At 38.3% G+C, this 57,671-nt stretch carries 45 protein-coding genes, 1 tRNA gene and 1 riboswitch (1 of these 47 running past the window's edge); of the genes, 9 read left to right on the top strand and 37 right to left on the bottom strand.

Going from position 1 to position 57,671, the window contains the following annotated elements; all coding sequences use genetic code 11:
• The 3 genes from G530_RS0113580 to G530_RS0113590 all read right to left on the bottom strand — a co-directional run.
• Nucleotides 1-1,828 (bottom strand): Ig-like domain-containing protein (locus G530_RS0113580; RefSeq protein ID WP_026935054.1); only part of this gene is annotated, 1,828 nt, incomplete at its 3' end.
• An 838-nt stretch (nucleotides 1,829-2,666) separates the two neighbouring features.
• A tRNA-Arg gene (locus G530_RS0113585) sits at nucleotides 2,667-2,740 on the bottom strand.
• A gap of 75 nt (nucleotides 2,741-2,815) precedes the next feature.
• Complete coding sequence (locus tag G530_RS0113590; RefSeq protein ID WP_026935055.1) at nucleotides 2,816-3,265, bottom strand: GatB/YqeY domain-containing protein; 450 nt, start codon at nucleotides 3,263-3,265, stop codon at nucleotides 2,816-2,818.
• 105 nt (nucleotides 3,266-3,370) lie between these two features.
• Here G530_RS0113590 and G530_RS0113595 point away from each other — a divergent pair, with 105 nt between their 5' ends.
• Genes G530_RS0113595 through G530_RS0113605 form a run of 3 tightly spaced genes read left to right on the top strand, consistent with a single transcriptional unit; the run spans nucleotide 3,371 to nucleotide 8,037 of the window.
• Nucleotides 3,371-4,276, top strand: a complete 906-nt coding sequence (locus G530_RS0113595) for an alpha/beta hydrolase (RefSeq protein ID WP_026935056.1) — start codon at nucleotides 3,371-3,373, stop codon at nucleotides 4,274-4,276.
• Nucleotides 4,273-5,460 (top strand): PHP domain-containing protein, encoded by a 1,188-nt coding sequence (locus G530_RS0113600; RefSeq protein WP_035716491.1) that lies wholly within the window; start codon nucleotides 4,273-4,275, stop codon nucleotides 5,458-5,460. The genes G530_RS0113595 and G530_RS0113600 overlap by 4 nt, the downstream gene beginning before the upstream one ends.
• A 3-nt stretch (nucleotides 5,461-5,463) precedes the next feature.
• Complete coding sequence (locus tag G530_RS0113605; RefSeq protein ID WP_026935058.1) at nucleotides 5,464-8,037, top strand: glycoside hydrolase family 2; 2,574 nt, start codon at nucleotides 5,464-5,466, stop codon at nucleotides 8,035-8,037.
• Between the two features lie 52 nt (nucleotides 8,038-8,089).
• On the opposite strand, the gene bglX is transcribed toward G530_RS0113605, so the two are convergent.
• From bglX to G530_RS0113645, 8 genes are all read right to left on the bottom strand, one after another.
• On the bottom strand, nucleotides 8,090-10,366 hold the full coding sequence (gene bglX, locus G530_RS0113610; protein ID WP_035716516.1) for a beta-glucosidase BglX: 2,277 nt from the start codon (nucleotides 10,364-10,366) through the stop codon (nucleotides 8,090-8,092).
• 7 nt (nucleotides 10,367-10,373) lie between these two features.
• Nucleotides 10,374-11,174, bottom strand: a complete 801-nt coding sequence (locus G530_RS0113615; RefSeq protein WP_026935060.1) for a carboxylesterase family protein — start codon at nucleotides 11,172-11,174, stop codon at nucleotides 10,374-10,376.
• Entirely contained in the window at nucleotides 11,164-12,543 is a 1,380-nt protein-coding gene (locus G530_RS0113620; RefSeq protein ID WP_026935061.1) for a glucoamylase family protein, read from the bottom strand. The genes G530_RS0113615 and G530_RS0113620 overlap by 11 nt, the downstream gene beginning before the upstream one ends.
• Before the next feature lie 30 nt (nucleotides 12,544-12,573).
• The gene (locus tag G530_RS0113625; protein ID WP_026935062.1) at nucleotides 12,574-13,965 is read right to left on the bottom strand and encodes a glucoamylase family protein; all 1,392 of its coding nucleotides are present in this window, start codon (nucleotides 13,963-13,965) and stop codon (nucleotides 12,574-12,576) included.
• A 120-nt stretch (nucleotides 13,966-14,085) separates the two neighbouring features.
• Nucleotides 14,086-15,801, bottom strand: coding sequence for a LamG domain-containing protein (locus tag G530_RS0113630; protein WP_026935063.1), 1,716 nt, complete (start codon nucleotides 15,799-15,801; stop codon nucleotides 14,086-14,088).
• A gap of 17 nt (nucleotides 15,802-15,818) precedes the next feature.
• Nucleotides 15,819-17,372 (bottom strand): RagB/SusD family nutrient uptake outer membrane protein, encoded by a 1,554-nt coding sequence (locus tag G530_RS0113635; protein ID WP_026935064.1) that lies wholly within the window; start codon nucleotides 17,370-17,372, stop codon nucleotides 15,819-15,821.
• Between the two features lie 10 nt (nucleotides 17,373-17,382).
• On the bottom strand, nucleotides 17,383-20,421 hold the full coding sequence (locus G530_RS0113640; RefSeq protein WP_026935065.1) for a SusC/RagA family TonB-linked outer membrane protein: 3,039 nt from the start codon (nucleotides 20,419-20,421) through the stop codon (nucleotides 17,383-17,385).
• Nucleotides 20,422-20,649: 228 nt separating this feature from the next.
• On the bottom strand, nucleotides 20,650-23,388 hold the full coding sequence (locus G530_RS0113645) for a helix-turn-helix and ligand-binding sensor domain-containing protein (RefSeq protein WP_026935066.1): 2,739 nt from the start codon (nucleotides 23,386-23,388) through the stop codon (nucleotides 20,650-20,652).
• A gap of 92 nt (nucleotides 23,389-23,480) precedes the next feature.
• On the opposite strand from G530_RS0113645, the gene G530_RS0113650 reads away from it, so the two are divergent.
• From G530_RS0113650 to G530_RS0113670, 5 genes are all read left to right on the top strand, one after another.
• Nucleotides 23,481-25,175, top strand: a complete 1,695-nt coding sequence (locus G530_RS0113650; protein WP_026935067.1) for a sulfatase family protein — start codon at nucleotides 23,481-23,483, stop codon at nucleotides 25,173-25,175.
• 91 nt (nucleotides 25,176-25,266) lie between these two features.
• A complete protein-coding gene (locus G530_RS0113655; protein WP_026935068.1) occupies nucleotides 25,267-26,526 on the top strand; it encodes a putative DNA modification/repair radical SAM protein in 1,260 nt (419 codons plus the stop codon).
• Nucleotides 26,526-27,302: a TIGR03915 family putative DNA repair protein gene (locus G530_RS0113660; protein ID WP_026935069.1), complete on the top strand. Its 777-nt coding sequence runs from the start codon at nucleotides 26,526-26,528 to the stop codon at nucleotides 27,300-27,302. Before G530_RS0113655 ends, G530_RS0113660 begins: the two co-directional genes overlap by 1 nt.
• A gap of 48 nt (nucleotides 27,303-27,350) precedes the next feature.
• Nucleotides 27,351-27,605, top strand: coding sequence for a hypothetical protein (locus G530_RS0113665; RefSeq protein ID WP_026935070.1), 255 nt, complete (start codon nucleotides 27,351-27,353; stop codon nucleotides 27,603-27,605).
• A 75-nt stretch (nucleotides 27,606-27,680) separates the two neighbouring features.
• Nucleotides 27,681-27,926, top strand: coding sequence for a hypothetical protein (locus G530_RS0113670; RefSeq protein ID WP_026935071.1), 246 nt, complete (start codon nucleotides 27,681-27,683; stop codon nucleotides 27,924-27,926).
• Between the two features lie 46 nt (nucleotides 27,927-27,972).
• On the opposite strand, the gene G530_RS0113675 is transcribed toward G530_RS0113670, so the two are convergent.
• From G530_RS0113675 to G530_RS0113740, 14 genes are all read right to left on the bottom strand, one after another.
• The gene (locus G530_RS0113675; RefSeq protein WP_026935072.1) at nucleotides 27,973-28,950 is read right to left on the bottom strand and encodes a polyprenyl synthetase family protein; all 978 of its coding nucleotides are present in this window, start codon (nucleotides 28,948-28,950) and stop codon (nucleotides 27,973-27,975) included.
• A gap of 58 nt (nucleotides 28,951-29,008) precedes the next feature.
• Nucleotides 29,009-30,052, bottom strand: a complete 1,044-nt coding sequence (gene rlmN / locus G530_RS0113680; RefSeq protein WP_026935073.1) for a dual-specificity RNA methyltransferase RlmN — start codon at nucleotides 30,050-30,052, stop codon at nucleotides 29,009-29,011.
• Nucleotides 30,053-30,167: 115 nt separating this feature from the next.
• Nucleotides 30,168-31,223: a tRNA preQ1(34) S-adenosylmethionine ribosyltransferase-isomerase QueA gene (queA, locus tag G530_RS0113685; RefSeq protein WP_026935074.1), complete on the bottom strand. Its 1,056-nt coding sequence runs from the start codon at nucleotides 31,221-31,223 to the stop codon at nucleotides 30,168-30,170.
• Nucleotides 31,224-31,298: 75 nt separating this feature from the next.
• On the bottom strand, nucleotides 31,299-32,525 hold the full coding sequence (gene aroA / locus G530_RS0113690; RefSeq protein ID WP_026935075.1) for a 3-phosphoshikimate 1-carboxyvinyltransferase: 1,227 nt from the start codon (nucleotides 32,523-32,525) through the stop codon (nucleotides 31,299-31,301).
• A gap of 29 nt (nucleotides 32,526-32,554) precedes the next feature.
• Complete coding sequence (locus tag G530_RS0113695; RefSeq protein ID WP_026935076.1) at nucleotides 32,555-32,809, bottom strand: hypothetical protein; 255 nt, start codon at nucleotides 32,807-32,809, stop codon at nucleotides 32,555-32,557.
• On the bottom strand, nucleotides 32,809-33,135 hold the full coding sequence (locus tag G530_RS0113700; protein ID WP_026935077.1) for a nucleotide pyrophosphohydrolase: 327 nt from the start codon (nucleotides 33,133-33,135) through the stop codon (nucleotides 32,809-32,811). Before G530_RS0113700 ends, G530_RS0113695 begins: the two co-directional genes overlap by 1 nt.
• Nucleotides 33,101-35,155, bottom strand: a complete 2,055-nt coding sequence (locus tag G530_RS16980; RefSeq protein ID WP_051199797.1) for a DUF3857 domain-containing protein — start codon at nucleotides 35,153-35,155, stop codon at nucleotides 33,101-33,103. The genes G530_RS0113700 and G530_RS16980 overlap by 35 nt, the downstream gene beginning before the upstream one ends.
• A gap of 4 nt (nucleotides 35,156-35,159) precedes the next feature.
• The gene (locus G530_RS0113710) at nucleotides 35,160-37,076 is read right to left on the bottom strand and encodes a transglutaminase family protein (RefSeq protein WP_026935078.1); all 1,917 of its coding nucleotides are present in this window, start codon (nucleotides 37,074-37,076) and stop codon (nucleotides 35,160-35,162) included.
• Nucleotides 37,077-37,127: 51 nt separating this feature from the next.
• The gene (dtd, locus tag G530_RS0113715; RefSeq protein WP_026935079.1) at nucleotides 37,128-37,580 is read right to left on the bottom strand and encodes a D-aminoacyl-tRNA deacylase; all 453 of its coding nucleotides are present in this window, start codon (nucleotides 37,578-37,580) and stop codon (nucleotides 37,128-37,130) included.
• The gene (gene rsgA / locus G530_RS0113720) at nucleotides 37,581-38,528 is read right to left on the bottom strand and encodes a ribosome small subunit-dependent GTPase A (protein WP_026935080.1); all 948 of its coding nucleotides are present in this window, start codon (nucleotides 38,526-38,528) and stop codon (nucleotides 37,581-37,583) included.
• A gap of 97 nt (nucleotides 38,529-38,625) precedes the next feature.
• Nucleotides 38,626-39,714 (bottom strand): bifunctional 3-deoxy-7-phosphoheptulonate synthase/chorismate mutase type II, encoded by a 1,089-nt coding sequence (locus tag G530_RS0113725; RefSeq protein WP_026935081.1) that lies wholly within the window; start codon nucleotides 39,712-39,714, stop codon nucleotides 38,626-38,628.
• Nucleotides 39,704-40,588 carry a prephenate dehydrogenase gene (locus G530_RS0113730; protein WP_026935082.1) on the bottom strand — a complete coding sequence of 295 codons (885 nt, stop codon included), beginning with the start codon at nucleotides 40,586-40,588 and terminating at the stop codon, nucleotides 39,704-39,706. Before G530_RS0113730 ends, G530_RS0113725 begins: the two co-directional genes overlap by 11 nt.
• Complete coding sequence (locus G530_RS0113735) at nucleotides 40,585-41,730, bottom strand: pyridoxal phosphate-dependent aminotransferase (protein ID WP_026935083.1); 1,146 nt, start codon at nucleotides 41,728-41,730, stop codon at nucleotides 40,585-40,587. Before G530_RS0113735 ends, G530_RS0113730 begins: the two co-directional genes overlap by 4 nt.
• Nucleotides 41,727-42,554 carry a prephenate dehydratase gene (locus G530_RS0113740; protein WP_026935084.1) on the bottom strand — a complete coding sequence of 276 codons (828 nt, stop codon included), beginning with the start codon at nucleotides 42,552-42,554 and terminating at the stop codon, nucleotides 41,727-41,729. Before G530_RS0113740 ends, G530_RS0113735 begins: the two co-directional genes overlap by 4 nt.
• A 350-nt stretch (nucleotides 42,555-42,904) precedes the next feature.
• Here G530_RS0113740 and gldA point away from each other — a divergent pair, with 350 nt between their 5' ends.
• Nucleotides 42,905-43,822 carry a gliding motility-associated ABC transporter ATP-binding subunit GldA gene (gene gldA / locus G530_RS0113745; protein WP_026935085.1) on the top strand — a complete coding sequence of 306 codons (918 nt, stop codon included), beginning with the start codon at nucleotides 42,905-42,907 and terminating at the stop codon, nucleotides 43,820-43,822.
• A gap of 142 nt (nucleotides 43,823-43,964) precedes the next feature.
• On the opposite strand, the gene G530_RS0113750 is transcribed toward gldA, so the two are convergent.
• The 12 genes from G530_RS0113750 to G530_RS0113805 all read right to left on the bottom strand — a co-directional run.
• Complete coding sequence (locus G530_RS0113750) at nucleotides 43,965-44,720, bottom strand: head GIN domain-containing protein (RefSeq protein ID WP_026935086.1); 756 nt, start codon at nucleotides 44,718-44,720, stop codon at nucleotides 43,965-43,967.
• Nucleotides 44,717-45,820: an acyloxyacyl hydrolase gene (locus G530_RS0113755; protein WP_026935087.1), complete on the bottom strand. Its 1,104-nt coding sequence runs from the start codon at nucleotides 45,818-45,820 to the stop codon at nucleotides 44,717-44,719. The genes G530_RS0113750 and G530_RS0113755 overlap by 4 nt, the downstream gene beginning before the upstream one ends.
• Nucleotides 45,821-45,879: 59 nt before the next feature.
• A complete protein-coding gene (gene metF / locus G530_RS0113760; protein WP_026935088.1) occupies nucleotides 45,880-46,833 on the bottom strand; it encodes a methylenetetrahydrofolate reductase [NAD(P)H] in 954 nt (317 codons plus the stop codon).
• Nucleotides 46,834-47,045: 212 nt separating this feature from the next.
• Nucleotides 47,046-49,781, bottom strand: a complete 2,736-nt coding sequence (metH, locus tag G530_RS0113765; RefSeq protein ID WP_026935089.1) for a methionine synthase — start codon at nucleotides 49,779-49,781, stop codon at nucleotides 47,046-47,048.
• 49 nt (nucleotides 49,782-49,830) lie between these two features.
• Nucleotides 49,831-50,886 (bottom strand): homocysteine S-methyltransferase family protein, encoded by a 1,056-nt coding sequence (locus G530_RS0113770; RefSeq protein ID WP_026935090.1) that lies wholly within the window; start codon nucleotides 50,884-50,886, stop codon nucleotides 49,831-49,833.
• Between the two features lie 51 nt (nucleotides 50,887-50,937).
• Nucleotides 50,938-51,041: riboswitch (SAM riboswitch) on the bottom strand.
• A gap of 76 nt (nucleotides 51,042-51,117) precedes the next feature.
• Entirely contained in the window at nucleotides 51,118-51,540 is a 423-nt protein-coding gene (locus tag G530_RS0113775) for an OsmC family protein (RefSeq protein ID WP_026935091.1), read from the bottom strand.
• Nucleotides 51,541-51,604: 64 nt separating this feature from the next.
• A complete protein-coding gene (locus G530_RS0113780; protein ID WP_026935092.1) occupies nucleotides 51,605-52,099 on the bottom strand; it encodes an SRPBCC family protein in 495 nt (164 codons plus the stop codon).
• A 138-nt stretch (nucleotides 52,100-52,237) separates the two neighbouring features.
• Entirely contained in the window at nucleotides 52,238-53,302 is a 1,065-nt protein-coding gene (locus G530_RS0113785; protein ID WP_026935093.1) for an NAD(P)/FAD-dependent oxidoreductase, read from the bottom strand.
• Complete coding sequence (locus G530_RS0113790) at nucleotides 53,295-53,888, bottom strand: precorrin-2 dehydrogenase/sirohydrochlorin ferrochelatase family protein (RefSeq protein ID WP_026935094.1); 594 nt, start codon at nucleotides 53,886-53,888, stop codon at nucleotides 53,295-53,297. Before G530_RS0113790 ends, G530_RS0113785 begins: the two co-directional genes overlap by 8 nt.
• A gap of 123 nt (nucleotides 53,889-54,011) precedes the next feature.
• Entirely contained in the window at nucleotides 54,012-54,800 is a 789-nt protein-coding gene (cobA, locus tag G530_RS0113795; RefSeq protein ID WP_026935095.1) for a uroporphyrinogen-III C-methyltransferase, read from the bottom strand.
• On the bottom strand, nucleotides 54,793-56,886 hold the full coding sequence (locus G530_RS0113800; protein ID WP_026935096.1) for a HEPN domain-containing protein: 2,094 nt from the start codon (nucleotides 56,884-56,886) through the stop codon (nucleotides 54,793-54,795). The genes cobA and G530_RS0113800 overlap by 8 nt, the downstream gene beginning before the upstream one ends.
• Before the next feature lie 160 nt (nucleotides 56,887-57,046).
• Nucleotides 57,047-57,671: the 3' portion of a phosphoadenosine phosphosulfate reductase domain-containing protein gene (locus G530_RS0113805; protein ID WP_026935097.1), read on the bottom strand. Its footprint extends 5 nt past the window's final position; the window shows 625 of its 630 coding nt (coding positions 6-630); the start codon falls outside the window, past its right edge; the stop codon is at nucleotides 57,047-57,049.

The raw sequence follows: 57,671 nt of genomic DNA on the forward strand, positions 1-57,671 counted from the left end.
AAGCATCAAGGTAAACTGTGATGTCCTGGGTAGTAACTACAGGTGCAATATTATCAACTACAGTAACCGTTGCAGTAGCACTGTCTGAGTTCCCATTGACATCAGTTACAGTAAGCTCTACAGTATTAGCGCCTACATTGCTACACTCAAAACTGGTAATATCAAGCTCGTATGTATCAATAGTACAGTTATCAGTAGAGCCGTTGTCGATCTGAGCTGTTGTAATCGTAGCTGATCCAGTTGTATCCAACTGAACAGTAATATCCTGGGTAGTAACTACAGGAGCTGTTACATCTTGCAAGGTCAACACTAAACCGTCAGAGCCGTCACATGCACCTGTACCACTTGCTGTTAAGGTCAGGGTAACCGAGCCTGCGATAACATCGGAAGGAGAGGGATTATAGGTTGTTGAAAGTGCTCCTGCATCATCAAATATCCCGGTTCCGCTAGTGGTCCATAAAGTTGTTGAAGGAGATCCTGTTACAGAACCGCTGATTGAAGCAGTTGCTGCCGGACAAATGGTTTGATCTGTACCCGCATCAGCTGTATACTTCCCAAGAATATTCACATCCGTAGAACCCATTCCAGTACCTGAACAGGTTCCATTAGTTAAGGAAGTAATAGAATAAGTTGTAGTTGAAGCCGGTGATACAACTACCTCTATGGTTGTACCTGCTGCCCCGTTAAAAGGAACTCCACCAGTTAAAGTTCCTGAAATTGTGCCAGATCCCGTGAGTACAATACTAAGAGTTGTACTTTCTCCCTGGCAAATATTAACATTATTGGGGCTAAGACTTGCAGTAGGAGTTTCATTAATAATCAGAGTGACCGGAGTTCGGGAGTTGCTAACACAGGCGCTGCTGTTTTGAGATTCAGCATAATAAGTTTTGGAGCCTATTTGACTTAAAGTTGGAGAAACGCTCGTACCCCCAGAAGAATTTTCAAACCATACTACTGTAGCTCCTGCTGGCGGCGTTGCTGTTGCAGTAAGTGTTTGAACGGGTGTAGACGAGCATTCTGTTTGATCACCCCCACTAATTGGTGCCGCAGGTGAAGTACAGGTGGCTGTAACATTTACCGTTCCCGTTATAGAGGCTGTTCCAGACTGATTTCCAACACCGCCACAACCAGATGCAGTCACCGTAAAATCATCAGAACCTATTGGTGTAGAACCAGAAGTTGTAATTGTAAGCATTCTTGTATAAGAACCATTACCTCCAGGATAGATATAAGGATTAGAGCCTCCACTAAAAGCTGCAGTTGTTCCAGCAGGTAGACCTGATACAGATAAGGTTACGTTACAACTATTATTATTACCATTAAGTTCGACTTCAACATCATAAGTTGTACTATTCCCTTGCTCCACAATTTGAGTTGAAGGGGTCAAGCTGACACTATTAGGTTTTGAATCCGTAAAATAAGCATATCCAATTTTACCTGTAGCTTGGCCGGTAACTTTGAGCCTCAATGAATCTCCCGGACAGTTACACACGGTCCAATTAGTCACAAATGACCCGTTCTCGTCTGTAGTCACAGACCAGGGTGCATAAGATTGATCAGTGTGTGTGGTGTTACAAGGCTGAGTGAGGTTTTTAACCCTAAGTTCAACTAATTCAAAAGGTTCAAAACCACTTCCCGAAAATACCGCATTTGATAAAGGCGCATAATCATCCTTATCTGTATTAACAGTAATTCCTTCATCGGACACCAATTCCGTCTCATTTATAGTTTCAGTCTGAGCAAAACTCAATGAGATACTTAAAAACAGAAAAACGTTAAGGCACAACAAACCTAACTTTTTACCTGTTTCGGGTAAAAATAACTTCATAATATGCTGGTTTTAGTTAAGAACTAATTGTTAAATACCTGTAGGGATAGGTATTTTGAGAGTAGGTAATAAAAAAAGAAGGAGCTGTTTAGTTTAAAAATGTAAATTTCTAAATGTTAAGCAATTAACAAATTTTAAAGAATTGTTCAATAGAAAAAATAAATTTTTCGAAGAATAGTGATTTTTAATCGCTAAAAAGCATAGCTGCCTAATAACCAGGAATTAAGGATAAATAGATTATTATTAGCCGTCAAACCGGAATATGTATTCTGACTATGAAGAAACCTCCTATTAAAAATTTTGCTATTGTTTAATCCAGCTTAGAAGAGAAAGACCATAATATTCCCATAGTCATGGAAATGAAGTAGTAAATGAAAATCAAATATATTCTGTATTCGACTTAAGCGATAAATTTAAATACGATATACACCGCAAGAATTACACTAAGCCCAAGAATAATATTCCGGTAAAGATTGCTATAATCCTGAATCATAATTTATTGGTCTTGACTGGTAGGATAAAATTAGAGATGATAAAAAGGTTAATTTATAAGGGTTTTCCCCTATTTCCTGTTCGAAATTTCTTTTATGCAAACAATAGACCCAAGTCTTATATTTCAGTTTTAGGCCTGCTTAAGGACTTTATTACAACTCCAAAGCATTGAGCAAACCTGGTATTTTATTAGACAGGATGAGAGTTGCCTGGTGCTCCCGCCTGAAAATAGAGTGTTCCGCTCCCTCTTGGAGTGAGCTTCATTTTCATTTCGCTAATAAGAGCAAACCTGGCTTTTCCGAGAAATGAAAAAGTCCGCACTATCATGCGGACTTTCTGCTTTAAGTGACCCCGGCAGGATTCAAACCTGCAACCCTCAGAGCCGAAATCTGATGCGCTATTCAGTTGCGCCACGGGGCCTATTTTCAGTTATCAGTTATTAAATTTTCAAATCAAACTTAAAAAGGCAATTCTGAAACTTTTCACTTTGCAATACTAACTTAATTTCTTTCTTACGATCGTAGAAATAGTTTTTCCATCAGCTTTTCCGGCTAACTTCCCTGAGGCCATTCCCATAACTTTTCCCATATCCTGCATTCCTGAAGCTCCTGTTTCAGCAATGATCTTTTCAACCTCAGCTTCAATTTCTGCTTCGCTCATTTGCTCAGGCAGGAATTGCTCAATAACCTCAGCTTGTCTCAATTCAGGCTCGGCAAGATCTTCTCTCCCCTGTTCTTTATAAATTTGAGCGCTATCTTTACGTTGCTTCACCAGTTTCTGCAAAAGTTTATTTTCTTCCTCCTCGGTAAGTCCGTCTTTAGAAGAAGATTCAGTATTAGCCATTAATATTCCACTCTTTACGGCTCTTAAAGCCTCAAGTTTAGCACTATCCTTAGCTTTCATAGCGGCTTTCATTTCAGCCATCACTTTATCCTGTAAACTCATAGTTGCAAATATTATTGGTGCGAAGATAAAATTTTCTACACGAAATTACTACTTATTTATCCCTTCAAAATTAAGTATATTCAAGGTTCTAAATCAAATTAAACCATGAAACGAATTCTGCTTTTCCTTCTCTTTATTTTATCTCTTCAAAGTATTGACGCTCAGGAAAAATATATTGATAGTCTTTTTAAAGTTGATCAAGTTAAGACAGAAATTTATGCCGAAAAAGAAAATGAAGAATTGATCATTGATCTTTATCAGCCAGTAAATTCAGATACAAAAAGGCCGTTGATTGTTTTTATGCATGGTGGTGGTTTTGCCGGTGGAAGCCCGGAAAACCCACAGGAAACTAAATTCGCTAAAATTGCTGCTTCCAAAGGATATGCTGTCGGTCTCATCTCTTACCGACTTAAAAGAAGAGACAAGGACTCTGGATTTGGCTGTGATTTTGAAGCTTCAGGAAAGATCAAAACATTTCAACTGGCTGCAGAAGATTTTATGGATGCGGTTAATTTCATGAAAATAAACGCCTCAAAATTCAGCATTGACCCTGAATATATTATAGTAGGCGGAAGTAGTGCAGGGGCCGAGGCAGTTCTTAACGCAGTTTATAATCCAGATCTAATGTTTGAAAGCGAAGAGAACTATAAAGATCTCAAATTTTCAGCTGTGATTTCTCTGGCTGGAGCAATAGTAGATGCACGTTATATCAAAGAGAACAATGCGGTTCCCGGTATATTCTTTCATGGAACTGAAGACAACCTTGTTCCATACGCGACTGCTCCGCACCATTATTGCGATTCAAACAAACAAGGATATCTAATACTGGATGGTTCTAAAACGATCGTGGAAAAACTTGATACGCTTAATACTTCCTATTTATTCTATACGTTCGAAGGTGCACGGCATGAGATTTCAGGAATGCCGTTTGAGTACTTCCCGGAGGTATTTAATTTTCTGAAAGAAGTCGTTTTCGAAAAGAATAAGATACAATCAAAAATATATCAATGAGAAAATCTGTATCGGCGATAATACTAATTATCAGCTTCTGTTGTTCAGTTTCTGTAAACGCTCAGGAATACCAATGGTATAAAGGTAATTTACATACACACTCCTATTGGAGCGATGGAGATGAGTTTCCAGAAATGATCATGGAATGGTATAAAAATCATGATTATCAATTTGTAGCATTATCAGACCATAATATTATCGCTGAGGGTGTAAAAGCCAAAACTATTCCTCAGGAAAAACTTTATGAAAAAGCTTTTAAAAGATACCTGAAAAAATATGGAAAGTACGGTGTGAAATATCGGGAAACAGCTAAGGGTTTCCAGGTACAGTTAAAAACTCTCGAGGAGTTTAAACCCCTGTTCGAAGAACCTGAAAAATTCATGATCTTCAAAGCTGAGGAAGTTACTTCTTATCTCGATGACAAAGCCGTACATATGGGAGCAATCAATATCGAGAACCTTATTAAACCCGAAAAAGGTGCGACGATCGTGGAGCTTATTCAGAATAATCTGGATGCTATAAAGGAGCATGGAGAAAAAATAGGCAAACCGGTGATGCAGCATCTTAACCATCCCAATTTCACTTTTGCGATTTCAGCCGAAGATATTATTCAGTTAGACGGGGAACGCTTTTTTGAAGTTTTCAATGGCCATCCTTATGTAAATAACTACGGTGATAGCATCCACGATAGTACTGAAAAAATGTGGGATCAGGTGAATATCGCCTACTATAATATGAATAAACCATTATTGCTGGGGATCGCTACAGATGACAGTCATCATTACCATCAGTTCAGTTCTAAATGGAGTAATGCCGGCCGTGGCTGGGTAGAAGTAAGATCTAAAGAATTAAAGCCAAACAGTATCATTACTGCTTTAGAGAATGGAGATTTTTACGCCAGTACAGGTGTGGAACTGAAAAATTTGACCTTTAAAGAAAACAGGATCTCCTTGGAGATAAAAACCGAAAAGAAAGTAAATTATAAAATTCAGTTTATTGGCGTAAAAAAAGGAAAGACCTCCAGTGAAATTCTAAAGGAAGTAGAAAATACTAAAACAGATTATAAGCTTCCAGATAATGTCCTATTTGTGCGAGCAAAGATTATCTCAGATAAATTGAAAAAGAATCCTTATAAAAAAGGTGATAAAGAAGTAGCCTGGACACAACCTGTCATTAAAAACTAGCCCATGAAATTTTCAAAATATTTACCAATACTTTTAATTCTTCTATGCAATTCAATTTCTGGACAACGACTCGTAAAAACAATGAACTCCGGGTGGGAATTTCAATTAGAAAATTCTGAAACTCCAGAAACGGTGAACATTCCGCATACCTGGAATGCTGAAGATGCGTTTCAGGAAAATGCCGAATATTTTCGTGGTAAGGGGATTTATAAGAAGCAAATGACAGTTCCAGCAGCATGGGAGGAACAATCGGTTTTTCTAAAATTTGAGGGAGCGAATCAAGTCACTAAATTATTTATAAATGATAACCTGGCGGGAGAACATACTGGAGGCTACACTGCTTTCGTATTTGAAATATCTGAATTTCTGAAATTTGGTTATACAAATGAAATAAGGATCGAAGTTGATAATTCACATGATCTGGATATCCCACCTCTTGAAGCCGATTTCAATTTTTACGGCGGAATTTATCGTGATCTGGAATTAATCATAACCGGAAAAAGTCATTTTAATTTCGAGGGAGAAGCCGCCGGAAACCTAATCGTGAAAACACCTGAAGTATCTAAGGACAAGGCAAAGATCAATTTTTCAGGAAGTCTCATACATTCTGAGGATAGCGAATTAAAACTCCAAATAGAAATTTCAGATCCTTCCGGAAAAAAAGTTTCAGAATATGAAAAAGAAGTTGAGACAGAAGAGTTCTCTGTAGATTTCAATTTAAATGATCCAGCACTATGGTCTCCCGAAGATCCAACTTTATATGGATTATCGGCAAAATTGATCGATACTGATTCAGGTGAAGTTGTTGATACTTATTCTACAAAATTTGGATGTCGCTGGTTTAAAGCTGATCCTGAAAAAGGTTTTATACTAAATGGTAAACCTATAAAACTTATTGGAGCTAACAGGCATCAGGATTTTGAGAATATGGGAAATGCAGTTCCCAATTCTATTCACAGAAAAGATTACCAGATGATCAAAGATATGGGTGCTAATTTTATAAGGACAGCTCATTATCCGCAGGATCCTGAAGTTTATAGACTCTGCGACGAACTTGGATTACTTGTCTGGACAGAAATTCCTGTGATCAATGATGTAACAGATTCTGAAGCGTATCACCAGAATTCCGTAAATATGTTGCGTGAGCAAGTACTGCAACTTTATAACCATCCTTCAATCGTCTTTTGGGGATATATGAATGAGATCTTTATCAGGCTTGTTTTCACTGGAGATATGAGTGAAGCTGATAAAAAGGCTAAGATCGAGACTTCGGTGAAATTAGCTGAAAAATTAGAGGCCGAAACTAAAAAACTTGATTCCTCCAGGTTAAGCGTAATGGCATTACACGAAAATGAACTTTATAACACTTCTGGAATTGCAGATATCCCTGATGTTATTGGTTGGAATCTTTATTTTGGCTGGTATACCCAGGGACTGGAAAATCTTGGAAAATTCCTGGATCAGCAACACGAAAAGTATCCTGAGAGACCTATCTTAATTTCAGAATATGGACCAGGTAGTGATTCCAGAATTCAGACCAATGATCCTAAACCATGGGATTTTAGTGAAGCTTACCAGCTAAAAAGTCATGTAAGTTACCTTAACCAGGTCATTGCAAGAACTTATATGATTGGAATGGCAGCATGGAATTTTGCCGATTTTGGTTCTTCCGGAAGGCAGGACAGCAGGTCCTTCATTAATCAAAAAGGGTTGGTGAATTTCAAACGGGAGCCGAAGGATATTTATCAGTACTATAAAGCCAGGCTCGTAGATGAAGACCTGGTATATATAGCCGGACGAAATTTTGAAAACCGAATTATAAAAAAATCTGAACCGGTTAAAATTAAAGTTTTTGCCAATAGTGAGAATGTTCAATTAAGTGTGGATGGCAAGAAAGAATTGACTTCAGATGTTATAGATAACATTGCGGAATTCAACCTTAATCTAACAGAAGGTGATCATCGTTTAAAAGCAGTTTCTGGAAACGCAGAACATTTCAGAAATATTACTGTTCAGTTTAGAGAAAACCTACTGGATAATATTGCCGCTTCTCCCCTACTCATTAATACTGGTAGCCATAGTGATTTTATTGACGAAGAAACCGGAGAGATCTGGATAAGTGACCAGGAATATTCAAGAAGTTTTGGATATGTTGGCGGAGAAACATTTCAGCAATCTGATAATAAATTCCAGGGAAGCGCATCCAATATAAAACTTACAACAAAAGAACCGCTTTATCAAACTATGAGAGAAGGTCTGGATGCTTATAATATTAATGTGCCTCAAGGCAAATATCGCATTTCATTATTAATGACAGAACCTAACCGGTCTGCCTCCACTAAAAGTATTTATAACCTGGGATCAGACGCTAAAACCACATCAGAAGAAGCAAGAGTATTCGATATAATGATCAACGGAAAAATGGTCGAAAAAGATCTTAACCTGGCAGCTGAATACGGGATCTTAACCGCTGTTGAACTAAATTATATAGTTGAAACCAAAGATAATATTGAAGTGCAATTCAAAAGTAGTTCTGGAAAACCTGTTCTTTCTGGGATCAGAGTAGAAAAACTATAAAAAAAGCCCTGGCTCCAACAGGAAACCAGGGCTAATTAACAAACCAAAACGTTTATTCTTTTAAAGTAAAAGAACCATCGAATTTTGAATCTGAAGATCCAGCTATGAAGAAATCGAATTCTCCAGGTTCTGCAACATGCTTCAACTCTGAATTATAAAATTTAAGATCCTCTGCATTCAGCTGGAAAGTCACCGTTTTAGACTCTCCTTTTTTAAGCATGATCTTTTTAAAACCTTTCAGTTCTTTTCCGGGAGGAGTAATGCTTCTTACTTTATCATGAATATAAAGCTGAACTATCTCCTCGCCGTCATGATCTCCAGTATTAGTTACCGTTGCGCTAAGCTCTATAGCACCAGTTTTTCCTAGCTCAGAAGAGTTAGCTTTTACATCACTATATTCAAAGGTGGTATAGCTTAACCCAAAACCAAAAGGCAGCAATGGCGAATTTGGAGAATCGAGGTAATTAGTTTTAAATTTTTGGAATTCTCCGCTTTCTGGGCCCGGTCTTCCCGTAGTCTTCATTCTATAATGAATAGGAATTTGTCCTACATTTCTTGGCCAGCTATTGGTCAATTTAGCCGATGGATTAAAATCGCCAAATAGTACATCAGCTACAGCATTTCCGGCTTCAACTCCCGGATGCCAGATCTGTAAAATACTTACCGGCAACGCCATTTCTTCTGAAATATCAAGAGGTCTCCCACTCATTAAAACCAGAACAACCGGTTTCCCAGTATGGGCAAGCTCTCTTATTAGTTTTTTCTGAGAATCTGGTATCGTGATATCTGTACGGCTGGCTGCCTCACCACTCATTTCGGTAGCTTCACCCACCACTGCAACAATTACATCTGAATTTTCAGCCAGATCAAGAGCCTCCTTCAGTAGGGTTTCAGGAGACTCATCATTGATCTGTATTCTAGGTCCGAAGACATTTACTTTTTTAGCAAAGGTTGTATCATTAGAAATATTGGCTCCTTTGGCGTAGTTAATATTTGCATCTGGAGCTACATTTTTAAGGCCTTGCAGGATGGGAATAGAAAGAGAAGGATCACCCGTAGGTGCCCAGGTTCCCAACATATTGTTCTTATTATTAGCCAGGGGACCAACCAATGCAATTTTGGCGTTTTTAGCTAATGGTAAAGTGTTATTATGTTTCTTAAGAAGAACAAAAGATCTTGTTGCCGCTTTACGGGCAAAATCCCTGTTCTCTTTAGTAAGTATATCCTTTTCCGGTCTGCTTTCATCTGAATATAAATAGGGATCATCAAGCAGTCCTAATTTATGTTTTGCTTCCAGAATTCTTCTGGCAGCCTTTGTAATTTGCTCTTCGGAAACCTTTCCTTCATCTACAGACTTCTTTAGAGTGGTAAGAAAACCTTCTCCTACCATATCCATATCAAGCCCCGCGTTAATTGCCATTGCTGAAACTGCCTGTAGGTCCCCCATTCCGTGGGCGATCATTTCGTTCACAGAAGTATAATCTGAAACAACAAACCCTCCAAATCCCCATCTATCTCTAAGAAGATCTGTAAGCAGCCATTTATTTCCTGAAGCTGGAATCCCATCTATATCATTGAACGATGTCATTACACTGGCTACTCCGGCATCTACTGCAGCCTGGTATGGCGGAAGATATTCATTAAACATTTTTAAATGGCTCATATCAACCGAATTATAATCTCTTCCTGCCTCTGCCGCACCATATAACGCCATATGTTTAACGGTTGCGATCATTGTGTTGGGTGCAGTAAGATCTTCTCCCTGGTAACCTTCTACCATAGCTTTAGCAACCTGAGATCCCAGGTATGGATCTTCACCAGCTCCTTCTGCAATTCGACCCCATCTTGGATCTCTGGCAATATCTACCATTGGTGAAAAATTCCAGTTTATACCATCTGCAGTAGCCTCTTTTGCGGCTAATTGAGCTGCTTCTTTCATAAGATCCATATCCCAGCTGGAAGAAAGCCCTAGCGGAATTGGATAGGTAGTCTTATACCCATGAATAATATCTGATCCTATTAATAAAGGAATTCCTAGCCTGGAAGACTTTACTGCAATTTCCTGGGCCTGTCTAACTTTTTCCGGGCTGGACACTCCAAAGACCCCTCCAACATTTCCTGCTTTTATCTTTGCTTCTACATCTTCGCTCACTACAGAACCTGTCGCTACTCCTCCTCCGGGTGTAAGTAAGTTTAGCTGACCGATCTTTTCTTCGAGGGTCATTTTAGACAATAATTCTTCAACCTGAGGAATATTGCTGTTGGTTTGAGCGATTGCCATTCCACTTAAAAAGATCATGAATAATCCTAGTGTCTTTTTCAATTTCATCTTTATATTATTTTTTTGAATTTTTAAATAGCCATTCCAGTAAATATGGTTCTGAGAAAGCTGAATCCCAGCTATTATGATTGTCATTTGGATAAAGTGATAATTTAGCGTTACCACCGGTATGATTAATTACCCTGGCCATCTCTTTTGATAACCTCGATGGAACCACATCATCTTTTTCTCCATGAAAGATCCAGATATTTAATCCGTCAGGATACTCTTTGGCGATCTCTGGATTCGCGCCACCACAAATTGCGAAAGCAGCTGCGAACATTTCTGGTTTTTTGTAAAGTATCTCATAAGTTCCCATTCCGCCCATAGAAAGTCCACCTACATATACTTTTTGATCATTAACAAATTTCTGTGCAATTACAGAATCCATCAGCTTCATCACCAGATCCAATGATCTGGTAGGTGCTTCAGTATTTTTAAAATCAAAATGAAAAGGCATGGTGTCTCTTTTCACCTCCACCTTGGCCCAGTAATCATCTTTTGGAGCCTGAGGAAAAATTACAATTGCCGGAAACTCTTTCCTGTTTTCAGCTTTCAGGAAAAGGTCGCTACCATGAACCAACTGAGCTTCATTATCATCTCCTCTTTCACCGGCACCATGAAGTACTAGTACCACAGGATACTCTTTGCTTTCAGAAAAATTATCAGGATATAAAATCCTATAATTAAGAGTATCGTTTTCAGAAATGAATTGCTCTCGTTTAAATTCATCCTTAGACTGAGCATCCATGCTGAACGGTACCAATAACAGGATCACCGCCAGGGCGATCAGTAAATATTTTAATCTATTTTTCATAAGTAAAACCAAGTTTATTAAGTCCATTTTTCACTTCAGGAGCTCCCATAAAAAGGTCCCAGATCAAACCAGTGCGATAATTTTCTATCATTACCACCATTGGCCCCTGATCTATAGCCAGATACCTATCTGCTACCCATGGTTCACCATCAAGACTGAAGGCATCGTAAAATCCAGCAGGTCCCCAAACCAGTTCATTAAGATCTGTGAAGAAATACCTCATGGCATCCATTGATTTTTCAGGAGTGTATGGAATTGAGCCTATTGCTGCCGTTGGTGAAACCACCCCTTTGTCTGTATCTGGAGAATGAGCTGTATAACCTATACCATCATCTTCATTACGGGTATAACTGGCGGTTAAACCCCATGAATCTGGACCATAAGTTTTTGAATTATTCGGGTTTTCCTGAGTGTATTCATAATTGATCAAGCTGTGATTAACATTCAGATCCCAATAATCGGCATATTTATCTGAAAGTCCTTTAGGATTTAGACCTAGATAAGAGTAATGCGCCCAGAATAATGGACCAGCCTTATCTCCGCGAGTATTATGTTTCAGAATTAATGGCATACCATAAGCCTTTTTTTCTGTAGTGATTTTTCCACCGCGCGCCCAGCCTTCATGATAGGCCTTAGCATCAATGGCATGATCTGGTGAAGAAGCTGCCAACACATAGGTGATAAGGCATTCGTTATAACCTTCGATCTTAAAATCCATTTCCCACTCATAAACAGGAGACCAGTGCCAGTAAATACCATTTTTATTATTGGTATACCAGTTCCATTCGATCCCTTTCCATAATTTATCATACTTTTTAGCTACTGCTTTTTCTTCTTCAGAACCATTCTTCAGGTATTCCCGAACAACGATAAAACCCTGGGCCAGAAAGGAAGTTTCAACAATATCCCCTCCATTATCCTTTTCACCAAAAGCCTGAACAGCTCCGGTTTCACCATTAAGCCAGTGTGACCAGGCTCCGTGGAAACGTGGCGTTTTATCTAAAAAATCAGCAATTCTATCCAGTCTTGCCACTGCCGAATCCCTGGGAATAAAACCTCTCTCAATTCCAGTAACGATACTCATCAATCCAAACCCGGAACCTCCTGTGGTAACTACATGAGCATCGTTCTTTGGATAATTTCCATCTGGATGATATCTTTCACGAGCCATGCCTGAGTTAGGTTCAGCATAATCCCAGAAATATTTTAAAGTTTGCTTTTGAACTGTATCCAGTAAAGCTTCTTCAGAAAGCATCTGTTCCTGAGAAATTTCTTCAGCTATAAGTTTTTCAGATCCTTTATCTGAATTCTTACATCCGCATAGAAGAGAAACTGATATAAATAGAATTAGTAAAGTTTTATTAAGCATTTGGGTTGCTATTGAGTAAATAAATAAATTTTAATAGGTGAAACCTAGTTTATCCAAGCCCGTACTAATTTCGGGGTTGGACATAAATAAATTCCACGGCAACTGGGTTCTGTAATTTTCGATCATAGCAACTATAGGTCCCTGATCTATCGCAAGATATCCGTCAGCATACCAATTATACTCTTCAGAAAAAGCATCATAGAATCCCATTTCTCCCCAAAGGTCTTCATGCTGTTCCTCATAAAAATATCTGAGAGCTGCCATAGATTCTTCAGGAGTATAAGGAAAAGAGGATAATGCGGCAGTGGGAGTAATTACTCCCAAATCATTGGTAGGGCTATGAGCCGCATATCCTTCTCTACTATCTGAGGCCGTTAGACCCCATGAATTCTCTCCATATCCTTCAAAATTCTTAGGATTGTCTACACTGTAATTATAATTTATCAAAGTGTGAGCTTCATTCTGTTGCCAGTAATTTGCGTATTGATCCTGTAGATTCCTTGGATCTAATCCAATAAATGAATAATGACTAAAAAATAAAGGTCCGCCAAGAGAAGAGCCTAAAGGCATATTTATATTATAGTGATTCCTATTAGTGACAATAGAACCGCCAGATGCCCATCCCTGAGTGTATACATCTTTAGAGATCGCATAAGTGGGTGAAGAAGCGGCCAGCACATAAACTATCAAAGATTCATTCCATCCTTTGATTTGAAGGTCTATGGCAAATTGATTATCTGGAGACCAGTGCCAGTATAGCACATTTTCTCCCTGGGTATACCAGGTCCACTCTACTTCTTCCCAGATATTTGTGATCCTGGAATTGATATCATTTTCTTTTTCTGAACCATCATTAAAATATTCTCTGCAAATTAGTAGCCCCTGTATTAAAAAGGCGGTTTCCACGAGGTCTCCACCATTATCTGTTTCACTGAAAGGCCTGGTCTCGGCAGTACTGCCTAAATACCAGTGAGAAAATGCACCATGGTATGTAGGTACGGTCTCCAGAAAATCCAGGATTTTCTCTAAACGATCTCTAGCTTCTTCCCGGCTAACCCAACCACGTTCTACCGCCGTAGGAAACGATGCCAGTCCAAAGCCCGTACCGCCAGTAGTGACTATATCTGCACCCTGACCTCCATACGCATCATCCTGGGATCTTTCGCGAGCCATTCCGCTATTAGATTCAGCAAAGTCCCAGAAATACTTAAAGGTTTGTTCCTGCACGAGATCTAGAAGCTCGTTATCTGTAAGAGATTCTACGATAGGACCGTCGTCAGTTGAGCCATCATCTGTATTTACGTCATCTGAAGTATCTGGAACATAAGGCTCCTGATATCCTGGTCCAGAATCATCTGCACAAGACATAAATAACAGTAACCCTGCGAAAAGCCATAACCTGGAAAGATTGGTTTTGAACATAGCCGTGTATTTCTCTGCACCAGTATGCTTTTTATAGCCAGGGGGCAGAAATTAATAATAATTTGAAAAGTTTGATTAAATAAAGCTCCAGAAACAAATCTGGAGCTTTTCAACTGTAGATTATTCTGATGCCATATCCTGAATTTCTTCAGGTGTAAGAACTTTATTGTAAAAAGTTAGATCATCCATATAACTTACATCAGACAAATGTCCCCATTCTGTAAAACGTGGGGCACCAGACATGATCGATACCAGATCTGTCCCTGTCCAGTCTATTCCGCCAAATTCAGATTCTTTTACAGCCACACCATTAATATATACGGTAGCAGTTGTTTGAGATATAGTAAATGCAAGATGTACCCATCCAGCATCATTAGCCACATCTGCAGCAGTTCCGCCATCAACCCAGGTGTCAGCGGTACCGTCACCAACGTTCAATTTAAATCTCTGAAATCCATCGGCGCCATTTTCACGAAAAAATCTAAATCCTGAAGTTCGGTCGTTCTGTGCATCGGGACTATCACCATCCTCCGGTCCTACTACGATAATACCAGCACGGTTAGGACTGGCATTTACCTTATACCAAAATGCCGCACTAAAGTTAGGACTCAATAAGCCTTCAGAAGACATTGTTAAATAGGATCCTTCAGCTCCCGCATAGGCATTAGTACCTTCCACGGATTCTCCAGCAAAACCAGGATTACCTACAACAGTAACCTCACGATTAGAAGCTGCATCCTGATATGATCCATCAAATGAAATTTTCAATGTTTCTGAAGATGCGCTTATCAGGCTCTGTATTTCTTCCTGTGAAAGCGCAGCATCAAAGAATCTTAACTCATCAATTGAACTTGTATCATGCAAGTGATTCCAGTAACTAAAAGTCTCTCCTCCAGCACCGATAGTCAACTGCTCAACTCCGGTCCAGTCTATAGCCATTCCAGCCATATTTCCGGTGTTAACCGGCATACCATCCAGGTAGATCACAGTTTCTTCTGAAGTTACGGTAAAAGCTACATGCACCCATTCGTCTGAGTTCGGGTCTATAGTACCACCATCATTCCATACTTCACCAGCGCCGGTACCAACATTCAACTTAATTGTTTGTGCATCAGCATTTCCTTCACGGAAAAGCCTAAACCCCTGTGTACGATTTTCATCGGCACCTGCTACCAAAATCCCTGCGCGATCTGGATCTCCACTTACTTTATACCAGAAAGTTGCGGTAAATTCAGTGCCTATAGATCCATCAAAAGGGTAATTTAAGTAAGAATCTGAAGCCCCGGTAAATGAGTTGGAACCAAGGAAGGATTCACCCGCAAAGCTTAAGTTACCGGTCACCTCTGAGCTTTTCAGAGTAATAAGGTCTACATAGTCACCATCGAAAGGCATATATAGAAACTCATTCTGAAATTTTGGAGTATATGGAGGTTCTTTACTAAAATTTACTGTTTTTGAAGTACTATTTCCATCCATATCTGTTGCCTTTATGGTAACCGAATGGTCCCCATTGGCAATATTATCATATGTAAGTTCTTCATTTACGATTCTATAATCTAAAAAATCGTTCATGGTAGCGATTACATTTCCATCTACCATTACTTCGATATTATCTATTTCAATATCATCAACTACCTTGAACTTAATATCAACACTGGATATTTCATCTAAGACCTTAATGGTATTTCCATCAAGAGGAGCGCTAATTGTCACCTCGGGAGCACCCATATCTGCGCCTGCCTCTACAGGCGTAATTGGATCAATTCCATCACTACATGATGTTAACATCACGCATATAGAAAACAACCCTATAAATAATTTAAATATGTTTTTCATTTTCTATTAAATTTTCATTAGTTATTATTAACTATCTCCCCTAATATTGGGAATTCATCTATCTGGTCTTGATGATAGGTAACAAATGCTTTATCTGGTGTAAAAGTTCTACCTCCAAAACTCAGTTCATCATATCTTCCCAGTCTAACCATATCAAAAAATCGTTTACCCCATTCCAACGCAAGTTCTGCATATTTTTCATCTACCAGTTGATCTAAAGTAACTCCATTTATAGGTTGCAAACCAGCTCTCTCTCTAACCTGGTTTACGGCTTCATCTGCTGAAATTGAAGATGGCGACGCGCCCTGTATTACAGCTTCAGCATACATTAGTAGTGTCTCAGCATAGCGATAAACTATATAATGCTTATTACTTCCATAAGCCGTACGTCCAGGTATTAATTGATTACTTGGCAAGTAATGTTTCCCACTTGAAAAGATATGTCTTGCATTATCCCTAAGAACATCTCCATCTCTTGTAGTTGGAGAAACAAAGTCTGGAAGAGATTCTGCGGTATAGGAGGTTGTATTGATTATACTATCAATACCATTTTGAGTAAACAGGACTGAAGTTTCCAAACGCTCTGTTTCTCCCCTATCTAACATGAAGGTAACATATTTCATACTTGGCTCAAAAAAGCCCCATCCTGCTCCAGCACCGGAAACGGCAGGCGTCCAGCCATTCGGACCATACGGCGCATAAAGATGGGAAACTCTGTCACCAGTTCCTTCACCAAAATCTGAATACTGAAATTCATAAAGACTTTCATTGCTTAGTTTGCCGGGAGTTTTAAAAAGTTCGTAAAAATCAGGGTATAGACTGAATTTACCAGAATCTATTATTTCTCCGGTAGCGTCTGCAACTGCCTGATAATTCTCCAATTCCTGGTTAGCTAAAGCCTTAATGTGTAAAGCGGTATATTTTGTAACACCTCCAGGCAAATCGGTACGTTCATTAGGCCTCATGTCTAACAAGAATGGAATTGCCTCATCCATCTGATCTGATAAATGTTGCATAACTTCATCTTTAGAAGGAACACTAGTTACGTCTGCAAATTCATCAAGATTTGAAGATTGAGGGATAAAAACCGCTCCATAAACCTGTGACAATTGAAACAGTAGTACAGCTCTTAATACTTTCGCTTCAGCGATATACTGTTCTCCCAAGGCCTGGCCATCCTCATCTGCAAATTCCATATATCTTTCTATTTGCTCCATGGCAGTATGGGCACGAATTATATCTTCATAATAGGTTTCCCATAAAGTTCTGGAACCAAAAAAGGAATTATCATATACGTAGCGATCCTGATTTTTAAGACCTTGTTGATCTCCAGCGGCATTCACATCATCCCCTCTGGTTGATACCACTAATGGTTGTTCCCAACCTCTAGCGGCTACAGATTGGTAGACACCAATAAGAGAGAAAATCATGTCTTCAGTTTGTGTAAAATCTGTTCCCCCTGCAAAATTATTATTAAGTTCAGGTTGATCTAATTCATCTGCACAGCCTGCCAGTAGCAAACCTAGCATTGCTAAAAACAAATGGAATCGTTTTATTTTAAAATATCTCATAGCTGTTTTTTTAAATTTTAATATTTACTCCGAATGTATATACACCTGGGATAGGATAAGTTTGATTATCTCTACCATCTGGCACTTCAGGTGTAAATCCATTGTAATCAAAGAAGGTCAATGGGCGTTCTGCTGTAACGTAAAAACGAATATCTGGATTAAAATCTCCATTAAACTCTGGTAATGTATAACCCAGGGTTACATTCTGAAGTCTTACAAAGTCCCCTTTTTCTACAAAAAAGCTATTAAGGAATTGGTTACTCCAGGGGTTTCTTATACCTCTCGCAGATGGATAGTCATTTGAGGTACCTGGACCATTCCAGCGATTAACTGCAAAATCCCTATCTATATTAGGATCTGGTGTCTGGCGAATAGCAAATCGTTTCATATTCGCAATCACATTTCCTCCCTGTCCAATAACATTCAAATTAAAATCGAATGCTTTGTAGTTAAGTCCGAGATTGAACCCAAAATTGTAAGACGGTAAATAAGAACCTAGATCTACTCTATCCTGAGCATCTATCACCATATCACCATTATGATCTACAAATCTAAAATCTCCTGGCGCAACTGTTAAACCGTTTGCAATTGCTGCTTGTGCTGCTGGGTCGGCTGCAATTTCTTCAGGAGTCTGATAAACACCAGCAACCTCAAGGCCGAAAAATGAGTTGATACTTCCTCCAACAACGCTTCGCTGTGCCACATCTCCTCCAGAAGTAAGATTTTCCTGACCAGCAAGATCTAAAATTTCATTCTTCAAAGTAGAGAAATTAGCTCCAATGCTGTAACCAAAATCTTCTGATACCTGTTTATTCCAATCTATGGCAATCTCGAATCCAGAATTTTCTATAATTCCTACGTTCTGTCTTGTTGAACCAGGTACTAAAAGTCTTGAAACCGGTATAATCGCATCTCTAGTTTCTCTTGTAAAATAGTCGGCCTCGATAGACAACTGACTATCAATTAACCTGGCAGAAATACCTACGTTGGTTTCTGCTGTAACCTCCCATTTTAAGGCTTCAAAATCACTACTTGTTACTAATCCCGGGTATCGCACATCTCCAAAAGCGGCATCAACCTCTGTTGAAGTAATTCCTCCCGTACTTGCATTTACATTAGCGTTTCCTAATTCACCCCAGCTAGCTCTTAATTTAAGGAAATCGAAAAAACCATCATCCATAAATGATTCTTCTGAAATCACCCAACCTAGACCAACGGTAGGGAAATAACCCCATTTTTCCTGGTATTTACTTGTACCATCTGCTCTGAAAGTTCCATATAACAGGTAACGATCATCAAAATTGTAAGCAACACGTCCAAAGTATGAGAAGAAATACTGTTGCACACCATTGTCTCCAACGCCATCTACATCTATAGTTTTAGATAGATCCAGGAAATAAGACTCATCTCCTATTCCGGGACCATTTGGAAAGTTTAATCCTTTAGCCTCTAATTGTTCAAATGAACGATCTCTAAATGAGGTACCTGCCAGAACTGTTAGATTATGTTTTCCAAAATCATTATTATATGTTAAGGTATTATCCCAGGTTTGTTCTGAAAGTGTTTCCTGTCTTTTAATTAATTCTGCATTCTCCCTGAATGCATTTCCGTTACCAAAGAAATAAGGAAGCCTAACCTCTCTTGTTTCTAAAGTTTCAAAATTATGAGAGTATACCGTTTTAAAAGTTAATTCTTCTGGTATCAATTCATAAGACAAATCAAACGTCATTAAAGTATTACGGATTTTATTTCTGTTTTCCGTATTCTCCATTAGAGGAAATGGATTTTGAGGGCCTCTATATCCTAAATCCTGTGCATTAGCATAAGGTCTAGGAAATGCATCTGTTTTAGTTGTATCTAGAACTGGCATAATTGGCACTGCGAAATAAGCAGAGCTAAATGCCGCATCCTCTGGACGGTACCTAGTAGCATTACTAAAAATTGTGGAAACACCAGCTTTTAAGCGGTCGGTTATATCTACATTTACTTTAGACCTTATATTAAATCGCTCATAGTCATTTTTCATTTTTAAAATACCTTCTTGTGAAAACTGACTTAATCCTAATGAATAGGTCACACTTTCTGATCCACCTGTTACTCCTAAACTGTGATTTTGTATAAGAGCATCACGTAAAATCAGGTCGTACCAATCTGTATTTACATCTGGTATATTTGGGTTTACTCTGCTACGGCCATAGCGTTGCATGGCATTCTCTATAAAACTAGCTTCTGCTGCAGAACCAGATTCTCGTGCTAGTGTAGCAAATTGTTCAGCATTTGATAACTTAACAACATTCTGAGCGATTTGCATACCTTGATAACCATCATAGGTTATTTGAGGTTTCTGATTCTTTTTACCGGACTTAGTTTCAATTAAAACTACACCATTGGCAGCCCTTACACCATAAATAGCAGACGCTGAAGCATCTTTTAGAACTGAAATTGTTTCAATTTCCTCACTATTCAAGAAATCGATGTCATCATAAAAGACACCATCTACCACATATAATGGATCTGAAGCTCCATCTCCTGTATAAGAACCTAGACCACGTACCCTTATGGTTGGTGATGTACCTGGAGCACCGCTACTAACAACCTGTAAACCTGCTACTTTACCCTGGAGTGACTGCATTGCAGATCCAGAAGGAGTTCTAGCAATATCTTCAGATTTAATAGTACTTATAGACCCGGTTAAGTCTACCTTCTTTTGAGTACCATAACCAACTACAACGACTTCGTCAAGTTGACCAGCATCCTCTTGTAATACAACAGGATAATTAGAACTTTCAGTTATTTCGACATCCTGGGGAGCAAACCCTAGAAATGTAACTGTAAATGTATCTCCTACTTCAACGCCTTCCAATGAAAAGTTCCCGTCAAAATCGGTTACATCATAAATCTCCTTACCGTTAACTTTTATTTCTGCTCCCGGTAAAGGAACCTGATCGGCACCGGTTACGATACCACTAATGGTTTTGGTTTGTTGTGCCTGTGCTACTCCTGTTAGGACTAAAAAAAGAAGACAAGCAAAGAATAGTTTTACTTTCATACTTGTAAGGTGTTTTTGCTTAATTTGTATTAGAAAGATACGCTCAAGCACTAAGTTTACGCAAACGTTATAGTACACATCTACTACATCAAACTAATTTAAACTTTATAAGCCTAATTTACAAGTACTTACATAGACAATGAAGTATATTTTTTATTAAAAAAAAGATGAATGATGTAGTAATGTAGTGGTGTTATTTTCATAATTTTTTGTCTTTTTCTTAAGAATTCAAAAATTCTTAATTAGAAATTTTGTCAAATTCACATCACTATCAAGATCCATTTTTTTGCGTAATCTATAGCGATGTACCTCTACTCCTCGCACTGAAATTCCCATTAATGGGGCGATCTCCTTTGAGCTTAAGTTCATCTTTAAATATGAACATAGTTTTAAGTCTTTACTCGTAAGCCTGGGATATTTTTGTAGGACATCCTTAAAGAAGTCTTCATGAACTTCATTAAAGTTAGTTTCAAACACCTTCCACTCATCCTTATTCTTAACTGCATTATTAATCTTATTCATAATATGTTTCAGGCGAAATTGATTGGAAAACTTGCCTTTATCCTTATTTAACTCTCCCTGAATCTCCATTAAAACTTCGTTCTTCTTTGCAGCCATCATAGTAGTATTGGCTAATTCCTTTCTTTTCAAGTCGATCTCGTTTATTAACCTTTCCTTTTCGATACGGTTTAATCTCTCAGAATGTTCCTTTTCAAACTTCGCTTCCAACTGCAACTGATGTTTTTTGAGTTTTTGTTGATTCATCCAATAAATGAAGAAGATTAATGCCAGTACAATTAGAAGATAAACCAATTTCATGTATCCCGAAAAATACCAAGGAGGTGCAATAGAAAATTCAAAATTAGTAGTTGAAACTTCATTATTATTTCCAGAAGCACTTAATTTCAAGTGGTAATTTCCATGTTTCAGATTCCGGAAATTTAAAGTTCCGGATTCTATAGTACCACTTAGCGTCTCTTCTCCATCCAGGTTATATCTTAATTTATTAGCTTTCGAAACCGGCATTCCAGCTTTCACAGTAATATTATGTGAATTTTTATAAGATATAACCGGCTTTTTCTCCAATGAGTACCGTTGAATATCATCAGAGAATTCCTTTAAAAAAGGTTGACTAACCCATTGCTCCTTATTTTCCTTTCGAAGTATATTTAGATTAATCCGGGCAAAACCATCATTAAGTGTTACATAACATATGGAGTCATTTTCCAGGATAAAATTCTCATTAGACTTTACAAGACGAAAATTTAAATCCTTTGGTCCCAGTGAAATTTGTTCATCCATAAGATCGGAAATTAGCAAATTCCCTGTTTCAGAATTTACAAACACATAGTGATCCGGACCATTACTGATCAATCCAGATCCATTAAAACTCTTTAATTCATTAAATAGTTGAAAGTCATCCTGAAATGGATTGTATTTAAACCACTGATCATTGACATAAGCAATAATCTGGTTATTGATCTTATACACCTTGGGATTAAAATTCTCATTATCACCAAGTGATCTAATTTTTTCAATCTTCAGATCTTCAAAGTCACTATGAGAAATCTTATAGATGCCTTCATAAGGATGGGCTGCCCAGAATGTATTAATATCTTCAAAAACCACATTCTTCACAGGAAAGTTGAGTTCCTCAAGTTCACGTAAATCTCCGCTATTTCTATTATATTTACTTACTCCAGTATAATGTGATATCAATAAATTGCTTGTGGTCTCATTTATTCTATCTATAGAGAAACTTCCTGTTCTGGTATCTATGGGAATGAAACTTTTATCAATTATTTGATATACTCCCGTATTATGATTGGCATAAAGCACACCATCAATTTCTTCAAGATTCCAGGTGTGATCACCGGCATTTTCAATTAACTGGAGCGCATCTCCGGTGAAACTATAAACTCCGGTATTGCTAGCAAGATAAAAATCACCTCTATATTTATGTAAATCATATACCGCACCTAACTCACCGGTATTATCGGTATAAAATTTTATAGGAGCATTGAGATCTATCCTATCTACCCCTTTGTCCAGTGCTAACCAGAGTTTTTCCTTCGCGTAAGAAATACCAAGAATAGTATTATTCTGTAAGCCTGAAGTTCGGTTATATATATGAAAATCATCAGTCTTTAAATTATACTGAGCAATACCATTTTTAATAGTGCCTAATATTATTTCATCATTAGAAACAGATACTATATGATTTAGTTCAGAACGCTTAAGTAGTTCATTTAAATCAGGGTTTACCACCTTTGACAGCTTCTCATTAGAATATACATAAAGTGACTCTTTGCTTCCTATATAAAGTGTATCTCCCTTAGCTTCAATATCAATTATATTCACCCCATCCAAAAGGCTTAGATCTCCCTGTAACTTTTTAATATTCTGATCCTTATCTAAATAAGACAACCCATTCTTCCTGGGAGCAAAGATCAATTTATCTTTATAAACCCCTAGAGCCGTGGAAACCACATCTTCTACTTTAGAAATCCTGTTTTCCCTATATTCATAAACTGCTCCAAAGGATCTAAAATAAATAGCCCCATTATGGGAGGTGATCTCCCAGAATTCGTCACTATTCATCCCGAATTTTTCCAATAATGGAGTTAATGATATATAATCCATACAACCATTAGGTGTTCTTTCCCAATACCCAAACTCCTGATAAGAACCAGTATAAACGCGATCATTATGTGGATATACAGAACGAATAATAGATTGACTTTCTAACGGAAATAATTCCCAGCTCAATCCGTCGAATACAAGTAATCCTTGATTATTTGCGGTATAGATCACCCCACTATCATCTACCGCAATATCCCAGTTTTGACTAGCTGCAGAATAATCTGTAGGTGAATAGTTTTGTATAGGTGGCACCAACTCTTGCGAATAAGTCTTGTTTAACAACAATCCTATTAAAATCAAGCATTTAAATGCATATATTTTCATACTGTGTATAGCTTTGAGCAGTTGTTGTGCAGGTGAAAATTAATAATTTTCACCGAAAACTTTCGTAAATTTCAGTTTTTAAAATCGATTTCATGCATAAATATCACTTTTCTTCTACATCCTTAATACTCCTTTTGATTTCAATTTCAATTTTCACAGGTTGTGGAGATAAAAAAGAAAAAGAAACGAAAAAAACAGACGTTCAAAAACGACCAAACATTGTTTTTATAATGACCGATGATCACGCAGCACAGGCAATAAGTGCATATGGTCATCCGGTAAGTCAATTAGCACCAACTCCGAATATTGACAGGATCGCAAATAATGGTGCTCGCTTTTTAAATAATTTCTGTACAAATTCTATTTGCGGGCCTAGTCGAGCAGTAATTTTAACTGGAAAATTCAGTCATATTAATGGATTTAGGATGAATGGCGAGACCTTCGACGGCTCCCAGCCCACATTACCTAAATTCCTGAAAGAAGCAGGGTACCAAACCGCTATAGTTGGAAAGTGGCATCTACATGGAAGACCACAAGGTTTTGACTACTGGAATATTTTAAATGACCAGGGCAACTATTATAACCCGCAATTCATAAATGAAAAGGATACAACTATTATAAATGGCTACGCTACCGATATAATAACCGATATGGGTATTGAGTGGATTGATGTAAAAAGAAAAAAAGATGAACCCTTTTTCCTGATGGTACATCATAAAGCGCCACACCGAAACTGGATGCCACCCCTTAGACATATAAATACCTATGACTCGATTAATTTCCCGTTACCAGATTCATACTTTTCCAAGCATAAAGGACAGGTAGCCTCTCAACAGCAACTTCAAACTATATATGAAGATATGTATGATGGTCATGACCTCAAACTTAGCGTTGCTAAAGGGAGTGATTCACTAAGAATTAATCCATGGACTTCCGATTTTGATAGAATGACAGATGAGCAAAGACAAGCATGGAATAATGGTTACAGACCCAAAAATGATGCTTTTCATGATGCCAATTTAAAAGGGAGGGAACTTGCAAAGTGGAAAGGTCAGAGATACCTTCGAGATTACATGGGTACCGTGAAAGCTGTAGATGAAGGAGTAGGTAAAATCCTTGATTATCTTGAAAAAGAAGGCCTTACCGAAAATACAATTATCGTATACACTACAGACCAGGGATTCTATCTCGGCGAGAAGGGTTTCTTCGACAAACGTTTTATGTATGAAGAATCATTGGCTATGCCATTACTAATTCAATATCCAAATGCGATCCAAAAAGGAATTACTATAGATGCCCTTACTCAAAATCTTGACTTCGCTCCTACCTTTCTTGATTTTGCAGGCGCTAAAATACCAGAGGCCATGCAAGGTAAATCCTTGAAACCGTTATTAACATCTAATCCTAGTTCAGAAAAATTCAGAAATGCTGTGTATTATCATTATTACGATTTTCCTGCATTCCATATGGTAAAAAGGCATTACGGAATTAGAACAGACAGATATAAACTAATTCACTTCTATGACGATATAGATGAATGGGAGCTTTACGATCTTAAGGAAGACCCAAAGGAAGAGAACAATCGTTATAATGATCCCGAGTATGCGTCAATTCAGAAAGAATTACATGCGGAATTGAATGAGCTACAGGAGAAATATGAGGTTACAGAAAAAGAATTTCAGACAACACCGAAGGAAAAAGTTGAGCAGGCCTATAAAAACTTTGCCCGACTGGCAGGCGAAGATCCTGATACCTATCCCGAAGAAAAGTCTAACGAAGTTAATTGAGCTCAACTAAAACTGAAATGAGCTAATTATTATTTCAGGTTTTTTAAATGATAATTGGAATTTTTCCTAATTTTGGAAAAATTCCAATTTTATGGATTTCGACCGAATTAAAGAAAAACTAAATATTCTAGCCGATGCTGCTAAATATGACGTTTCCTGCTCCAGCAGTGGTAGCAAAAGAAAGAATAGTAATAAAGGATTAGGTGATTCATCAGGAATGGGTATTTGTCATTCCTATACACAAGATGGCCGCTGCGTATCTCTGCTTAAGATATTACTTACTAATCATTGCATTTTTGATTGTGCTTACTGTGTGACCAGGAAAAGCAACGATATTAAAAGAGCTGCATTCAAGGTACAGGAAGTGGTTGATCTTACCATTAGCTTTTACCGGAGAAATTATATAGAAGGATTATTTCTTAGTTCGGGCATCTTTAAAAGTCCAGACCATACGATGGAGCGATTAATTCAGGTCGCTAAAAAACTTCGGAAAGAAGAAAATTTCAATGGATATATTCATTTAAAAAGCATCCCCGGCGCCAGTGATGAACTCATGAGAGAAGCTGGACTCTATGCCGATAGATTAAGCGTAAATATTGAGATCCCTACTAAATCGGGACTAAAACTACTTGCACCAGATAAAAAACACGAAGATTTCATGAAACCTATGAAAAAGGTTAAAGATGAGATCATTCAATATAAACAGGAATCTAAATTAATTAAGAGTACCCCTAAATATGCCCCTGCCGGTCAGAGCACCCAAATGATCGTAGGAGCAACAGGAGAGAGTGACCGAGATATAATGTATTCTTCTGCTTTTTTCTATAAGAATTATAATATGAAACGGGTTTATTACTCTGGCTACGTACCAATTAGTACAGACCCCAGACTTCCGGCTATTGGAACCCAGGTTCCCATGCTTCGGGAAAATAGATTATATCAGACAGACTGGCTTATGCGCTTCTATGGTTTCGATATCAGGGAGTTATTAAATGACAGTTTTCAACATTTAGATATGGAAGTAGACCCGAAATTAAGCTGGGCTCTACGTAACCGTCATCTCTTCCCTTTAGATATTAACATGGCTGATAAACAACTCTTACTAAGGGTTCCGGGAATAGGATTAAAATCTACAAATAAGATCGTCCAGGCCAGAAAATATAGAAAGCTCAACTGGCAGCACCTTCAAAAAATAGGTATCGCCATAAATCGTGCAAAGTATTTTATTACCTGTGATTCCCGTGAAAAAGAATTGAAAGATCTAACCAGTGAGCAACTTAAACAAGTTATAATTAAGACCTCCCAAAGTAAATTCAGAAAAGAGTTAAGCCCACAACTAAGTTTATTTTAATGCAGGATGCGGTACTTAAATATGATGGAAGTTTTAAAGGTTTTCTAACCTGCATATTCGATGCCTATGAGCAAAAATTGAATATTGTTGAAATAGTCCCGGCAGGGGAAGATCAAGGTCAGTTATTTAGTGATACGCATCAAATAATTTCAGACGAACTCAAAGCCCTAAGGGTTCTAAAAGGTTTAAAAGCGAAGGTTTCATCAACTGGAATGACCAGAATAAAATGGGCTTTTTTAAGTGAAGCTCCGGGAATAGAGATGAAATTATATGAAATGATCAGGTATATTTTTTCTAATAAGCAGAAAGTAGATACAGATTATTCTCATTCCGCGGTTCTATATATATCTAATATTGCCAAGCAGGTAGGAAGAGAAAAGCATCGAATGGAAGCATTTGTAAGATTCAGGCTTACCAAGGATGATATCTATTTTGCTATTATTGAACCGGACTTTAATGTATTACCTATTATCATCAAACATTTCAAAAGTAGGTATGCAGATCAAAAATGGTTGATATATGATATCAAAAGAAGGATCGGTGCCTATTACGACCTTACCAAAACCGAATATGTCTCAATGGAATTACCTGAAGATATAGGTATTTCAGGCGGAAATCTAGAATATTTTGACCCCGGTGAAATCTATTTTCAGAAATTATGGAAAGAATATTTTGACTCCACAAACATCAAAAGCCGAGTAAACATGCGCCTTCACGTACAGCATGTACCTAAGAGATACTGGAAATATTTAAGTGAAAAGAGTCCTTTTGCATAATTAAAATTTGTTTAACTTTGTCTCTTCAACTAATTAAACATTTTAACAATGAAAAAATTATTTTTACTATTTGCTGTTGCAACAATGTCTCTTTCTATCTACTCTTGTAGAGAAACTACTGAAGAAAAATCTGAAGACGCTGTAGAATCTATGGGTGAGGATATGGAAAATGCTGCTGATGAAGCAGGAAATGAGCTAGAAGAAGCTGGACAGGATGTAGAAAATGCTGCTGAAAATGCAGAAAACGAAATGGAAGAAGAAGTAGAAGGAACTGATGATATGAACGCAGACGACGATATGTAATCATATCTTCTTTCTAAATAAAATTAAAGCCATTCATTGAATGGCTTTTTTTAATTAACCCTAAATTTTATTACAATGAAAAAGACAGTGATTTTATTATTTGCCGCGATTTTCAGTCTTTCCATTTATTCCTGTCGTGAAACAACTCAGGAAAAAACAGAAGAGGCTGCTGAGGCTATAGGTGAAGACATCGAAGCCGGAGCAAAAGAAGCTGGTGAAAAGATTAAAAAGGGAGCCGAAAAAGTGGAACAGGAAATTGATGAGGAAATTCACGATACAGATGACGTGAACGGCGAAGAAGCGACAGATGATGCAGCTTAAATAGAAATCACCTTATTTGTGAAGCGAAGTTATCACTTCGCTTTTTTTATTTCTTACGCTCAATTACATAATTCACCATCAATTCCAGACTGTCTCTATATTCAGATTTTGGGTAATCCTCGAGAATTAGCAAGGCTTCTTTTTGAAATTCCTTCATTCTCTTTACCGCATAGTCCAGGCCACCGTTATCTCTAACAAAATTTATTACTTCTCTTACTCTGCCGCGATCCTTATTATGGTTCTTTACAGAATTTATAAGCCAGTCCTTTTCCTTCTTAGAAACATTATTTAACGTATAGATCAACGGAAGAGTCATCTTCTGCTCCTTGATATCTATCCCGGTAGGCTTTCCTATCTTTTCGGTTCCATAATCAAATAGATCATCTTTAATTTGAAAGGCCATCCCAATAAGCTCACCAAATCTTCTCATCCTGGCGATTTCATTGCTTTCAGGTTTTACTGAAGCTGCGCCAAGACTACAACAGGCCGCAATTAGGGTTGCTGTTTTCTGACGGATAATATCATAATAAACCGTCTCGGTTATATCCAGCCTTCTCGCTTTTTCTATCTGAAGCAATTCCCCCTCACTCATTTCCTTTACCGCTACCGAAATAATTTTCAGCAGGTCAAAATCATTATTATCTATAGACAACAAAAGGCCTTTTGACAAGAGGTAATCCCCAACGAGTACGGCAATTTTATTTTTCCATAATGCATTAATGCTGAAAAAACCTCTTCTACGATTTGAGTCATCTACCACGTCATCGTGCACCAGAGTAGCGGTATGAATAAGCTCAATCACCGAAGCTCCGCGATAAGTTCTTTCATTCACACTCCCGTCTGAAACCATCTTGGCTACCAGGAATACGAACATGGGACGCATTTGCTTCCCTTTTCTATTAACTATGTAGTGGGTAATTCTATTTAGAAGCGCAACTTTGGAGGACATGGATTCGAAGAACTTTTTTTCGAAAAGTTCCATTTCTTTCTCCACGGGAAGTTTTATTTGGGAAATAACCTTCATAAAGGCCGTAAATATACATATTTAAACCGAAGGAATACCCGATATATTTATAGGGAAATTATGCAGATTTATTCGCTAGCTGTCCGCAAGCAGCATCTATATCCTTACCTCTGGATCGCCTTACGGTCACGGTGATTCCATTACGCTCTAACATATCCTGATACATATTAGTTGCCTCTGAAGCTGCCTGTTGAAAATTCCCGTCATCAATAGGATTGTATTCAATAAGATTAACTTTACAGGGCACATATTTACAGAATCTTACAAGTGCCTGAGCATCCTCACGGGTATCATTAATATTTTTCCAGACGATATATTCGTAAGTGATCCTGCTTTTAGTTTTAGAATACCAGTATTCCAGGGCATCTTTAAGATCTTCAAGAGGAAAAGTTTCATTAAAAGGCATGATCTTAGTCCTTACCTCATTTCGGGCAGAATGCAATGATACCGCTAATTTGATCTTAGCTTCATCATCTGCCAGCTTTTTGATCATCTTTGGAACCCCAGAAGTTGAGATGGTAATTCGCTTAGGCGACATCCCCAGACCTTCGGGAGAAGTGATCTTCTCTACCGCTTTCATTACATTATTATAATTCATCAACGGCTCTCCCATTCCCATGAAAACAATATTTGAAAGAGGTCTATCAAAATAAAGTCGGCTCTCGTTATCTATAGCAACCACCTGATCATAGATCTCATCAGGATTAAGATTACGCATCCTCTTTAGTTTTGCTGTTGCACAGAACTGGCAATCCAAACTACAACCAACTTGCGAGGAAACACAAGCAGTAGTTCTGGTCTTTGTTGGGATCAATACAGACTCAACCGTTAGGGCATCATGAAGTTTAACAGCATTTTTAATGGTCCCGTCACTACTACGCTGCATTCTGTCAACACGAATGTGATTGATCACAAAATTATCCTTCAGCATTTGCCTCGTTTCCTTCGAAATATTCGTCATATCATCAAAAGAATGAGCAGCTTTACTCCACAACCATTCATACACCTGAGAACCACGGAATGATTTATCTCCTTCAGAAACAAAGAATTTCTGTAGTTGCTCTTTAGTTAATGCCCGTATATCTTTCTTCTTGTCTTTCACGCTGCTAAATTACGAAGTTAAAACTGAATGCATCAGTCTTTTAAAAATCAATAGCTTACAAAAAAGGCCATAAACCGAAAATCAGCTTATGGCCTTTAAATATTATAATGGTTGATTAAATAATCAACATTGCATCTCCATAAGTATAGAATCTGTATTTCTCTTTTACAGCTTCCTCATATGCTTTTTTCATAAAGTCATGACCTGCAAATGCAGACACCATCATAAGCAAAGTAGACTTTGGCGTATGGAAATTGGTGATCATACAGTTAGCGATATTGAAATCGTAAGGAGGAAAGATAAACTTGTTAGTCCACCCACCGAATTCGTTCAAGGTTTGGTCTGACGATACAGCGCTCTCTAAAACTCTCATTACCGTAGTACCAACAGCACAAACTCTTCTTCTTTCAAGCTTTGCTTTATTAATAACATCTGTAGCGTCCTTCTGGATAAAGGCTTCTTCACTATCCATTTTATGTTTGCTAAGGTCTTCTACCTCCACCGGGCTAAAAGTTCCTAAACCAACATGAAGAGTAACTTCAGCAAAATCCACACCTTTGATCTCTAACCTCTTAAGCAGATGCTTAGAGAAGTGCAATCCAGCTGTTGGGGCTGCAACTGCTCCTTCATTCTTTGCGTATATTGTCTGGTATCTCTCTTCGTCTTCCGGCTCTACATCTCTTTTGATATACTTTGGAAGTGGAGTTTGTCCCAGTTCTTTCAATTTAATTCTGAAATCTGTATAAGATCCATCATAAAGGAATCTCAAGGTTCTACCTCTGGAAGTAGTATTATCTATAACCTCAGCAACAAGACTTTCGTCTTCACCGAAATAAAGTTTATTTCCAATTCTAATTTTTCTGGCAGGATCTACAAGAACATCCCATAATTTAGTTTCAGGATTTAATTCTCTTAACAAGAAAACTTCAATTCTAGCCCCGGTCTTTTCCTTGTTACCATAAAGTCTGGCTGGAAAAACCTTGGTATTATTAAGAACCATCACATCTTCCGGCTCAAAATAATCGATTAAGTCTTTGAATTTTTTATGTTCAATCGTCTGCTCCTTGCGGTTAAGCACCATTAGCCTTGCTTCATCCCTATTTTCAGATGGATACTCAGCCAAAAGTTCATTAGGCAGTTCAAAATTGAAATTTGAAAGTTTCATTCCCATAGTTCCTGTTTTAAAGGCTGCAAATATACAATCTCAACATAGGGGTTGTCAAGTAAATAAGTGTTTATTTAAAAATTAAATAATTTCCTGTGTTTCAAAGCCGAGTTCTTTGAGATCTTTCCAAAAATCCGGGTAAGATTTTGAAACTACTCCGGCGTCTTTAATTGAAAACGAAGTTTTTAATGCAAGTGGTGCAAATGCCATCGCCATGCGGTGATCATTATAGGTTTCTATCAATATATCTTTAGCCAGGGTTTTAGTTGGCAGAAGATGTAGACAATCATCGGTGATATGAACCCTGGCTCCGAATTTCTCCATTTCATTCTTTAATGCCAATAGCCTATCTGTCTCTTTGATCTTCAACGTATGTAAACCTTCCAGAACACATTCCATCCCCAGAGCCAGACAGGTTACAGCGATCGTTTGCGCAATATCAGGAGAGTTCCTAAGATCTTCATTGATTCTTATTGAACGTTTCATTTTCTCATTCTTAAGCAGAATAGAGTTCTTTGAATATTCAGTCTGGACCCCAAAATGCTGGTAGATCTCTGCCAGGCATGAATCACCCTGCCTGCTGTCTTTTCTGTAATTGGAAAGTTTGATTTCTGCAGATTCTGAAATAGCGGCAATACTATAAAAATAAGAAGCAGAACTCCAATCTGATTCTACTGCTATACTCGCAGGTTCAAGTTTGTTAACAGGAGCAATATAGACGCGATCGTCCTTAAAGTTTCCTTCTATACCCGCTTGTTTAAGGATCTCCAGGGTCATTAAAATATAAGGAGTGGAAGTCACCTGACCTTCCAGGATAATTTCCAGACCATTAGGTAATGAGCTGCCAATAAGCATCAAAGCCGAAATGTACTGACTACTGATATTTGCCTTTAATTTTACAGAATTTGCATGAAGCCTTTTACCTTTAATGATCAAGGGCGGAAATCCAACCTCATTTTTATACTCAATATCGGCACCCATTCTCTGCAACGCATCCACAAGTAACCTGATAGGTCTCTGCTTCATTCTTTTACTACCGGTGATCTCAACTTCACAACCTTCCTTGCAAGCGAAATAGGCCGTAAGAAAACGCATGGCTGTACCAGCATGATGAATATCTATAAGACCATCACCTTTTTCCAGAGCCTTTTTAAGGACCACTGTATCATCACTATTGGAGAGGTTTTCAATTTCAATTTCGGGATATAAAGCCTGAAGTATTAATAGCCTGTTAGACTCACTCTTTGAACCGGTGATCTGTAGATCGGCTTTAATTTCAGCCTGATTTTTATGTAGGGATAAATTCATTTTACGAAATAAAGGAATGAACAACTAAATTAATCTTTCTTTTGCTTCCCCCGAAATTGACCGAAGGCTAAAATAAATCCGTATAAAAATGCAGCCAGTAATTGCCCGATTATAAATCTCACTAATTTTCCATCTGCTGTTCTTTCTTTGAAAAAAGTAACAAAGGCGAATTCTCCATATTCAAATAACATGGTGATCACATTATATAAAACCAGGAATGAAAGGCCTAACCAGAATACAGATTTCCAGAAGGATCTTTGCGACACTATAGATTTAAACTGCATTATTTAAGCTTTTCGTTATTCTTATGCCTATCCTTATCTCGTTTGGTCTTGATATCTAATTTACGATCAAAAGCTTCCTGAAGGTCAACACCCGTTTGATTCGCCAGGCATAATACCACGAACATAACATCTGCAAGTTCTTCACCCAGATCCTTATCCTTATCACTTTCTTTTTCGCTTTGCTCACCATACCTGCGAGCAATTATCCGGGCTACTTCTCCAACCTCTTCGGTTAGTTGTGCCATATTGGTTAGTTCATTAAAGTAACGAACACCGTGTTCTTTTATCCAGTTATCTACCGCTTTCTGTGAGTTCGCTATTTCCATCTTCGATTGTTTTTTCCAAAACTATAGCTTCGCCATGTTTTTTAATAATATTCCTGTAAAACTTTTTTAAGAAATTATATTCCTGAGGTAGAAATGCAGTTTTCTTAATCATTATAAGGGAAGATAGGCGTATAATATTTCCAGATGCATTCAGAATAAATTTAAACTCTCCATCATCTTCTCCAAGCTTTACTACTGAACTCTCTGGAAGCGAGACAACTTTATAACCTTCAGGTAGCATTATATTTATCAAATATTTCTTTACTTCAGGATAATCATAGAATACAGGGTAGCTTCTGGTTTCATCCTTAAACGGATTCTCCTGAATTGCTTCAAACAACAAGGGTTTCAGGTATATTTTATCTCCTATGACATCTGTTGCAGCAGGGAGTTTAAATTCAAATTTCTCAATTATTTCTGCTCCTAAGTTTTCTTTATTTTCAACTTTATACTCACTAATTTCGATATCTGGAACAAATTCCAGTCTTTCTTCAACATTATTATTCTGCTCCGGCTTGGAATGTTCCTCTCTAAACTCTTTTGCAAAAAGTCCGTTGTAATTTCTATAATTCCTACCTATTGCTGTTGAACCTTCAAATTTGATGTTCATTCTTAAAGAATTTTCAGAAATATAATCGGGCATAAGATTTATCCATGAAGATTCTCCTCCTTCTTTAATCAATCTACCCTGCCAGTTACGAGCTCTTTTTGGAAGTTCGCCTATACCAGCATTTGGATCTGTAGCATCCATGAGAAATAAATTCCCGTCTATTCTAAGCCCTGCAACAACGTAATTGAAACCATCCCTGGTTGGAAAAAGAGGAATCCCATTGGATGGCGTACTCAATAATACAGGCTGAGCATCTAAATTGGCATATTTCAGCATAGATATCAACAATAGATTAATATCCCCTGTATTACCAGAACCTTCTTTAAAAGCCTTTTTTGTACCGTTATCCGGATAGAATCCAACATAATCGTTCCACTTTACTTTTTGCTTCACAAACGCAAAGATCTTTTCAGCTTTCATTCTAGGATCTGATAATCCAGAAAGTAACAGATCTATTTCTTCATCATAAAATCCATCACGTTTTAATTCCTGGCCAACCCCAAGGTCATTATAAATAGATTTGGTTACGTCTTCCCAAGTTTGAGAGTAATTCTGAATGGTTGAATTTGGAAATTTGGTATACTGTAACTCCCAGTCTATAAAAGCTGCATAGGTATGTAGATTCTCCACATGGGATTCCTTCTTTAACGCTGGAATATCATTTTCATTAATGGAATAAATATAATTAGTAAACTCAATTTTAGTGTTTTCCCTGGTTTGTTTCACTACGTGCATGCTCGAATTACGATTCATTGTAGAAAAAGTGTAACTATCCCTTTTAGTACTTTCTTCGAGTTTATATTGTAGGGGAGAACGCATATTTTGAAATTTACTGAAATAAAAATATTCGGGAATTTTCACATCTACCTCTAGCCTATCAATTGGTATGTTATATTGCAATGGCAGTTTCCCTATAGATCCTATATAAGGAGATTTGATCTTGTAGGTGTACTCGATCACACTACCTTCAGTAACAGCAGGCATGGTAAATTTGGTGACCGTCCAGTATTTTGATTTTTCCTCTTCAAAAACTTCATCGTTCTTTAACTTCTCTTCCTCAAGTTTCCCATCGATAAGATTATAGGTATATCCCTTTAAACTTGTTAAATCATCTTCATCAGATTTCCCGGTGTACTTTCTTATCTCTTTGGTAGCCCAATCAAAGCCCTCTTTGCTGTAAATTTTAATCCTTTCATGAACCTCTGTAATTAGGCGAAACCCATTATTTTTATCATAGTCATAATAAACCTTCTGACTTCTGAAAAGTACCGCAGCGTTTGCATCTTTTTTTACGGGATGTTCCTTTTGCAGGACTTCCTCTTCTGATACTTTACCGAACTTATAGTTCTGACTGTTAAGTTGGAAAACAATAAAAAAAAGGATTGTTGTGGTCAGGTAGATTTGGCGCATTTTATTAAGCTTTATTAATTGGAGCGATCACAGCTTTGCGATTACTTAGGTGATGGATTTGATTTATAAAATCTTTGAATTTTTTGAATTTTTCAGGAGCCCATTCTCCTTCTTCAATTTGTAAATTTCTCTCCACTAGGATCACCTCTGTATCTTCCTCATTTTCTACTGAAATTTTCAACTTCAAAGTTCCGAACTCGGTTTGAAGTTCTTTACTTCCTGGTAAGGCTTCAACAGTATAACCTTCAGGTAATATAAATCTGAATTGATTCTGATAACTTTTCCCTCTAAGTATCTGAATTGGATTTTCTCTGTTCTTATCTTTTTCGACCGTAAGATCAAAATTTTCTATAAAATTTAAGGGAATCAGAAGTCGGTCACCAGCATTACTGCAGAAACGGTTTGCCTGGAACCTAAGCTTTTCTGAAAATTCAATATCATTTTTATCATTTTTCAGAATTATAGAATCAAACATTACATTTTGAAACTGAGGCCAGTTTTCACGATAATAATTCATTTTTACATCTTCTGTTTGCAATTCCAGCAGGTAGATATCACCGTATGGAACCCCATAGCTATATCTATTTAAAGTAGCATCAAAACCTCCATTTTCGTTTATCTTAATTTCAGCAGAAGTCTTTTGTAAGTTGTCTTCTGCTGTGTATTTTTTAGTTCTTACGATCTCACCGCCTGTAGGTTTTATTTTTACAGCATAACGATCATCAGTAAAATCGCCTAAATAATTGAACGGGGCATCCTGACTGGTACATTCCAACCAGATATCATCTTTATTATCCATTGGAATACTGAGTATCACATGATTTCCTTGCATTTTAGTAAACTCAGGGTCTATATCTCTTTTAGGGCCGCCATAAATCACAGTATAATCAGATTCTATTCCCTGGGAAGCTAGCAATGCTTTAGTAAAGTTGGTCAGCCCTTTACAATCACCATAACCCAACCTATCCACTTCCTGCGCATTATATGGCTTCCAGCCACCTATCCCAAGCATTACTGCTATATAACGAGTATTATCCTGAACATATTTATAAATAATACGGGCTTTTTCTTCTTTGGTTTTCGCATTTTGAGTTAACCCAGAGACCTTACTAACGATTACCCCTGATAAATCTCCCTGCCCGGCAACTAAATTATCATATTGCCATTTTCCAAAATCCTCCCAGTTTGTCGCCTTTCCTAAAATCCCTTCTAAAGAAAACTCTTCCAAAGCAACCATAAGCCTGGGGCTACTATTTCTAAAAGACGGACTCAATTCTTCATAGCTTTTAGCTGGAATATCTTCGGCTGTATAATCTAATTCATACTTGGAATATTCTTTACTTATCGCCAGTCCATCCAGTTTTCTTTCTGTAAATCTTATTGGAATTCTTTCCTCATTAATGATCTTGTAAAAAGACTTTTCAACGCTAACCTTATACCCTTCTACAGGCCACCAATCTGGCAGGAACGCAGAACTTTCAGTTCTAATTCTTGAGGAATAAATTACCGTATATGGATATTTTCGTGGAGTATATTCAAGGTAACTAACCTTATTATCAGAGAATAGAACAAAGTTTTGAAAATTACTTTGAGAATTGAAATCCCGCTTTTTAAATTTCCTGATCTCGTCACCCTCAGCATTTAATATCACAGCTTCCTGATCAAGAATAACCCTGCCTTTATCAAAATTCTCGTAAGCGTTTATAAAAGTTTCACCAGATTCATTAAGTACGGTTACAACTCTATAGGTAAATATCTCAACATCATCTATATTTTCAATCTCTATCTCGGTGTGATGCTCACGAACTACAGCGTTTGCATTTAATAACATCTTTAGGTTAATATCACTAACCTTATAGTTTTCCTGGCAATGTAGGGTAGAAAAAAGGCCAAGGAAAATAACAACAATAAAATTGCGCATTCCGGGGGGCTGGCTTAAAATTTAGCGCAATATATAAAAAATTAACGTTTTTTAACGTTTGTCCTTAGAATCTAATAAAATTGTAACCGGCCCATCATTTAATAAAGAGACTTTCATATCGCCTCCAAAAACTCCGGTGCCTACTTCTTTACCTAATTCCTGTTCAAACTTCAAAATGAATTTTTGATACATAGGCTCAGCGACTTCTGGCTTGGCAGCTTTTATATAACTGGGACGATTTCCTTTTTTGGTACTGGCGTGTAAGGTAAACTGACTAACAATAATGGCATCCCCGTCTACACTTTTTAAGGATTCATTCATTACGTCTTCCTCATCATTAAAGATCCTCATATTCACGATCTTTCTGCATAGCCAGTCAATATCCTCTTCGACATCTTCAGTTTCTACTCCCAGTAAAATCAATAAACCCTGTTGCATAACAGCACAAACTTTATGATCTACCATTACAGATGCTTCGGAAACTCTTTGTATTACTGCTCTCATTTATTTCTGATATTGATCTACTCGATAATTATCATCTTCCCCTTCCATGATCTGCAAATAACTTTTATACCTGGACCAGGCGATTTCACCTTCTTCCAGGGCATCTTTAATGGCACATTTTGGTTCCTCTATATGCAGGCAATTGTGAAATTTGCAATCCTGTTTTCTTTCAAAGAATTCGGGAAAATAATCTCTAATTTCTTCGCGATTCATATCTACTACCCCAAATCCTTTGATACCCGGCGTATCAATGATCCTGGCATCAAAACTTAGATCGAACATTTCCGCAAATGTGGTGGTGTGCTGTCCCTGGCTATGTTGTCTGGAAATTTCAGAAGTTTTAAGATCCAGGCTGGGTTCTATGTGATTGATCAAAGTAGATTTTCCTGTACCACTGTGACCTGAGATCATGCTGGTCTTTCCAATCATCTTCTCCCTAACCTTATCTACGTTCTTCCCTTCTTTTGCCGAAATCCCTATACATTCATAACCCGCAGCACGATATAATTCAGCAAGATATTTCACTTCTGCCAGCTCTTCAATAGAATAGGTATCCACTTTATTAAAAAGTAGTACCGCTTTAATTCCGTAGGCTTCAGCAGTCACCAGAAAACGATCTATAAAGGTGGTAAGCGTTGGAGGATTATTCAGGGTAATCAAAAGAAAAACCTGGTCTATATTCGAAGCAATAATATGGGTTTGCTTCGATAGATTCACAGATTTCCTGATAATATAGTTTTCACGCTCCGTGATCTTTTTGATCACCCCGGTCTGCTCCTCTACTCCTTCTTCCAGGTCAAACTGAACTTTATCACCCACCGCAACAGGATTAGTACTTTTAATCCCCTGGATCCTGAATTTCCCCTTAATCCTGCATTCATAAAATTCACCGTTATCAGCTTTCACATGATACCAGCTCCCTGTAGATTTATAAACCGTTCCCTGCATTTATGCTAAATTATTCATGTCTCGAATTCTATTTTATTGAATGCAAATTTATAGGAATAATTTCACAAGACCACCTTAGTTTCATATCGCTTTAAAATTACCTGATCCCATCTAAGATCTTTTGCTGATGATTAATAGATTCCTGGTGGATCGCCTTGAACATTCTAAGCACGAATTCTTCACTAAGACCTTTCTCTTCACCTTCAAGCACCATTTTCCCCAGAATCTCATTCCATCTTTTGGTCTGCAGAATAGCCACATTCTTGTCTTTTTTCACCTGGCCTATCTCCTCAGCAATTTTCATTCTTTTCGAAAGTATCTCCAGGATCTGGCTATCTGTAATATCGATCTTGGATCTTAAAGCGGTTAGTTTATTCTGAAAATCTTCACTTGCAGAAATTTCCTTTCTTACCTTTAAATCTTCCATCATTTTGATAAGCGATTCCGGGGTAATTTGCTGCGCAGCATCACTCCAGGCTTTATCTGGCGTATGGTGAGTTTCAACCATAAGTCCGTCGTAATTAAGATCCAGAGCAGTCTGACAGAGATCAAAAATGATATCTCTTCTTCCGGCGATATGCGACGGGTCAAGAATTAGCGGAAGATCTGGAAATTTATTCTGAAGCTCAATCGGGATCTGCCATTCCGGATTGTTTCTGTATTTGGTCTTTTCGTATGCAGAAAAACCTCTGTGGATCACTCCAAGTTTGCTAATATCGGCAGTATGCAATCTTTCTACCGCTCCTAACCATAACGAAAGATCTGGGTTCACCGGATTCTTCACCAAAACGATCTTATCTGTGCCTTTCAAAGCATCTGCGATCTCCTGAACTATAAATGGGGAAACTGTAGTTCTGGCCCCTATCCATAAAATATCCACATCATGCTTTAAAGCAAGATCCACGTGGTTAGGATTAGCAACTTCGGTAGTGGTAAGCATTCCGGTTTCTTCCTTAGCTTTCTGAAGCCATTTTAAACCAAGAGCTCCAACACCTTCAAAGTTCCCCGGTCTTGTTCTGGGTTTCCAGATTCCAGCTCGTAATACTGTTGCATCACTATCCTTAAGCTGGTGAGCGATCGTTAATACCTGTTCTTCTGTTTCGGCACTGCAAGGTCCTGCAATTACCAATGGGTGTGATAATCCGAAATCATCCAACCATGTTCTAAGTTCTGCTTTATTTTCCATTTTCTATAATTTTAATTTCCTCGTTTTGATTTATTCCGTTTAATACTTCTCTGATATGATTTGTTCTTTCCATTTCACTAAAAACCTCTTCAAAATTATCATCTTCCATGAGTTTTCTAAAATGTTTCAAATTTGAAATATATTCATCCAGCGTCTCCATGACATTCTTCTTATTCAGATTGAAAATTGGAGTCCACATCGCCGGAGAACTTTTGGCCAGTCTTACCGTGGAGGCGAATCCACTCCCCGCGAGATCGAAAATATCCCTTTCATTCTTCTCCTTTTCCAGAACTGTTTTTCCTAGCATAAATGAACTTATATGCGACAAATGAGAAACATAGGCGATATGACGATCGTGAGATTTAGGATCCATATACCTGATTTTCATCCCAATGGCCTGAAATACTTCTAGAGCTCTTTCCTGAAGTTTGAAGGCTGTTTTTTCAACCTCACAGATAATATTCGTCTTATTCTTGAATAGTCCATGAATGGCCGCAGTTGGCCCTGAGAATTCTGTTCCTGAAATTGGATGACCAGACAGGTAATTCCTCCTCTTAGGATGATCTGATACCTTTTCACAAAGATGCTCTTTGGTGGACCCTGCATCTGTAACTACACAGTTATCATTTACCAGATCAAGGATCCTGGGCAAAACTTCCAGCGAAGCATCCACCGGAATAGCCAGATATACAAGATCTGCCTTGGCAAGGTCTTCGAAAACTGCCTTGTGATCTATCAATCCAAGATCTAACGCCTTTTGCAGGTGCTCCTCATTAGCATCTATCCCGTAAACTTCCACCTGTTTAATTACAGATTTAAGATCGAGGGCAAAAGAGCCACCAATTAAACCGACACCTATTACAAAAACCTTCATTTTTTTATTCTTTTTAAAGCTTCATTTATAACTTCTTCACTGGCGCAAAGGGAAAACCTAACATATCCTTCTCCCTGAGATCCAAAAATGAATCCCGGTGCAATAAAGATGTCTTTTTTATAAAGCAGATCGTTTACTATATCTTCAGAGGTTTTTCCTTCTGGTGTTTTAGCCCAAACAAAAAGCCCCGCCTGATCATCTCTAACTTCACAGTTCAATTCAGAAATTAGTTCCAATATTTTTTTCTTCCTTTTAGCGTAGATCTTATTCTGTTTCTCGAACCAGGCCCCTGATAACTTCAACGCTTCTACCGCTCCAGCCTGAACCGGGTAGAACATCCCGCTATCCATATTAGATTTCACCTTCAAAACAGAATTGATGTTTTTCTGACTTCCAGCCAGCATACCAACTCGCCAACCGGCCATGTTAAAGCTTTTACTTAAAGAATTTAATTCCATTACGTAATCACTCAAACCATCTTTTTGAAGGATACTTCTTGGATCATCATTCTGGATAAAACTATATGGATTATCATTTACCACAAGGATCTTATGCTTCTCAGCAAATTCAGTTAATTCAGCAAAAAAATCATCTGGTGCTTTAGATCCAGTAGGCATATGCGGGTAATTCACCCACATCAACTTTACTTTGCTCAGGTCTTCGCCACTTAATTTCTTTAGATCTGGCAGCCAGTCATTCTCTGCTCTTAATTCATAATTGCGCTCCTTCGCATCCAGTAATTTAGAAACCGAACTGTATGTGGGGTAACCGGGATTAGGCAATAAAACCTCATCCCCGGGATTTAAAAAGGTCATGGAAATATGCATGATCCCTTCTTTACTTCCCATTAAAGGAAGAATTTCGGTCTCCGGGTCCAGCTTAAGATCATAGAATTTTTCGTAAAATCCTGCGATGCCATTTCTTAATTCGGTAACACCTTTATATGGTTGATACTGGTGTGCGCCATTAGAAGAAAGTGCTCTATTCAGCGCCTCCACTACCTGTGGGGGCGGGGCAAGATCTGGACTCCCAATTCCAAGGTTGATAATAGGTTTCCCTTTCGCTCTTAGATCGGCAACTTCACGAAGCTTTTTCGAAAAGTAGTATTCCTGTACCGTATCAAGTCTTTTAGCCGTTATCATACAAGATTGTTTTTATAGATCCCTAATATTTTTAAATCCTCAGTCATTAATTTCAATACATCAATCGCTTTTTCAAGATCTTCATGTTTCTCAAAGATCACGTCAACAAAAAATGAATATTTCCAGGGCTCATCAATAATAGGTAGAGACTGGATCTTGGTCATATCGAGATAACAATCTCTCATGATATTCAGAATTGAAACCAGACTTCCTCTTTCGCTTTTCAGAAAGAATTTTAAAGATGCTTTATCCAGTTTTACACCGTTCGGTTTTTGTCTCTCTGTACCCAGAACCAGAAACCGCGTAGCATTACTTTTAATGGTATGAATTTCCTTTGCCAGAATTTCAAGTCCGTACATTTCAGCCGCGGCTGGACTTGCAACTGCAGCCACTTTCGTCAATCCTTCTTCAGAAATTCTCTTGGCTGCCTCCGCCGTATCTGCATCTTCGATCAATTTTATATGAGGATGTTTCTTAAAGAACTCTTTACACTGTAACAGGGCCATTGGATGAGAAAATACTTTTTTAATATCCTTTATCTCCTGTCCTGCAACAGCCATCAGGTTCATATTTACCGGAGTATAATGCTCCCCGATCACACTCAGGTTGTATTCGTCTATCAGGGCATAATTTGGGAGAATTGAACCAGCAATACTATTCTCTATTGCCATTACTGCCTCGTTAGTTTCGTTAGATGCCAGTTTTTGTGCAAGCTCGTGAAAAGACATATGTTCCATCACCGCTACGTCTTTGTGATAGTAATCCATTGCCACCAAATGGTGAAACGAACCTTTAATTCCCTGAATGCCGACTTTCTTATTCATATAGGTACCAATAAAAAAAGTCCCGATCTAAGATCGAGACTTTTATATAATTTTATGTATTAATTAATCATATAGCATTCCCGATCCTATCTCTGGTATAGAAATAAAAATAATAGAATGCGTTCCAATTAATTATACTTGTCATTTTCAATATTAATGAAAGACTAAAGTAATCTTTAAATTTTAGAATCAAAGTTTTTCGCCTTCAAATTTTATACTTTTCTGATATTCGAAATAACCATAAGGTTTTAATACTAATAACAATTTATCTCTCTTGATTTTCGTTGAAACTTTGAATTATTTTCATCGGGATCCCTAATAATTTATTCCTAATTTTGAAATCGAAAGCTATGTCTATAAGCGTAAACAACATATCGAAACATTTTGGAAGCCAGAAAGCGCTAAACGAGGTTAATTTTGAGATTTCAGGAGGTGAAATTGTAGGTTTTCTTGGTCCGAACGGAGCAGGGAAATCTACTTTAATGAAAATACTTACTGGTTATTTACAACCTGATGGAGGCTCTGCTCAAATAAGTGGTCTGGGACTAAAAGATAATGTTTCTGAGATTCAGCAACAAATAGGATACTTGCCAGAACACAATCCTTTATATACTGAAATGTTCGTTCGGGAATATTTAAGATTCAATGCTTCTGTATATAAGATCAACAAAGACCGCGTTGAGGAAATTATCAAACTTACCGGACTTACCCCTGAGGCCAACAAAAAAATAGATCAGCTTTCTAAAGGTTATCGCCAGCGAGTAGGTCTTGCCGCTGCGCTTTTACATGATCCCGAAGTCTTGATCCTGGATGAGCCAACTACTGGTTTGGACCCAAATCAATTGGTGGAGATTAGATCTTTGATTAGAAATATTGGAAAACCTCAGGATAATGGTAAACCTGGAAAAACTGTTTTTCTTTCTACCCACATTATGCAGGAAGTCGAAGCCATTTGTGACCGCGTAATCATTATAAATAAAGGAGAGATCGTTGCCGATAAAAGAATGAAAGATCTTAGGGAGAATAATGAACAGGTCATCTTCGTGGAATTCGATTACCGTATTGAAGAGGTAGCTCTTCAAAAAATCCCGAATCTCACCTCGGCAAAAAATACAGGCGGATTTACTTACGAAATGATCTTCGACACTAAAAAAGACATGAGACCGGCAATTTTCGACTTCGCTCATGACAACGGACTCAAAACCCTTCAGCTGAATCATAAAACCAAGAACCTGGAAAGTCTTTTCGCTGAACTAACTAATTCTTGATTTTTTGATAGCTTCATCGATAGAAAATAGATGAAATGTTACCATGAACTTGATTAACTACGTTGAATCTTCGATTTCAGGATTCCGAGGAAAGAAACCGAATCAAATTCAGCTTGACGAAAATTTGAGTTTTCAAACAGCCTTAATTTTCCTCAAAAATCAGCTTTCCTCGAAAATGTTCTTCCACATCTACCTCTGGAGGTCGATTCACCGAAATTATATCTCCATAGCTAAAAATATCTCCTTTTAGACTTTGTTGAGGGTTCACAATTAACTTATTGGTCCCACGGTGAAAAAGATCATAATTCTGAACGATTAGATCTCTTGCTTCAAGTCGGCCATCACCCGCTGCAAAGAAACCGTCAAAATTTTCAACGCTTCCCGTAAGGAAGAAATGAGAATAATTATCGTTCGTAATTCTTAGATTTTTGACATTCAAATCGAGTTTAAAATTTCCATCTGTATGAATTTCGGGATCTAAGGCCTGGTTTTCTGAAACCAACCAGAGTTCTTCAAAATTTAAAGTCCCAATACTTTCTAATTGAATATTACCAGCATGCCTTAAATATTTCAAATCGGGTATGGTCACATAAACACTCGTGACTCCGTATTCCCGGAAAAAATTACACCTGTTGTCATTTTTCAGAATCAATCGTCCTGCTTCGACTTCTACTGAAATCTCATTCAACAGGTTTTCTCCGGTTTCCACTATTACTTTCTGTTGATCACCCTGTTCAATATAAAGCTTGATCTTATCATAGACTATTATCTCATCGAAATTTTCAACAAGGATTTCCTCCTGAATAATATCTCCGGATTTTTGTAGACAGTTCCCGGCCTCTTCAGAATCACAGCCTACGAAACCAATTATTGCCAGTAAGTATATTATCTTTCTCATAATCTGTATCCTATTGAAAATTCAACCGCTTCCGCATTCGCCCCATGGGATCTCACGGTAACCGACGCCCTCCAGTCATCTGTTATCTTTCGCTCCAGGCCAACCCTGTTATAGACCTGTTCTACATAATCTGTATAAGGGTAATACGCATAATAGCCCAGTTGAGTGATCAACGACATTTTGTTAAAGGTTAATTTATGACCTACAAAAAGGCCTAGCCTTTTAGAGTCCTCATCCCCTTTTGTTCCTTTCTGAGGAAAAGCCGCGGCCTGGTAATTAATAAATTCTTCTAAGGAACGTGAAAAGAACAATTCCGCGCCACCCTGCAACGTACTTTTATGATTCAATACTTTATCGGCATAGGCTGATAAGGTTAAAAATGGCAGTTTTGGTGAACCTACCACACCCGAGGTATTAAAGCCACTACGCACGGCAAAATTATAATGAAATGGCTCTGTATATTTTTCTGCCTTATCTCCAGGGATATAATCAGGCTGATTATTATGGTCCAGCAAATAGTTCAAGCCTACGTTTAAGGTAAAAGTATTCGTGCTATGATTCGGTGAACCAGTGTCGGCATTAGAATAGTGAATGATCGTCACCCCGGCATTTACACCAAGCCCACCAATTATATTTTCTTTACGAAAGTTACCCATCAAATAAGTGGAACTTAAAAAACGAGTACCATAGGCATTGTTGAGATAGTTCGTGTCTGGATCATATGGATTTGTAGTATAGGCTATCCCCTGCCCAATCCTGAACATTAATAATCTCTTTAAAGCATAGAAACTAAAATGTCCATAAACCGAGTAATTCTCACCAAGATTAGTATTTTTCATATCCTGGTAAATGAAAGAATATCCAAAATCGGGATAATTATACCTGCTTTCCCATTTTTCCAGTCCGTAGGTTTTCCTGTTATAGCTTATTAGAAAACCGTTTGGATGATCTGTGATCAAGTGAGCGATATCCGGATTATGCTCCAGGATAGAACCATAAAAATAACTGGCATCCAGAGAGAAATATTTCTTAGGTTTCTCTTGCTGTCCAAAAGAAATAAAGCTGCAAAGAAAGAGCAGAAAGGGGGCAATTCTTTTCATAAGTTGGCAAATCTAACATATTTACGAAAAAAACTGCTATAAGTTTTATCCTCAGAAAATTAAAATACAGCTTTGGCTATTCGCTCGATATTACTGCTTTTCCCCATAGAATAATAATGCAGTACCGGAGCTCCACCTTCCATCAATTCTTTAGATTGCTGAATACACCATTCGATCCCAACCTGTCTTACTTCTTTATTGTTCTTGCATTTTTCAACTGCAGAAATCAAAGGTTCTGGAATATCAATTTTGAAGACCTGCGGTAACATTTGTAAATGCCTGGAAATGGCAATAGGCTTAATTCCGGGAATTATCGGGACATCAATTCCAGCATTCCTGGCCTCTTTCACAAATTCAAAATATTTTGAATTATCAAAGAACATTTGGGTAACCACATAATCTGCACCTGCATCAACTTTTTCTTTCAATCTTTTCAAATCTGAATTTAAGGATGGAGCTTCCACATGTTTTTCAGGGTATCCTGCCACACCAACACAAAAATCAGCCTTATCATCGGCCTCAATAACATCATGCAAATATTTCCCTTTATTGAGATTCTGAATCTGCTTTACCAGGTCGCATGCATAGTGATGCCCTCCATTAGATGGTTCAAAGAATTTCTGATGGCTCATCGCATCACCACGAAGAGCCATCACGTTCTCAATTCCCAGGTAATGACAATCAACAAGTAGATATTCAGTTTCTTCTTTAGAAAAGCCACCGCAAAGCACATGAGGGATGGTGTCCACATTGTATTTATGCTTTATCGCCGCACAAATCCCCACCGTCCCGGGACGCATACGAGTGATCTTCCTATCAAACAGTCCGTTGCGGTCAATATAAACATACTCCTCCCGGGAAGTCGTCACGTCTATAAACGGCGGTTCAAATTCCATCAAAGGATCTATGTTGTCATAGAGTTCCTGGATATTTTTCCCTTTTGTCGGCGGAATAATTTCAAAGGAAAACAATGTTTTCCCATTTGCCTTTTTAATGTGTTCGGTAACTTTCATTTTTGAACTTTTATTCTTTTTATTGGGGCGTTGCCCTTCGGGCCGGGCTTTTCACTTTATCTTTTAGCACCATGCTTCGACAGGCTCAGCTTCGTACTAAAAGGATGCCGCTGCAATCCCTAACGCAGATTTTTCAATTCACCTTTTTTTCTCCTTCTAAACCTGTTTCAGCTTCTCTTGAGATTCTGAAACAAGTTCAGAATGACGACTTTTTAATCAGCAATATTAGGATTCAACCACTTTTCTGCTTTTTTATATTCTATTCCTTTTCTTTCGGCATAATCCTTAACCTGATCTTCTTTGATTTTTCCGAGACCAAAATATTTAACTTCAGGATTAGCAAAATAATAACCACTTACACTAGCCGCAGGCCACATCGCCAGGCTTTCAGTAAGCTCAACCCCGATTTTTTCCTTTACTTTAAGAATCTCCCAGATCGTTAGTTTTTCCAGATGATCCGGGCACGCAGGATAACCAGGTGCTGGCCGGATACCTTTATACTCTTCTTTGATCAAGGCCTCGTTGGTAAGATTCTCTGTTTCGGCATACCCCCAATCTTCTGTTCTCACTTTCTTATGCAGGTATTCAGCAAAAGCTTCGGCTAATCTATCAGCCAGGGCTTTGATCATGATCGAGTTGTAATCATCCAGATCCCTTTCAAACCCCTGCGCTAATTCCTGGGTTCCAAAACCTGTAGTCACACAAAAACAGCCTATATAATCCTGAACGCTATTTTCTTTTGGAGCTATAAAGTCTGATAACGCATAATTCGGCTGGGCTCCATGCTTTTTCAATTGCTGACGAAGTGTTCTGAAAATGGCAGTTTTCTGTTCTGAATCTTCAGAAAATTTTACTTCAATATCATCGTCTTCAACAGAATTCGCTTCAAATAATCCAAATGTAGCTTTAGCCTTCAGCAGTTTTTCCTTCAAAATTCGTTGTAGTAAAACCTGGGCATCTTCAAATAAACTCTTGGCTTGCTCTCCAACTTTTTCATCTTTCAGAATATCTGGATAGCGGCCATGCAGATCCCAGCTCCTAAAAAATGGAGACCAGTCGATATATTCCAGTAAATTTGAAAGATCAAAGTCCTCTATCACCTGTGTACCGAGCTTATTCGGTTTTTTGATCTCCGTTTTCTTCCAGTCAATTTGAAATTTATTTTTTCGGGCTTCTTCAATACTTAGAAATGATTTCACCTTACTTCGCTTCTTGAAATTAAGGCGGAAAGTATCATAGTCGGTTTTAAGATCACGCTTGTATTTTTCTTTCGTACTCTCTTTCAGCAATTGTCCAACAACAGTCACCGCCCGGGAAGCGTCATTTACATGCGCAACGGCATTCTTATATTGCGGATCTATTTTAACTGCGGTATGCGCTTTAGAAGTTGTTGCACCACCTATCAATAAAGGGACAGAAAAATCCTGACGTTCCATTTCCTTCGCCAGAAATACCATCTCATCAAGGGACGGAGTAATAAGTCCGCTGAGACCTATGACATCTACATTCTCTCTTTTGGCTGTTTCGATGATCTTCTCGGGTGGCACCATCACACCAAGATCGATGATCTCGTAGTTATTACATCCCAAAACTACAGCCACGATGTTTTTACCAATATCATGCACATCACCTTTGACAGTAGCCATTAATACTTTTCCAGCCGACTGTCTTTTATTCGATTTATCGGCTTCGATATAAGGTAATAAATGCGCTACGGCTTTTTTCATTACGCGGGCAGATTTTACTACCTGCGGCAGGAACATTTTACCACTTCCGAAGAGATCACCCACTACGTTCATCCCAATCATTAATGGACCTTCGATCACATCTAAAGGTTTTTCAGCTTCTATGCGCGCCTGTTCAATATCTTCAAGAATATAGGCATCAATTCCTTTTACCAGGGCATGTGTAATTCTATCCTGTAATGCTTTCTCGCGCCAGGAAAGGTCTATTTTATTCTCTTTTTTCCGACCTACCACATTTTCAGCAAAGTCCAGTAAACGCTCGGTAGCATCATCCCTGCGATCTAAAATTACATCTTCTACGTGTTCCAGAAGTTCTTTTGGAATCTCATCATAAACTTCCAGCATCGAAGGATTCACGATCCCTATATTCATCCCGGCTTTGATCGCATGATATAGGAAAACTGAATGCATGGCTTCCCGTACCGGGTTATTCCCACGGAAGGAAAATGAAACATTGCTCACTCCACCGCTCACACTACAGTACGGCAAATTTTCTTTAACCCATCGGGTACCTTCTATAAAGTCGATAGCGTTTCTTTTGTGTTCATCCATTCCAGTTCCCACCGGGAAAATATTCAGATCAAAAATGATGTCTTCCGGAGGAAATTTTACCTGATTGACGAGAATGTCATAGGAGCGTTTGGCAATTTCAATGCGACGTCCATAATTATCTGCCTGCCCTTTTTCGTCAAAAGCCATCACGATCACCGCAGCACCATAACGTTTGATCTTTTTCGCATGAGAGATGAATTCTTCTTCCCCTTCCTTTAAACTGATGGAATTCACCACGCATTTCCCCTGAACTACCTGAAGTCCGGCCTCAATGATATCCCATTTGGAACTATCTATCATAATAGGCACACGGGAAATATCGGGTTCAGCAACCACGAGATTGAGGAACTTTATCATGGCTTCTTTCCCTTCAATAAGGCCATCGTCCATGTTCACGTCGATGATCTGTGCACCGTTTTCTACCTGTTCCCGGGCAACTTCCAGCGCTTCATCAAACTTCTCTTCTTTAATGAGACGCAGGAATTTTTTAGATCCGGCAACATTGGTTCGTTCTCCTACATTTATAAAATTACTATCCGGTGTGATCACCAAAGGTTCCAGACCTGATAGCTTTAGAGGTCTAACGGTCCCTCCCGGCCTCAGTGGGGAGGCGTCTATCTTGTTAACTGAATTTGTACCTGTTGTACTCATAATTCATAATTTTTCGTCACCCTGAACTTGATTCAGGGTCTCTTATTCTTTATAAATCGGTTGATTGTTGAGATGCTGAAACAAGTTCAGCATGACGTTCTTCTTTGTTTTCTGAAGGGATCGGTCTTGGCTTGTAACCCTTTGTAATCTCTGCTATTGCTTTAATGTGTTTTGGAGTGGTTCCGCAGCAACCGCCGAGGATATTTACCAGACCTTTATCAAGATATTCTTCGATTTGAGCTGCCATTTCCCGGTCATCCTGATCGTACTCACCAAATGCATTAGGTAAGCCCGCATTAGGATAGGCAGAAACACCGGAGTTCGCATAGCGATTCAGAACTTCCAGGTGCGGAGTCAGTTGTTTTGCACCAAGTGCGCAATTAAAACCAACGCTTAAAAGTGGAATATGAGACACTGAAATAAGGAAAGCTTCTGCCGTCTGGCCGGAAAGGGTTCTTCCGGAAGCATCGGTAATGGTTCCGCTTACCATGATCGGAATATCAAGATTCAGTTCTTCTTTTAATTCTTCGATCGCAAAAAGTGCTGCTTTCGCATTCAATGTATCAAATACGGTTTCTACCAGAAGAACATCTGCTCCACCTTCGATCAATGCTTTTGCTTGTTGCTTATAGGCTTTCCGAAGCTGATCAAAAGAAATTGCGCGATAGCCGGGATCGTTCACATCCGGACTCATACTCGCCGTTTTGTTGGTGGGACCTATTGCACCAGCTACGAATCTTGGTTTCGATGGATCTTCAGCAGTGACCTGCTCCGCTACACCTTTCGCAATTCTGGCCGACTCAAAATTAAGCTCGTAAATGAACTCTTCCATTTGATAATCGGCCATCGCGATGGTAGTTCCGGAGAAAGTATTGGTTTCTACAATATCGGCTCCGGCATCAAAGTATTTTCGATGGATGGTGGCAATAGCTTCAGGTTGGGTAAGGGAAAGCAGGTCATTATTTCCTTTCAAAGAAACGGGCCAGTCGGCAAAACGTTTTCCGCGGAAATCGTCTTCAGAAAATTTATATTCCTGAAGCATGGTACCCATGGCACCGTCTAGTATTAATATTTTTTGAGAGAGTAACTCTTCTAATTTCGACATGATTATTCAAATAATACGATATCAAAAAAAGAAGACTGGAAAGAATTCTGTTTGTTATCTATCCGAGACTGAACTCAGTAGAATGTAGCACCTTCTCCTAAGGAGGGTTGCTAAGGTTTCACAGGGTCTAATCCCTCAACCTTTCTTGATAACGAATGTTAGTAAACAATGAACTTAGGGGACAAATATAATGTTATAATATACCCAAGAGCAAGGATTTAAGAAAATTTTTTATAAAACCTTCTCGCCATTTAATTGAATGGAATAACTGATCTCAGCAGCTTTTTCCAGCATTTTAGATACTGAGCAATATTTATCCATAGATAGTTTTACTGCTCTCTCCACTTTCGCTGCAGGAACGTCCCCCTTCAGAATAAAATCAAGATGTATCTTTTTGAAAACATTAGGTATCGCTCCATCTTCACGATAACCATCCACCTCAACCTGAAGATCTTCCAGCTCATGATTCTGCTTTTTCAGGATCATGACCACATCTATACTGCTACATCCAGCAATCCCGCGGAGAATAAGATCCATGGGACTTGAACCTTTAGGCTCATCATCAGATTTATTGTCCAGAAGAACAATATTGCCGCGCTCGTTTACAGTTTCAAATAGATAATTATCGTTGATTCTTTTTAAGCTGATCTTCATGTTTATCGAATTTTCACCAAAGATAATATTCCTAAATTGAAATCAGAATCTCGAATTAACAGAATTATACCTTTTCCAGATGGTCATCAAGCTGTAAAAGTCCGGCGGTAAATCCTTCCTGGAATCCCATATTTAAAATTGCAACCAGCGCCTCCTCAGTTTCATACGTCGTTTCAATAGTTACCAGCGTATGAGAACCTTCAGGTTCAAACTCCACTTTCCAGGTCGATTTTGGTAATTCTTCATTAACAACCCCGTTTTCATCACAGAACGAATCTAATCCTACGAATCTTTGTTCCTGTACAATTTCTTTGTATTCGGCCAGGGCATAATGCTCTTCACCTTCGGGACTCTGCATAGCATATAACCAACTTCCATTTTCCCTGAAATTCATCCGTTTAGTTTTGGCTTTCCATGGTTTTGGCGCCCACCATTTATCCAGGGTTTCAGCACGTGTCCAGGCAGACCATACCACATCTAAGGGGGCGGCAAATTCTTTTTCCACTATAATAGTCCGCTTTTCTTTATTAATTTTAAACTCCAATTTTAATGTTTCCATTTGCTTTAAAAATTTGAATAAAATGCATTGTTTCAGAAAAATAAAATCAACCTAAATTAGGATATTAAAACATAAGTAATTGAGAATAAGAAGTTAAAACCAACAAAATTATAGGTTCCCAAAATTAATTTTACAGCATTAAACACTAATACTTTTCACCACTTCTCGTTTTGCTTCTTTTTTAGTTCCGTCGAAACCTTCAACCCCGCCTACAGTCGTGTACTTCAACACATACTTCTTATCTGGATTGATTCGCGCATAAGCACTCTGGCACATGATCGCAGCTTCGTGAAAGCCAGACAATATTAGCTTCAGTTTTCCTTTATAGGTATTCACATCGCCTATCGCATAAACCCCGGGAATATTAGTTTGGTAATCATAAGAATTATCTACTTTGATCGCATTCTTTTCAATTTCCAACCCCCAGCTTCCAATAGGTCCAAGTTTTGGCGATAACCCGAATAGTGGAATAAAATCATCTACTTCCCTGAACTCTTCACCACGCGCTTTATCCTTATGCCGAATGACCACTTTCTCCAAATGATCCTTCCCTTGGAGGCCAACAACTTCTGCATTGGTGATCATTTCAATTTTTCCAAGTTTAGCCAATTCTGAAACTCTTTCTACGGAATCTAATGCTCCACGGAATTCTTCCCTTCTGTGTACTAAAGCAACTTCTGAAGCAACATCGGCTAAATAAATCGCCCAATCTAAAGCAGAATCCCCGCCACCAGCGATCACTACACTTTTATTACGATACACTTCAGGATCCTTAATAAAATAAGATACTCCCTTATCTTCAAAATCTGCGATATTAGGAATTGGAGGTTTGCGTGGCTCAAAAGAACCAAGTCCGCCTGCAATTGCAACAACGGGGGCGTGATGCTGAGTTCCCTTATTCGTAGTTACAATGAAAGTCCCGTCATCAAGTTTTTCTAAAGTTTCAGCTCGCTCTCCAAGTGTAAAACCAGGCTCAAAAGGTTTTATTTGCTCCATTAGATTCTTAACAAGATCACCCGCAAGGATCTCTGGAAATGCGGGAATATCGTAAATAGGTTTTTTGGGATAGATCTCGGAACACTGTCCGCCAGGTTGAGGGAGAGCATCAATTAGATGTGTTTTTAGTTTTAGAAGTCCCGCTTCGAATACGGTAAACAATCCTGTGGGTCCTGCTCCAATGATCAGGATATCTGTTTTAATCATTTTTCTCCTTTTTATATATTAAAGATTCAGTAATACTATTCATTTGTTCCACTTTGGCTTCGAAATCACCTTTGATGGATTTTCGATATTCATTCAAATTCTCCACCATTTCATTTACATTTTCGGGAATCACTTCTTCAAAAAACTGTCGTAAACGCTTTGCGGTTGTTGGTGATTTTCCATTAGTGGAAATGGCGATTTTCACATGCCCTTTATTTACGATCCCGCCCATATAGAAATCGCATAACTCCGGTGTATCTGCGATATTCGCCAGTAAAAATCTTTTTTTGGCGTCTTTATACACTCTTTTATTGAGTTTTGCATCGTTTGTTGCAGCGATTACAAAATGCCGCTTCTTAAGATATTTTCGTTTATACCTTCCCTTTGTCAATTTAGCTCCGTGTTTTCTGGCAAGCTCTTCTGTTTCCGGTAAAAACCATTTTGCTACCAACTCTACCTTCGCATTAGGACTGGATTTAAATAGAAAATGAAGCTTTTCGTGACCTACATTTCCACCACCAACTACCAAAATTTTAAGTTGATTCACTTTTAAAAAAACCGGATATAATTCGTTTCTCTCTTCCATTTTTTTGTTTAATAATTCGCATTTCGACTCCGCTCAATGTGACAAACTTTTATTTTGTCAAGCTGAACTCGATTCAGGTTCTCTAGAGATCCTGAATCAAGTTCAGGATGACGTGTTTAAGTTTTAAGCTGCTCCTACTTTTACATATTTCGATCTCGGAAGGTTTTTTACATTCTGAAAAACTGTTTGCAAAGCATTCGCTTCCCGAACCACCTCACCAATGACTATAATGGCAGGTGCGCCCAATTGTTTTTCTGAAACGATATTTTCAATCGTTTTGATAGTCCCAAAACCTGACTGCTCATTTACCGTAGTTCCATTTTGGATAATTCCTACGGGAATATCTTCCTTTCCGAAACCACTAAAAACCTCTACGATTTCTTTCAGTTTTCCCATTCCCATGAGAATCACCACAGTTGCTGTGGATTGTGCGGCTAAACGAACATCATTCGATATTTTTCGCTGGGAAGTAGTTCCTGTAATCACCCAGAAACTTTCTGAAGTTCCTCTTTGTGTGAGCGGAATACCAACATTGGCCGGCACCGCGATCGAAGAGGTGATTCCTGAGACCACCGCCGTTTCCAATCCATGTTTCCTGGCATAGTTGATCTCTTCAGATCCCCTTCCGAAAATAAAAGGATCTCCTCCTTTAAGTCTTACCACATGTCCTCGCTCCCGGGCATATTTTACGATCAATTCATTGATCTCTTCCTGAGGAAGGCGATGTTTATCCTTTCGTTTTCCCACAAAAATATGTCTCGCTTGGGGTGCATATTCCAATAGGTCTATATTGATAAGGGCATCATACAGAATTACGTTAGCCGACTTTAAAGTATTCAAAGCCTTTACCGTGATCAATTCCGGATCTCCCGGCCCGGCGCCTACAACCGTAAGTTTTGGTGAATTAAACATTCTGTACCTCCTTCGTTCTATAAGCATCCACTCTATTCAGAAATAACTGCGCATCCTCTAAATACTTGCTGGCAAAGTCTTCGCTGGGTTCATGCTGGTTTAACTGGTATGCAAATTCTTTAAATGTGGTCGCTAGATCGATCTTGCCGGTTTCAACAAATAGTTCATCAAATTGAGCAATGATTCCAGCCTGAGTATTCGTCTTTACATCTTCAGCCAGCAGCAAGGCTTTCGCTGAATTTACTATCGAAGTGTACGCGTGATAAATACTATCTGCCCAGTCCTTTCGTTCCATCGCAGATTTCGCATTATCGATCTTTTCTTCACTTTCGAATAAAAGGGTCGCAATTAGATCTATCACAACCCCAGCACATTCTCCTACTCCAACAGCTTTGATATAAGGCGATTCATGCCCCCAATCCACAAAGTCATTTTCGGTAAGATTGGAAGTATCAGCCAGGTCTTTCAGCAGATCATAGAAATAGGTCTTTTCTTTTCGATCATAGTATTCCACGAATTTTTCATCCTGTTCTGAATTGGCTTCAAAATCATTTAACAATACGCGAAGAGCTTCCGGACCACGTTTACTGGGAACCTTTACCAGTTTATCAGCAAATCTCCCCTGACCATTTCCTAAAGTTCCGCCACCCAGCAATACCTGAAGTGCCGGAGCAACCGTTTTCCCGACTTTTATAGACATACCCTGGAAGCCGATTTCAGCCATATTATGCTGGCCGCAGGCATTCATACATCCGCTGATCTTTATGGTGATATCCTTTCCATTCGTGAATTGTGGATATTCTTCCTTTAGAACATCTTCCAGCACATCGGCGATTCCGGTACTGCTAGCAATTCCCAGATTACAGGTATCGGTTCCCGGGCAGGCCGTAATATCTACGGTTTTATTATAGCCGGTTTCTGCATAGCCCAGCTTTTTTAATTCTGAATAAAAGAAAGGAAGAAATTCTTCACGTACATGACGTATCAGAATATCCTGTCTTAGGGTTAATCTTATTTCGTTTCCGGCATATTTCTTTACCAGACCTGCCAGCTGTCTCGCGCCACCAGTATAAAAATCCCCTAACGGAACCCGAATTCCAATAGCGAATAAGCCTTCCTGCTTCTGGGCAGACACATTGGTTTTCTTCCAGTTTTCGAATTCTTTCTCATCGCCAATTTCTACAGAAGGAACTTCTACATCCTGCAAAGGCGGGGCTGCTTCAAATTTCTCAATTTCAAATTTTGGTTGCTTCTGAGAAAGGGCCGTCTTCTGTTCCTCGACCAGCTTCATAAAAGCTTCTTTTCCGATATCCTTCAGAAGGAATTTCATTCTTGCTTTTAATCGTTTTGCACGTTCACCATGACGATCAAAAACCCGCAGAACACCTTCAATTAGAGGTATGATCTCTTCCGCAGGTAAAAAGTCATATAACTCATCTGCATGCCGGGGTTGTGAGCCCAGACCGCCACCAAGCATTACTTTGAATCCGCGTTTTCCGTCCTTCAGTTTGGCGATAAAACCAAGATCATGTATATAACTAAGGGCAGTATCTTCATCTGAAGAAGAAAAGGACATCTTAAATTTTCTACCCATTTCCTGGCAAATAGGATTACGAAGAAAAAATTGAAATACAGCGTGTGCATATGGTGAGACATCGAAAGGCTCGTTGGGATCTATCCCAGCGGTTGGCGAAGCTGTAATATTTCTTACCGTATTCCCGCAGGCTTCCCTAAGAGTAACATCATCTTTTTCCAGTTGCGCCCAAAGCTCGGGAGTCCTGTCCAGACTCACGTAATGGATCTGGATATCCTGTCTGGTTGTAATATGCAGCCGACCTTTGGAATACTCATCTGAAACATTAGCGATCCGGTGTAATTGTTCTGAAGTTACCTTTCCAAACGGCAGTTTTATACGAACCATTTGAACTCCAGACTGTCGCTGTCCATAGACTCCACGTGCCAGGCGCAGGCTACGAAATTTCTCTTCATCAGCCTTTCCTTCGCGAAAAAGCCTGATCTTTTTTTCTAAATCCAGGATATCTTTCTCGACAACGGGATTTTCAATTTCGGTTCTAAAACTTTGCATGATCTTGATTATTTAAATGAAAAAAGTCCTTTTAAGAATGACACTTAAAAGGACTTTTTATAATTCAGTTTATAAAATGGACTTCTAAGTATGAGGCGAATAGCACATACACATATAACAAATGATATTTTTAAGATATTGGATCATAGTTCTTTCAGGCTTATGCATGTAAACCGCACTCTCTATTAGATAATACTTTTGTAGGATCGAAATATTTAAATTCGTTCGGTAATTTATTTTTTTTGAGATATTCGTCCAGCTTTTCATCGCTCCAGTGGTAAAAAGGACTCACTTTAAGTAAGCCGTCTTTACTATAACTCAGGATATCTATACTATCTCGAAAAGCTGTCTGACCCTTTCTAAGATTCGTAAACCACACATCTGGTTGTTCAAGTGCCATTGCTCTTTGAAAAGGTTCTAATTTCACCTGTTTGGTATATTCTTCGTGCAATGGACTATTCACATCCGGAATACCATTATTCAAGGCATCTCTGTAAGCTGCGGTTTGTTTCGGGGTATATAATTTGACATTCAAATTAAGCTGCTTTATTACTTCATCTGCATGCCTGTAGGTTTGAGGAGTATTATAACCTGTATCGCACCATACCACGGTAGTATCCGGTTTTTCAGTAATTACCGCGTGTAAAATTGCCGCCTCGTATGGCCGAAAATTCGTTGTGATCACGGGTTTTCTGCTATTTACCAATACCCATCTAATCACTTCTGGAGGGTCTATCCCCTTTAGCTGACTGTTCAAAGCCTTTAATTCTTTTGCCGAATACTTT

The organism is Christiangramia echinicola DSM 19838, from assembly GCF_000423065.1.
Classification (GTDB): Bacteria; Bacteroidota; Bacteroidia; order Flavobacteriales; family Flavobacteriaceae; genus Christiangramia; species Christiangramia echinicola.

Excerpts from the sequence above, each read along its gene's own strand:
- G530_RS0113600 (WP_035716491.1), top strand. The coding sequence starts at position 4,273 with ATGAGAAAATCTGTATCGGCGATAATACTAATTATCAGCTTCTGTTGT.
- G530_RS0113750 (WP_026935086.1), bottom strand. The coding sequence starts at position 44,720 with ATGAGAAAGATAATATACTTACTGGCAATAATTGGTTTCGTAGGCTGT.
- G530_RS0113620 (WP_026935061.1), bottom strand. The coding sequence starts at position 12,543 with ATGCTTAATAAAACTTTACTAATTCTATTTATATCAGTTTCTCTTCTA.
- G530_RS0113605 (WP_026935058.1), top strand. The coding sequence starts at position 5,464 with ATGAAATTTTCAAAATATTTACCAATACTTTTAATTCTTCTATGCAAT.
- G530_RS0113650 (WP_026935067.1), top strand. The coding sequence starts at position 23,481 with ATGCATAAATATCACTTTTCTTCTACATCCTTAATACTCCTTTTGATT.
- G530_RS0113770 (WP_026935090.1), bottom strand. The coding sequence starts at position 50,886 with ATGTCGAAATTAGAAGAGTTACTCTCTCAAAAAATATTAATACTAGAC.
- G530_RS0113615 (WP_026935060.1), bottom strand. The coding sequence starts at position 11,174 with ATGAAAAATAGATTAAAATATTTACTGATCGCCCTGGCGGTGATCCTG.
- queA (WP_026935074.1), bottom strand. The coding sequence starts at position 31,223 with ATGGGAATGAAACTTTCAAATTTCAATTTTGAACTGCCTAATGAACTT.
- G530_RS0113595 (WP_026935056.1), top strand. The coding sequence starts at position 3,371 with ATGAAACGAATTCTGCTTTTCCTTCTCTTTATTTTATCTCTTCAAAGT.
- G530_RS0113775 (WP_026935091.1), bottom strand. The coding sequence starts at position 51,540 with ATGAAGATCAGCTTAAAAAGAATCAACGATAATTATCTATTTGAAACT.
- G530_RS0113670 (WP_026935071.1), top strand. The coding sequence starts at position 27,681 with ATGAAAAAGACAGTGATTTTATTATTTGCCGCGATTTTCAGTCTTTCC.
- G530_RS0113700 (WP_026935077.1), bottom strand. The coding sequence starts at position 33,135 with ATGGAAATAGCGAACTCACAGAAAGCGGTAGATAACTGGATAAAAGAA.
- G530_RS0113675 (WP_026935072.1), bottom strand. The coding sequence starts at position 28,950 with ATGAAGGTTATTTCCCAAATAAAACTTCCCGTGGAGAAAGAAATGGAA.
- G530_RS0113780 (WP_026935092.1), bottom strand. The coding sequence starts at position 52,099 with ATGGAAACATTAAAATTGGAGTTTAAAATTAATAAAGAAAAGCGGACT.
- G530_RS0113630 (WP_026935063.1), bottom strand. The coding sequence starts at position 15,801 with ATGAAAAACATATTTAAATTATTTATAGGGTTGTTTTCTATATGCGTG.
- cobA (WP_026935095.1), bottom strand. The coding sequence starts at position 54,800 with ATGTTTAATTCACCAAAACTTACGGTTGTAGGCGCCGGGCCGGGAGAT.
- bglX (WP_035716516.1), bottom strand. The coding sequence starts at position 10,366 with ATGAAATTGAAAAAGACACTAGGATTATTCATGATCTTTTTAAGTGGA.
- G530_RS0113640 (WP_026935065.1), bottom strand. The coding sequence starts at position 20,421 with ATGAAAGTAAAACTATTCTTTGCTTGTCTTCTTTTTTTAGTCCTAACA.
- G530_RS0113800 (WP_026935096.1), bottom strand. The coding sequence starts at position 56,886 with ATGCAAAGTTTTAGAACCGAAATTGAAAATCCCGTTGTCGAGAAAGAT.
- metF (WP_026935088.1), bottom strand. The coding sequence starts at position 46,833 with ATGAAAGTTACCGAACACATTAAAAAGGCAAATGGGAAAACATTGTTT.
- gldA (WP_026935085.1), top strand. The coding sequence starts at position 42,905 with ATGTCTATAAGCGTAAACAACATATCGAAACATTTTGGAAGCCAGAAA.
- metH (WP_026935089.1), bottom strand. The coding sequence starts at position 49,781 with ATGAGTACAACAGGTACAAATTCAGTTAACAAGATAGACGCCTCCCCA.
- G530_RS0113660 (WP_026935069.1), top strand. The coding sequence starts at position 26,526 with ATGCAGGATGCGGTACTTAAATATGATGGAAGTTTTAAAGGTTTTCTA.
- G530_RS16980 (WP_051199797.1), bottom strand. The coding sequence starts at position 35,155 with ATGCGCCAAATCTACCTGACCACAACAATCCTTTTTTTTATTGTTTTC.
- G530_RS0113635 (WP_026935064.1), bottom strand. The coding sequence starts at position 17,372 with ATGAGATATTTTAAAATAAAACGATTCCATTTGTTTTTAGCAATGCTA.
- G530_RS0113655 (WP_026935068.1), top strand. The coding sequence starts at position 25,267 with ATGGATTTCGACCGAATTAAAGAAAAACTAAATATTCTAGCCGATGCT.
- G530_RS0113730 (WP_026935082.1), bottom strand. The coding sequence starts at position 40,588 with ATGAAGGTTTTTGTAATAGGTGTCGGTTTAATTGGTGGCTCTTTTGCC.
- G530_RS0113725 (WP_026935081.1), bottom strand. The coding sequence starts at position 39,714 with ATGGAAAATAAAGCAGAACTTAGAACATGGTTGGATGATTTCGGATTA.
- dtd (WP_026935079.1), bottom strand. The coding sequence starts at position 37,580 with ATGAGAGCAGTAATACAAAGAGTTTCCGAAGCATCTGTAATGGTAGAT.
- G530_RS0113645 (WP_026935066.1), bottom strand. The coding sequence starts at position 23,388 with ATGAAAATATATGCATTTAAATGCTTGATTTTAATAGGATTGTTGTTA.
- G530_RS0113590 (WP_026935055.1), bottom strand. The coding sequence starts at position 3,265 with ATGAGTTTACAGGATAAAGTGATGGCTGAAATGAAAGCCGCTATGAAA.
- G530_RS0113665 (WP_026935070.1), top strand. The coding sequence starts at position 27,351 with ATGAAAAAATTATTTTTACTATTTGCTGTTGCAACAATGTCTCTTTCT.
- G530_RS0113785 (WP_026935093.1), bottom strand. The coding sequence starts at position 53,302 with ATGATTAAAACAGATATCCTGATCATTGGAGCAGGACCCACAGGATTG.
- G530_RS0113755 (WP_026935087.1), bottom strand. The coding sequence starts at position 45,820 with ATGAAAAGAATTGCCCCCTTTCTGCTCTTTCTTTGCAGCTTTATTTCT.
- G530_RS0113790 (WP_026935094.1), bottom strand. The coding sequence starts at position 53,888 with ATGGAAGAGAGAAACGAATTATATCCGGTTTTTTTAAAAGTGAATCAA.
- G530_RS0113735 (WP_026935083.1), bottom strand. The coding sequence starts at position 41,730 with ATGATAACGGCTAAAAGACTTGATACGGTACAGGAATACTACTTTTCG.
- rsgA (WP_026935080.1), bottom strand. The coding sequence starts at position 38,528 with ATGCAGGGAACGGTTTATAAATCTACAGGGAGCTGGTATCATGTGAAA.
- aroA (WP_026935075.1), bottom strand. The coding sequence starts at position 32,525 with ATGAATTTATCCCTACATAAAAATCAGGCTGAAATTAAAGCCGATCTA.
- G530_RS0113710 (WP_026935078.1), bottom strand. The coding sequence starts at position 37,076 with ATGCGCAATTTTATTGTTGTTATTTTCCTTGGCCTTTTTTCTACCCTA.
- G530_RS0113625 (WP_026935062.1), bottom strand. The coding sequence starts at position 13,965 with ATGTTCAAAACCAATCTTTCCAGGTTATGGCTTTTCGCAGGGTTACTG.
- G530_RS0113695 (WP_026935076.1), bottom strand. The coding sequence starts at position 32,809 with ATGCAGTTTAAATCTATAGTGTCGCAAAGATCCTTCTGGAAATCTGTA.
- G530_RS0113740 (WP_026935084.1), bottom strand. The coding sequence starts at position 42,554 with ATGAATAAGAAAGTCGGCATTCAGGGAATTAAAGGTTCGTTTCACCAT.